Annotated in this window: 35 protein-coding genes (1 of these 35 running past the window's edge); 14 read left to right on the top strand and 21 right to left on the bottom strand. The window is 74.7% G+C overall.

Going from position 1 to position 45,430, the window contains the following annotated elements; genetic code table 11:
• Positions 1-467: 467 nt before the first annotated feature.
• Both ACZ7MX_RS11600 and ptsP read left to right on the top strand, forming a co-directional pair.
• Complete coding sequence (locus tag ACZ7MX_RS11600; RefSeq protein WP_310728930.1) at positions 468-917, top strand: PTS sugar transporter subunit IIA; 450 nt, start codon at positions 468-470, stop codon at positions 915-917.
• Between the two features lie 80 nt (positions 918-997).
• Positions 998-2,668 carry a phosphoenolpyruvate--protein phosphotransferase gene (gene ptsP, locus ACZ7MX_RS11595; protein WP_472131352.1) on the top strand — a complete coding sequence of 557 codons (1,671 nt, stop codon included), beginning with the start codon at positions 998-1,000 and terminating at the stop codon, positions 2,666-2,668.
• A gap of 93 nt (positions 2,669-2,761) precedes the next feature.
• Here ptsP and ACZ7MX_RS11590 read toward each other — a convergent pair whose 3' ends face one another.
• Entirely contained in the window at positions 2,762-3,712 is a 951-nt protein-coding gene (locus tag ACZ7MX_RS11590) for a hypothetical protein (RefSeq protein ID WP_472131351.1), read from the bottom strand.
• A 163-nt stretch (positions 3,713-3,875) separates the two neighbouring features.
• Positions 3,876-5,894, bottom strand: coding sequence for an acetoacetate--CoA ligase (locus tag ACZ7MX_RS11585; RefSeq protein WP_472131350.1), 2,019 nt, complete (start codon positions 5,892-5,894; stop codon positions 3,876-3,878).
• A 309-nt stretch (positions 5,895-6,203) separates the two neighbouring features.
• On the opposite strand from ACZ7MX_RS11585, the gene ACZ7MX_RS11580 reads away from it, so the two are divergent.
• Together ACZ7MX_RS11580 and ACZ7MX_RS11575 are read left to right on the top strand one after the other, a co-directional pair.
• Positions 6,204-8,627, top strand: a complete 2,424-nt coding sequence (locus ACZ7MX_RS11580; protein WP_472131349.1) for a glycoside hydrolase family 31 protein — start codon at positions 6,204-6,206, stop codon at positions 8,625-8,627.
• Between the two features lie 86 nt (positions 8,628-8,713).
• Positions 8,714-9,574 (top strand): M15 family metallopeptidase, encoded by an 861-nt coding sequence (locus ACZ7MX_RS11575; protein WP_472131348.1) that lies wholly within the window; start codon positions 8,714-8,716, stop codon positions 9,572-9,574.
• A gap of 44 nt (positions 9,575-9,618) precedes the next feature.
• Here the strand turns inward: ACZ7MX_RS11575 and ACZ7MX_RS11570 are convergent, their stop codons facing one another.
• Positions 9,619-10,620: an NUDIX hydrolase gene (locus tag ACZ7MX_RS11570; RefSeq protein WP_472131347.1), complete on the bottom strand. Its 1,002-nt coding sequence runs from the start codon at positions 10,618-10,620 to the stop codon at positions 9,619-9,621.
• A gap of 261 nt (positions 10,621-10,881) precedes the next feature.
• On the opposite strand from ACZ7MX_RS11570, the gene ACZ7MX_RS11565 reads away from it, so the two are divergent.
• The 3 genes from ACZ7MX_RS11565 to glpK all read left to right on the top strand — a co-directional run bounded on the left by ACZ7MX_RS11565 (position 10,882) and on the right by glpK (position 15,190).
• Complete coding sequence (locus ACZ7MX_RS11565) at positions 10,882-12,588, top strand: bifunctional diguanylate cyclase/phosphodiesterase (RefSeq protein ID WP_472131346.1); 1,707 nt, start codon at positions 10,882-10,884, stop codon at positions 12,586-12,588.
• Positions 12,589-12,816: 228 nt separating this feature from the next.
• Positions 12,817-13,584, top strand: coding sequence for an MIP/aquaporin family protein (locus tag ACZ7MX_RS11560; RefSeq protein ID WP_472131345.1), 768 nt, complete (start codon positions 12,817-12,819; stop codon positions 13,582-13,584).
• Positions 13,585-13,660: 76 nt separating this feature from the next.
• On the top strand, positions 13,661-15,190 hold the full coding sequence (gene glpK / locus ACZ7MX_RS11555; protein ID WP_472131344.1) for a glycerol kinase GlpK: 1,530 nt from the start codon (positions 13,661-13,663) through the stop codon (positions 15,188-15,190).
• A 72-nt stretch (positions 15,191-15,262) separates the two neighbouring features.
• Here the strand turns inward: glpK and ACZ7MX_RS11550 are convergent, their stop codons facing one another.
• The 3 genes from ACZ7MX_RS11550 to ACZ7MX_RS11540 form a co-directional block, all read right to left on the bottom strand.
• Positions 15,263-15,874: a GTP-binding protein gene (locus tag ACZ7MX_RS11550; RefSeq protein WP_472131343.1), complete on the bottom strand. Its 612-nt coding sequence runs from the start codon at positions 15,872-15,874 to the stop codon at positions 15,263-15,265.
• 162 nt (positions 15,875-16,036) lie between these two features.
• On the bottom strand, positions 16,037-16,648 hold the full coding sequence (locus ACZ7MX_RS11545; protein WP_472131342.1) for a TetR/AcrR family transcriptional regulator: 612 nt from the start codon (positions 16,646-16,648) through the stop codon (positions 16,037-16,039).
• A gap of 75 nt (positions 16,649-16,723) precedes the next feature.
• On the bottom strand, positions 16,724-17,599 hold the full coding sequence (locus ACZ7MX_RS11540) for an alpha/beta fold hydrolase (protein WP_472131341.1): 876 nt from the start codon (positions 17,597-17,599) through the stop codon (positions 16,724-16,726).
• Positions 17,600-17,784: 185 nt separating this feature from the next.
• On the opposite strand from ACZ7MX_RS11540, the gene ACZ7MX_RS11535 reads away from it, so the two are divergent.
• Positions 17,785-18,606, top strand: coding sequence for a PP2C family protein-serine/threonine phosphatase (locus tag ACZ7MX_RS11535; protein ID WP_472131340.1), 822 nt, complete (start codon positions 17,785-17,787; stop codon positions 18,604-18,606).
• Positions 18,607-18,659: 53 nt separating this feature from the next.
• Positions 18,660-19,658, top strand: a complete 999-nt coding sequence (locus ACZ7MX_RS11530; protein WP_472131383.1) for an MASE1 domain-containing protein — start codon at positions 18,660-18,662, stop codon at positions 19,656-19,658.
• 12 nt (positions 19,659-19,670) lie between these two features.
• On the opposite strand, the gene ACZ7MX_RS11525 is transcribed toward ACZ7MX_RS11530, so the two are convergent.
• The 3 genes from ACZ7MX_RS11525 to ACZ7MX_RS11515 are packed head-to-tail and all read right to left on the bottom strand — an operon-like array spanning position 19,671 to position 23,417.
• Entirely contained in the window at positions 19,671-20,084 is a 414-nt protein-coding gene (locus ACZ7MX_RS11525; protein WP_472131339.1) for a DUF742 domain-containing protein, read from the bottom strand.
• Positions 20,085-20,103: 19 nt separating this feature from the next.
• Positions 20,104-20,544 carry a roadblock/LC7 domain-containing protein gene (locus tag ACZ7MX_RS11520; RefSeq protein WP_472131338.1) on the bottom strand — a complete coding sequence of 147 codons (441 nt, stop codon included), beginning with the start codon at positions 20,542-20,544 and terminating at the stop codon, positions 20,104-20,106.
• Complete coding sequence (locus ACZ7MX_RS11515; RefSeq protein ID WP_472131337.1) at positions 20,541-23,417, bottom strand: sensor histidine kinase; 2,877 nt, start codon at positions 23,415-23,417, stop codon at positions 20,541-20,543. Before ACZ7MX_RS11515 ends, ACZ7MX_RS11520 begins: the two co-directional genes overlap by 4 nt.
• 372 nt (positions 23,418-23,789) lie before the next feature.
• Here ACZ7MX_RS11515 and ACZ7MX_RS11510 point away from each other — a divergent pair, with 372 nt between their 5' ends.
• Entirely contained in the window at positions 23,790-24,164 is a 375-nt protein-coding gene (locus ACZ7MX_RS11510; protein WP_472131336.1) for a hypothetical protein, read from the top strand.
• A gap of 45 nt (positions 24,165-24,209) precedes the next feature.
• Here ACZ7MX_RS11510 and ACZ7MX_RS11505 read toward each other — a convergent pair whose 3' ends face one another.
• On the bottom strand, positions 24,210-24,539 hold the full coding sequence (locus tag ACZ7MX_RS11505) for a bifunctional 3-phenylpropionate/cinnamic acid dioxygenase ferredoxin subunit (RefSeq protein ID WP_472131335.1): 330 nt from the start codon (positions 24,537-24,539) through the stop codon (positions 24,210-24,212).
• 159 nt (positions 24,540-24,698) lie between these two features.
• On the opposite strand from ACZ7MX_RS11505, the gene ACZ7MX_RS11500 reads away from it, so the two are divergent.
• Positions 24,699-25,505 (top strand): IclR family transcriptional regulator, encoded by an 807-nt coding sequence (locus ACZ7MX_RS11500; RefSeq protein WP_472131334.1) that lies wholly within the window; start codon positions 24,699-24,701, stop codon positions 25,503-25,505.
• A 615-nt stretch (positions 25,506-26,120) separates the two neighbouring features.
• Here ACZ7MX_RS11500 and ACZ7MX_RS11495 read toward each other — a convergent pair.
• The 8 genes from ACZ7MX_RS11495 to ACZ7MX_RS11460 form a co-directional block, all read right to left on the bottom strand.
• The gene (locus ACZ7MX_RS11495) at positions 26,121-30,800 is read right to left on the bottom strand and encodes a hypothetical protein (RefSeq protein WP_472131333.1); all 4,680 of its coding nucleotides are present in this window, start codon (positions 30,798-30,800) and stop codon (positions 26,121-26,123) included.
• A gap of 53 nt (positions 30,801-30,853) precedes the next feature.
• Complete coding sequence (locus ACZ7MX_RS11490) at positions 30,854-31,804, bottom strand: hypothetical protein (RefSeq protein WP_472131332.1); 951 nt, start codon at positions 31,802-31,804, stop codon at positions 30,854-30,856.
• A 58-nt stretch (positions 31,805-31,862) separates the two neighbouring features.
• Positions 31,863-33,401 carry a hypothetical protein gene (locus ACZ7MX_RS11485; RefSeq protein ID WP_472131331.1) on the bottom strand — a complete coding sequence of 513 codons (1,539 nt, stop codon included), beginning with the start codon at positions 33,399-33,401 and terminating at the stop codon, positions 31,863-31,865.
• A 216-nt stretch (positions 33,402-33,617) separates the two neighbouring features.
• Positions 33,618-34,676: a DUF2891 domain-containing protein gene (locus ACZ7MX_RS11480; protein ID WP_472131330.1), complete on the bottom strand. Its 1,059-nt coding sequence runs from the start codon at positions 34,674-34,676 to the stop codon at positions 33,618-33,620.
• Positions 34,673-35,317: a pyroglutamyl-peptidase I gene (gene pcp, locus ACZ7MX_RS11475; protein ID WP_472131329.1), complete on the bottom strand. Its 645-nt coding sequence runs from the start codon at positions 35,315-35,317 to the stop codon at positions 34,673-34,675. The genes ACZ7MX_RS11480 and pcp overlap by 4 nt, the downstream gene beginning before the upstream one ends.
• Positions 35,318-35,402: 85 nt before the next feature.
• A complete protein-coding gene (locus tag ACZ7MX_RS11470) occupies positions 35,403-36,371 on the bottom strand; it encodes a DUF979 domain-containing protein (RefSeq protein WP_472131328.1) in 969 nt (322 codons plus the stop codon).
• Complete coding sequence (locus ACZ7MX_RS11465; RefSeq protein WP_472131327.1) at positions 36,368-37,078, bottom strand: DUF969 domain-containing protein; 711 nt, start codon at positions 37,076-37,078, stop codon at positions 36,368-36,370. The genes ACZ7MX_RS11470 and ACZ7MX_RS11465 overlap by 4 nt, the downstream gene beginning before the upstream one ends.
• A 124-nt stretch (positions 37,079-37,202) precedes the next feature.
• Positions 37,203-37,946: a GntR family transcriptional regulator gene (locus ACZ7MX_RS11460; RefSeq protein WP_472131326.1), complete on the bottom strand. Its 744-nt coding sequence runs from the start codon at positions 37,944-37,946 to the stop codon at positions 37,203-37,205.
• A gap of 320 nt (positions 37,947-38,266) precedes the next feature.
• Between ACZ7MX_RS11460 and ACZ7MX_RS11455 the strand changes: the two genes are divergently transcribed.
• From ACZ7MX_RS11455 to ACZ7MX_RS11445, 3 genes are read left to right on the top strand one after another with little or no spacing between them, the layout of a single operon-like run.
• Positions 38,267-39,061 (top strand): LamB/YcsF family protein, encoded by a 795-nt coding sequence (locus tag ACZ7MX_RS11455; protein ID WP_472131325.1) that lies wholly within the window; start codon positions 38,267-38,269, stop codon positions 39,059-39,061.
• Positions 39,058-39,681: a 5-oxoprolinase subunit PxpB gene (pxpB, locus tag ACZ7MX_RS11450; protein WP_472131324.1), complete on the top strand. Its 624-nt coding sequence runs from the start codon at positions 39,058-39,060 to the stop codon at positions 39,679-39,681. The genes ACZ7MX_RS11455 and pxpB overlap by 4 nt, the downstream gene beginning before the upstream one ends.
• A complete protein-coding gene (locus tag ACZ7MX_RS11445) occupies positions 39,678-40,571 on the top strand; it encodes a 5-oxoprolinase subunit C family protein (RefSeq protein WP_472131323.1) in 894 nt (297 codons plus the stop codon). The genes pxpB and ACZ7MX_RS11445 overlap by 4 nt, the downstream gene beginning before the upstream one ends.
• An 86-nt stretch (positions 40,572-40,657) precedes the next feature.
• Here ACZ7MX_RS11445 and ACZ7MX_RS11440 read toward each other — a convergent pair whose 3' ends face one another.
• The 3 genes from ACZ7MX_RS11440 to ACZ7MX_RS11430 all read right to left on the bottom strand — a co-directional run.
• Positions 40,658-44,266, bottom strand: coding sequence for a hydantoinase B/oxoprolinase family protein (locus ACZ7MX_RS11440; protein ID WP_472131322.1), 3,609 nt, complete (start codon positions 44,264-44,266; stop codon positions 40,658-40,660).
• Positions 44,263-45,171 carry an SGNH/GDSL hydrolase family protein gene (locus tag ACZ7MX_RS11435; RefSeq protein ID WP_472131382.1) on the bottom strand — a complete coding sequence of 303 codons (909 nt, stop codon included), beginning with the start codon at positions 45,169-45,171 and terminating at the stop codon, positions 44,263-44,265. Before ACZ7MX_RS11435 ends, ACZ7MX_RS11440 begins: the two co-directional genes overlap by 4 nt.
• Positions 45,172-45,272: 101 nt before the next feature.
• Positions 45,273-45,430: the final stretch of a glycosyltransferase gene (locus ACZ7MX_RS11430; RefSeq protein WP_472131321.1), read on the bottom strand. Its footprint extends 1,066 nt past the window's final position; 158 of the gene's 1,224 nt are visible here — the last part of the coding sequence; its start codon lies beyond the right edge, outside the window; it ends in the stop codon at positions 45,273-45,275.

Raw genomic sequence — 45,430 nt, 5'->3', positions numbered from 1 at the left:
CACCAGACCATCCGGTCCGGTAGACGGGGTATCAACATATCTGGCGTTGACTTTTGGCACGCTGTTGAGTTCTCAAGGAACGGACGCTTCCTTTGGATTCCCTCTCGGGATTCCTCCGGGCGCTTCCCTTCGGTGTTTCACACTCTATCAGGCCTTTTCGGGCTTTCGAACCGCCGCTTTTCTGCAGGCATGCAGAAGCGCTCAATTCTTGAGTCGCGATCAAGACGCTGAGGAGTGCCGCCCACCTCAACCGGGCCGCAGTTGATTGCGGCTGGCTGTCCGGGGCAGGTCTCAGACAGTACAGCTCTGCTGTGGGCGAGGCAAATCGATTCAGCGGGACTCGCGGGGTGCAACCGGCCTCTGTCATGCGGAAGCGCCGATTCTTATGACTTACGCTCTGAACGGTGCGCCGTCCAGGACAGGTAGTGACGGCGGCCTGATGAATCTCCACCCCTGGGAGGCTTCCCATGACCACCGTGACGTCCCCGCTCGCAGGACGCGCCATCGGACTCGCGGCAGTGCCCGACCCGGTGTTCTCCGGAGCGATGGTGGGGCCCGGTACCGCCATCGACCCCGTTCGTGAGCCGTCCGCCGCCGTCTCCCCCGTGGACGGTGTCGTCGTGTCGCTGCACCCGCACGCCTTCGTCGTCGTGGACCCCGAGGGCCACGGCGTGCTCACGCACCTCGGTATCGACACCGTTCAGCTCAACGGCGAGGGCTTCGAGCTGCTCGTGAACAAGGGCGACAACGTGACCCGCGGTCAGGAGATCGTGCGCTGGGACCCCGCCGCGGTCGAGGAGGCCGGCAAGTCCCCGGTGTGCCCGGTCGTCGCGCTGGAGGCCACCGCCGACGCGCTCGGTGAGGTGCGCGAGGACGGCGATGTGAAGGCCGGCGACCAGCTCTTCTCCTGGCGGTAGGCCGGGCGCCGTCGCGGACGGCAGGTACGACATTCATCGCGACGGCCCGGGCCGTCGCATCACAACCGGAGACGGGTGCAATGGAGACAACGCTGCGGGGCGTCGGGGTGAGCCACGGTGTGGCCATAGGCGAGGTGCGGCACATGGGCACGGCGGTGTTGGAGCCGCCGGCCAAGCGGATCCCGGCGGAGGAGGCGGAGCGCGAACAGGGGCGCGCCCGCCAGGCCGTCGAGGCGGTGGCCGCCGACCTGATCGCGCGCGGGAACCTGGCCGGTGGTGAGGCGCAGGCCGTGCTGGAGGCCCAGGCGCTGATGGCGCAGGACCCGGAGCTGATGGCGGACGTCGAGCGGCGGGTCGCCGTGGGCAGCACCGCCGAGCGTGCGGTCTACGACGCGTTCGCGGCCTACCGGGCGCTGCTCGCCGGTGCCGGTGAGTACCTCGCGGGCCGGGTTGCGGACCTTGATGATGTGCGCAATCGGATCGTGGCGCGGCTGCTGGGCGTGCCGATGCCGGGTGTGCCGGACAGCGATGAGCCGTATGTGCTGATCGCGCGGGATCTGGCGCCGGCCGACACCGCTCTGCTCGACCCGTCGCTGGTGCTCGGTTTCGTGACCGAGGAGGGCGGGCCGACCAGTCACAGTGCGATTCTCGCGCGGGCGCTGGGGGTGCCGGCCGTGGTCGCGCTGCCGGGTGCGGGTGAGCTGGTCGAGGGTACGGTGATCGCCGTCGACGGCAGCACCGGGGAGATCTTCGTGGAGCCGAGCCCTGCGAGGCGGGCGGAGCTGGAGCGGGCCGCGGCGGAGCGGAAGGCGGCGCTGGCCGCGTCGTCCGGTCCGGGCGCCACCTCCGACGGGCACAAGGTGCCGCTGCTGGCGAACGTCGGTGGCCCGGGGGATGTGGATGCCGCGGTCGAGGCCGGTGCGGAGGGCGTCGGGCTCTTCCGTACGGAGTTCCTGTTCCTGGACGACAGCAAGCAGGCGCCGTCCGAGGAGAAGCAGGTCGAGGCGTACCGGAAGGTGCTGGAGGCCTTCCCGGAGGGGCGCGTGGTCGTGCGCGTGCTGGACGCCGGTGCGGACAAGCCGCTGGACTTCCTGACGCCGGCCGACGAGCCGAACCCGGCGCTGGGCGTGCGGGGTCTGCGCACCCTGCTCGACCACCCCGAGGTGCTGCGGACGCAGCTCTCCGCGCTGGCGAAGGCCGCCGAGGGGCTGCCGGTCTACCTTGAGGTCATGGCCCCGATGGTGGCGGACCGGACCGACGCCAGGGCGTTCGCGGATGCCTGCCGTGAGGCGGGGCTGCGGGCGAAGTTCGGGGCGATGGTGGAGATTCCGTCGGCGGCTCTGCGGGCGCGGTCGATCCTGCAGGAGGTGGAGTTCCTTTCGCTGGGGACCAATGACCTGGCGCAGTACACCTTCGCGGCGGACCGTCAGGTGGGCGCGGTGTCGCGGCTGCAGGATCCGTGGCAGCCGGCGCTGCTGGATCTGGTGGCGTTGTCGGCCGAGGCCGCGAAGGCCGAGGGCAAGAGCTGTGGTGTCTGTGGGGAGGCGGCCTCGGATCCGCTGCTGGCGTGTGTGCTGACGGGGCTCGGTGTCACCAGCCTTTCGATGGGTGCGGCGTCGCTTCCTTATGTGCGGGCGACGCTGGCCAAGCACACGCTGGCGCAGTGCGAGCGGGCGGCGGCCGCGGCGCGTGCGGCGGACACCGCCGAGGACGCGCGGGCGGCCGCGCAGGCGGTGCTCTCCGGGGAGTGAGGCCGTGCGGCGCACTGCGCCGCACGGGTCCGACGGCCGTCCCGCCCTTGTGGCGGGGCGGCCGTTCTTCGTCTTGCGGTGTCCGGTGGCCGGTCAGGGGTGGCAGGGGTGGTCGGGCGGGGGTGTCACGGGCAGGCCGGGGGCGTAGCTGACGCCTGGTTCGGGTGGGACGGGCTCGCCGCTGTCGGCGTCGGTGCAGTAGGCGGTGAAGACCTCACCGGCGCTGAGGGCGTGCGGCCAGGCGTCGCGCAGGGACCAGCCGCGGACGGTGTCGCGGGGTGTGCCAGGGACCGGGTGGGTGGCCGGGCCGCCGGTGGTGCCGTCGGCCGGGTCGGGGGTGCTGCGGGAGACGATGCCGCCGGGGGTGCGCAGGGCGAGGCCGGCGGCGAGGACCGTGCAGAAGATCAGGGCTTCGTGTTCGTCGAGCTGGGGGCGGCCGCCGGGGCGGCAGTCGGCGTGCAGCACGGCGAGCAGGGGTGGATCGCCGGCGGCCATGGAGCAGACGAGGTGGTGGCGGCCCTCGCCGAGGGCGTCGAGGAGGCCCTGGACGGCCTGGCCGGCGCGGGTGAAGGCGGCGTGGGCGAGGTCGGCGCCGCAGGTCTCGCAGCGGCCGGCGCGGGTGAGCAGGGCGGTGGCGTGGTCCCAGGTCGCCCGGCGGTCGGCCTCGGCGGCGAGTAACGGGAGCAGCTGGGTCAGCGGCTCGCCCTCGTAGGTGACGGTGGCGCCGGTGCGGGCCACTTCGGCGGTGTAGCGGCTGCGGCTGTCGGGCCGGTCGGGGTCCAGACAGCGGTCGGCGCAGTACCGCGCGTAGGCGGCCGGGTCGAAGAGGCCGACGGTGGTGAGGATGCCCTGGGCGGCGAGGGTGCGCAGCAGGGTCTCCATCTGGCGGAGGTAGCCGGCGTGGTCGTCGAACGGAAAGCTGGCGTACCGGCGCATGGTGGTGAAGTCGCGCTCGTCGGCGAGGACGGCGGCGGCGCTGGGGAGTTCGCGGCGCAGGCGGCGGCGGGCGGCGGCCGGGTCGGTGGGCCGGGATGTGGTGGTCATGGTTCCCCCTCGGTGGTGTCGGTTGCGGAGTGGTCGCCGGGCCGGGCGGGTGCGCGGCCCGGTGTCCACTCGTCACCGAGAGTAATCGGGGGGTCTGACAACGGCGTCGGCGCCGGGTCCGGGTCCGGGTCGGCGGTTCCGGATCCGGCGCCGGTCCGGGGTGCTACTGGGCGCGGTCGCGGGCCACCTGCTCGTAGAAGCGGAGGAGTTCGAGGTTGTCGACCGAGCCGGGGTTGACGGCCTTGTCGAGCGGGGTGCCCTGGAGGAGGCGTTTGACGGGGACCTCGATGCGCTTGCCGGTGAGGGTGTGCGGGACGCCGGGGGCCTCGATGATGTCGTCGGGGACGTGGCGCGGGGAGAGCTCTTCGCGGATGGTGCGCTTGATGCGGTCGCGGAGTGCGTCGTCGAGGGTGGTGCCCGGGGCGAGGTGGACGAAGAGCGGCATCCAGTAGCCGCCGTCGGGGAGTTCCAGGCCGATGACGAGGGATTCGCGGATCTCGGGGAGGCGTTCGACGGCTTCGTAGATGTCGGCGGAGCCCATCCGGACGCCCTGGCGGTTGAGGGTGGAGTCGGAGCGTCCGTGGATGATGACGCTGCCGCGGGAGGTGACGGTGATCCAGTCGCCGTGCCGCCAGACGCCGGGGTACATGTCGAAGTAGCTGTCGTGGTAGCGGATGCCGTCGGGGTCGTTCCAGAAGCGGGTGGGCATGGACGGCATGGGGTTGGTGACGACGAGTTCGCCGACCTCGTCGATGACGGGCTTGCCGTGCGGGTCCCAGGCCTGGAGGTCGGTGCCGAGGCAGGGGGCCTGGAGTTCGCCGATGTGGACCGGGAGGGTGGGGACGGCGCCGGCGAAGCAGCTGCAGACGTCGGTGCCGCCGCTGACGGAGGCGGTCCACAGGTCGGCGCCGCTCTCCGCGAAGGAGTCGTGCAGCCAGCGGAAGCCGTCCGGGGGGAGCGGGGAGCCGGTGGTGGCGACGCAGGTGACGGCGGAGAGGTCGAGGTCGCGGGCGGGGTGGATGCCGGCCTTGCGGCAGGCCATGACGTACGCGGCGGAGGTGCCGAAGACGGTGGCGCGGGTGGTCTCGGCGACCCGCCACTGGGCGGCGATGTCGGGGTGTCCGGGGCTGCCGTCGTAGAGGACGATCGTGGCGCCGACCAGGAGGCCGGCGACGAGGAAGTTCCACATCATCCAGCCGGTGGAGGTGTACCAGAAGAACCGGTCGTCGGGGCCGAGGTCGCAGTGCAGGCCGGTCTGCTTGAGGTGTTCGAGGAGGATGCCGCCCTGGGACTGGACGAGGGCCTTGGGCAGGCCGGTGGTGCCGGAGGAGTACAGCACCCAGAGGGGGTGGTCGAAGGGGAGCTGTTCGAAGACCGGCTCGGTGTCGTTTCCGGTCAGGTCCGACCAGTTGAGGGCGCCCTCGGGGGCGGGGGTGCCGAGCAGGGGGATGTGGACGACGGCGCGCAGGGTGGGGAGTTCGGCGCGGAGTTCGGTGACGGTGTCGCGGCGGTCGTGTTCCTTGCCGCCGTAGCGGTAGCCGTCGACGGTGAACAGGACGACCGGTTCGATCTGCTGGAAGCGGTCCAGGACGCTGCGGGCGCCGAAGTCGGGGGCGCAGGAGGTCCAGACGCCGCCGACCGCCGCGGTGGCGAGCAGGGCGACGACGGCCTGCGGGACGTTGGGGAGGTAGCCGCTGACGCGGTCGCCGGGGCGGACGCCGAGGCGGCGGAGTTCGGCGGCCAGCGAGCCGACCTGGGCGCGCAGCTGCCGCCAGGTGACCGGGGTCGGTTCGTGGGTCTCGTCGACGTGGAGCAGCGCGGGGTCGTCGGCGCGGGCCGGGTCCTCGCCGGCCCGCAGCGCGTGCTCGGCGTAGTTGAGGGTGGCGCCGGGGAACCAGCGGGCGCCAGGCATCGCGCGGTCGGCGAGCACGGTCTCGTACGGGGTGGCGAAGCGGACGTCGAACCAGGCGGCGACGGCGCGCCAGAAGGCGGGGAGGTCGTCGACGGACCAGCGGTGCAGGTCGGCGTAGCTCGTGGCGGGGTCGCCCGGGGTGGGGGCGGGGGCGCCGTGGTGGGCGGCGGCCCAGGTGTGGAAGCGGGTGACCTGTGCGCCGGCGATCCGGTCCGGGCCGGGCTGCCAGAGGGGTTCCGGCCGGTGGGCGGAGTGCGGTGCGGTGGTCATGAGGCGGCTCCCGGGTGGTACGCGGCGTATGCGCCGGGCGCGCACCATGGTGGGGGTCTCCCGGCCTGACGTGTGCGCGTGACACGGCTTGTCTGGACGATGCCATGTGATCGTCTTGTGCACCAGGGCCGACCGCCCATATTCGGGGGGTGGGGGATGGGGTGTGCAGACGTGGCGGGGCGGCGCGGGCGGATTCCGGCCACGGGCCGCCTCACGCCGGGCCTCGGCGTGGCCGAGCGTGACCCTGTGCAGGTGAACGGCAGTTGAACGATGCCCGCCCGCCCGGGCGTCAATGGCAGGCTGACCGGCATGGACGGGCGTGATCTGGTGCGATCGGTACGGGTGGTCAGGGCGGTCGGGCCGGCGCAGGGGCTCCGCTCCGTGCGCGCGGCGTGGCGGGCGCGGCGGGCGGATGCGGTGGCGTTGACGGCGCGTGCGCCGGAGCGGGCGCGGGTGCCGGGGGCGGCCACGGGGGCGGAGCCGCAGCCGGGCGGCGGGGTGATCCATTTCGCGCGGTCGTCCCTGCGGGTGCGGGTGGCGACCGGTGGTGCGGTGTTCTGCGGCTGGGGCGGTGCCGGGCCGGAGCCGTCGTACGCGCTGGCCGGGGCGTGTCCCGAGGTGGACGCGCGGGCAGTGCTGGAGCCCGATACGGAGGGCGGCTGGCGGGTGGTGTCCGAGCGGGTGCTGGTGGCGGTGTCCCGGCACGGTGCGGTGGAGGTGCGCACACCGGGCGGGGCGGTGCTGCGGCGGGAGCTGCCGCCGCGCTGGTGGGACCGTACGGCGGGGCCGGACGGGGCGGGTGAGCGGGGCGGGGGGCCGGAGGGCGGCGACGGGTCGCGGTGGGTGCAGCGGTCCGAGGTGGCGGCCGATGCGCGGTTCTTCGGGCTGGGCGGCCGGGCGCACGGGCCGCGGCTGCGGGACGGCGCCTACCGGTTGTGGAACACCGATCCGGGCGGCGCGTTCGTGCCGGGTGACGATCCGCTGTCGCTGACCATGCCGGTGCAGTTGGTGGTGGCGGATGCCGGAACACATCTGGTTTTTCACGACAATTCATGGGACGGCCGGGTGCTGCTGCGCGAGGGGGCGGAGGGTGCCGGTTCCGGGCACGACCGGCCGGGCACGTGTGAGCTGCGGATGGACGGCGGGCCGCTGCGCTACTGGGTGCTGGCCGGGACGCCGGCCCGGGTGCTGCAGATGTGGACGGCGCTGACGGGGGCGCCCGCGCTGCCGCCCCGGTGGGCGCTGGGGTACCAGCACGCCCGGTGGGGGTTCGGCGGCCAGGACGAGGTGCGCCGGATCGTGGCCGGCTACAAGGAGCGGGAGCTTCCGCTCTCGGCCGTCCATCTGGACATCGACCACTTCGACCGGCACCGGGTCTTCACCGTGGACCGTGCGCGCTATCCCGATCTGCCGGGCCTGGCACGGGAGTTGCGGGCCGAAGGGGTGCGGCTGGTGTCGATCGTGGACCCGGCGGTGAAGGCGGAGCCGGGGGACGCGGTCTACGAGGGCGGGGCGGCGGCCGATGCCTTCGTACGGGACGCGCGGGGGCGGGAGGTGCGCGGGGTGGTGTGGCCGGGTGAGTCGGTGTACCCGGATTTCACCGATGCGCGGGTGCGCAAGTGGTGGGGTGCGCTGTACGCGGAGCGGCTGGCGCAGGGGTTCTCGGGGTTCTGGCACGACAGGAACGAGCCGGTGTCGTTCGCTCCGTTCGGGGCGCAGACGCTGCCGCGTTCGGCCCGGCACGCGTTGGAGGGCCGGGGCGGGGACCACCGGGAGGCCCACAACGTCTACGGGCTGGCGATGGCCCGGGCGGGGTTCGACGGCCTGTGTGAACTGCGGCCGGACGAGCGGCCGTTCCTGTGCTCGCGGGCCGGCTGGGCGGGGCTCCAGAGGTACGGGGGCACCTGGTCGGGGGATGTCGCGACGGGGTGGGAGGGACTGCGGGCCTCGCTGTCGCTCGTCCTGGGGCTGGGGCTGTGCGGGGTGCCGTACAGCGGTCCGGACGTCGGCGGGTTCTCCGGGGTGCCGTCGCCGGAGCTGTATGTGCGCTGGTTCCAACTGGGCTCCTTTCTCCCGCTGTTCCGGACGCATTCGGCGGGGTGGGCGGGCCGCCGGGAGCCGTGGGAGTTCGGCATAGCCGCGCTGGGGCACGCCCGGGCGGCGCTGCGGGAGCGGCAGCGGTTGCTGCCGTACTTCGTGACGCTGGGCCAGTTGGCGCGGCTGGCCGGGGCACCGTATGTGCGCCCGGTGTGGTGGGGTTCGCCGCGGGACCGGGCGCTGCGGGACTGCGGGGACGCGTTCCTGCTGGGGGACGCATTGCTGGTGGCGCCGGTGCTGGAGGCGGGGGTGACCCGGCGGGCGGTGCGGCTGCCGCGCGGGCGGTGGTACGACACCGCGACCGGGCGGGCGTACGAGGGTCCCGGGCAGGTGTGGGTGGACGCGCCGCTGTCGCGGATCCCGGTGCTGGCGCGGGCGGGGGCGGTGCTTCCGGTGGCGGACGGGGACGGGGGGACGGAGCTGGAGGTGTGGGCCCCGGTGGCCGGCCGGGAGGGCGGAGGGCTGGTGGTTCCGGACGCCGGGGACGGCTGGCAACGGCCCACGGTGGAGCGCTTCGTGACGCGGCGGGAGGCGGACGGCCGGGTGGTCGTGGAGCGGCGGGACGGGGGCGCGGTGGGCTACCGCGTACGGGTGCGGGGGTCCGCGGAGGAGGTGCCGGCGGGGGCGGACGGGTGAGTCGGGAGGACGAGCCGTGCCCCGGGCCCGGCGGGCCGGTGATCGGGGTCTTCCGCACGGGCCGCCGCGCCTGATAGACGGGGGCCATGCCGAGACCGATACTCGCTGCCGCGCTGCGCGGCGCCGCCACCGTCGCCGCTGCCGCCCTGCTGGCCGTCACCGCGCTCTCCCCCGCCGCGGCGGCACCGACCGCCCGGCCCGCCCCGCCGTCGGCGCCGGCCCACGACCCCAAGGCGCCGGGGGAGTTCGTCGCCCTGCGGGACGTCGATCCCACCATCCTCCAGGAGATGCGCTACTTCACCCCGCACAACTTCATGGGCGTCCCGGTGACCGGCTACCGGGCGCCGATCTGCCTGCTGACCAGGGACGCGGCGCGGGCGCTGCACCGGGCGCAGCGCTCGTTCCTGCGCCGCGGCTACTCCCTCAAGGTGTACGACTGCTACCGGCCGCAGCGCGCCGTGAACCACTTCGTGGCGTGGGCGGAGGACCTCGGCGACCAGCGGATGAAGGGCGAGTTCTATCCGCGGGTCGACAAGTCGACGCTGTTCCGGGACGGCTACATCGCCGAGAAGTCCGGGCACAGCCGGGGCAGTACCGTCGATCTGACGCTGGTGCGGCTGCCCGCCCTGCCGACCCGGCCGTATGTGCCGGGTGAGGCGCTGACGCCCTGTTACGGGCCGCGGGCGGCCCGCTTCCCGGACAACTCGCTGGACATGGGGACCGGGTTCGACTGCTTCGACACCCTGGCGCACACCCTCGACCCGCGGGTCACGGGCGTGCAGCGGGCGAACCGGCTGCTGCTCAAGGACGGTCTGGAGCGGGCCGGGTTCGTCAACTATGCGGCGGAGTGGTGGCATTACACCTTCACCCCGGAGACGTTCCCGGACACCTACTTCGACTTCCCGGTGTCCCGCCGGTCGCTGACCGGGCACCGGCCGCGCGGCTGACCTGGCGGGACGTGGCCGGACGGGACGTGCCCGGGGCGGGGGGTTCAGGAACCGTCCCGGTCCGGGCGCAGCAGGGCCGGGTGCAGCAGGGCGGCGTCGCCCGCCCGGTAGAGGCGGGCGCGCGGGCCGCCACGGGCTCCCCCGCGGGACGCGGTGGCGCCGGTGGGCTCGACGAAGCCGGGGACGGAGAGCACCTTGCGGTGGAAGTTGCCGGCGTGCAGCGGGCTGCCCCAGACCGACTCGTAGACGCCGCGGAGTTCGGCGATGGTGAATTCCTCGCCGAGGAAGGCGGTGGCCAGCGGGGTGTACTCGATCTTGGCGCGGGCGCGGTCCAGGCCGTCGGCGACGATCCGGGCGTGGTCGAAGGCGAGCGGCAGCGGGGCGGGTGCGTCCGGGCCCGGCGGGGTGCCGTCCGGGGTCCGGGGCACGGAATCACCCCCGTCGATCCCGTGCCCCGGACCCTGCTCTGAGGGACGCGGGTGGGCCGCGTCCGGTTCGCCGGAGGTCCCTGCCGTACGGTCCCGGTCCCCGGCCGCGCTCCCCCGGGCCGGCGTCCGGTCCGTACCGCCGTCCTGGCGCGCGCCGAGGGCGAGCCGGGAGACCGGGATCCAGACCGCGGCGGTCGCGTCGCCACCGCCCCGGGCCTCGGGGAGGTCGGGGGCGAAGGCGAGGTAGGCGACGGTGACGACCGGCATCCGCGGGTCGCGGGCCGGCTCGCCGTACGAGCCGAGCTGTTCGAGGTGGACGCGTTCCAGGTGGGCGGCGTCCAGGCCGGTCTCCTCGGCGAGTTCGCGGGCCGCGGCCCCGTCGAGGGACTCCTGGCCGGCGCGGACGAAGCCGCCGGGCAGCGCCCAGGCGCCGCGGAAGGGGCGGCCGCCGCGTTCGACGAGCAGGACGTGCAGCGCGCCGCCGCGCAGGGTGAGGGCGACGATGTCGACGGTCACCGCGATCGCGGGGAAGTCCCGGGGGTCGTAGGCGGCGAGGAAGGCACTGTCGTCGCCGGCACCGGCGCCAACTCCCTTGGCGCGCGGGTCCTTTCCGGTCACGTCCGTCACCTCCCCGGCAGTTGTTCTCACCCTGAGTCTTTCTCGGGGCGAGAACAACATAGCAATCGGGGCGTGGCACGGTCCAGTCCGTTCTCCTCGTCCGGACGGGCCGGGTCCGCCGGGGCGGTCGGCCGGCGTAGCGCGCCCGGTCGAACGCGGTGTGTGCGTCGCGGGGGCGACCGCCCGTACGCTCCGGAAGGATGCGTGAACAGTGCGTTAATCACACATCGCGATGGGTCGTGGAGGGGAATGCTGCTGCCCGTGCCTGCGTGGACGGACCAGCTTCGCTTCGCCTTCCAGCCCGTGGTGAACCTCTCGACCGGTTCGGTCGCGGCGATGGAGATACTCGCCCGCCCCGAGCCGGGTGCGGCCGACGTCCTGACGTCCGCGCGGCGCTGTCCGGACCTGGACGCCGAACTGGCCGCGCTCGCGGTCCGGGCGGCGTCGCACCAGGAGACCCTGCTGCCGCTGCACGTCAACGTCTTCGCCGGCACGGTCGCCGAGCTGCCCCGGCTGACGTCGCTGACCAAGGCCGTGCACGAGGTGGGCCGGCGCCCGTGGGAGATCACCCTGGACATCGGCGGGCCGTTCCTCCACGTCCCGGGCGCGGCGCTGCTGGAGTCGGTGGCGGGCCTGCGGGACGAGGGCTTCCGGATCTGTGCGGACGGGGTCGGCGACGGCGATCTGCCGCTGCGGCTGCTCGGCGCGCTCGCACCGGACCTGGTCAAGCTCGATGCGTCGCTGTGCGCGGGGCTCGACGCCGACCGGGGCCGGCAGGCGGTGGTGGCCGCGATGCGGGAGCTGTGCGAGCGGATCGGCGGACTGCTGGCCATCGAGGGGGTGGAGACCGAGCGGCAGTACGCGGCGGTCCGGGACGCCGGGGTGCAGCTGGCGCAGGGGCATCTGTTCGCCCCGCCGGCGCGACGGCCGGCCACCGACGTGTACCTGCCGCCGCCGGTGTCCCCGGTGGTGAGCGGGCCGGCCGCGGCGACGTACCGTCCGCCGTCCGGGCCGCCGGTGGCGCAGTTCCTGCAGCCGGCCGCGCTGCTGCCGATGACGGCGTCGGCGGGCGCGGTGCGCAGCCATCTCACCGGTTTTCCCGAGGTGTCGGGGGTGCTGCTGGTGGACACCGACGGGGTGCCGGTCCGGGCGATCGACCGGGACCGGTTCCTGCTGTCGCTGTCCGGGCGGTACGGGCATGCGCTGTACGCGGACCGGCCGGCGCTGCGGCTGGCGGACCGGCCGCGGACGGTCGGTGCGGACGCCACCGCCTGGCAGGTGCTCGACGTGATCGCGGAGGGCGACCGGGCGCGCACCGGGGACGACGTGGCGGTGGTGGACGAGCGGGGGCGGTGCATGGGCGTGGTGCATCTCGCCGACATCCTGCGGGCGTTGGCGGAGAGCCGGGTGGAGGAGGCGGCCCGGCTCAATCCGCTGACCCGGCTGCCCGGTTCGGACGAGGTCAACGCGGAGGTGGACCGGCGGATCGCCGAAGGGCGGGCGTTCGCGCTGAGCTGGCTGGACGTGGACGGATTCAAGCAGGTCAACGACGGTGCGGGGTTCGCGGCGGGCGATGAGCTGATCCGCTCGGTGGGGCGGACGCTGGCCGGGGTCGCGGCGGACGAGCCGTCCTGCCGGGTGGGTCACATCGGCGGTGACGACTTCCTGGTGCTGACCGAGCCGGACGGGCTGGGGCCGTTCGCGGCCGCGCTGCTGGACGTGGCCTGGGAGGCGGGCGGGCGGCCGGTGACGCTGTCGCTGGCGACGGTGGTGTGCCCGCCCGGCAGCGTCGGCGGGCACCACGAGGCCGCGGCGGCGCTCGCCCCGCTGAAGAAGGAGGCCAAGGCGCTGCCGGGGGCGAGCTGGGTGGTGGGCCGGCCGGGTTCGGCGGGCAGGGAGGTGCGCCGGGGGGCGGTGGCCCGGGTGCCGGGTCCGGCCGGGCCGGAGGGGCTGCGGACGCGGGGCTGACGCGGCGGGCGGGTGGCACGGCGAAGACCGCCATGGGTGGTCAACGACCGCTGCTGCGGGCGACCTTGACGCCCTCTCAGGCCGGGTGAACACTTCCCCGTGCCAAGTCGGCAGCGCCGCACTCCGGCGCCCCGGCCGGGTGGCATCGGCTGCCCGCTGCCCGCCGGCGGCACGCACCCGACCGCGGAGGACCGGGGGACGCCCCCGGGCCAGGGACAAGGAGCCGCCATGTATACCAATGGGGACATCGTCGTCGGTGAAGTGATCGGTACCGCGATCCTGATTCTCTTCGGCGCGGGGGTGTGCGCCGCGGTCACCCTGCACCACTCCAAGGCGCGGGCCGCCGGCTGGGTCGTGATCGCCTTCGGCTGGGGCCTGGGCGTGCTGGCCGGGGCGTACACCGCGGCGCCGCTGTCCGGCGGGCACCTCAATCCGGCGGTGACGGTCGGCTCGGCGGTCGCGGGCGGCACGCCGTGGTCGAAGGTGCCGGTGTACGTGCTGGCGCAGATGGTGGGCGCGGCGATCGGGGCGGTCCTGGCGTGGGCGCTGTACTACGCCCAGTTCGCCGCGAACGCCGAGGAGGACAAGGCGCAGCCGACGCTGGGGGTGTTCTCCACCGCCCCGGAGATCCGCAAGCCGGTGGCCAACCTCGTCACCGAGGTCATCGCCACCGTCGGGCTGGTCCTGCCGCTGCTGTTCTTCGGCCAGAACAAGGGCATCGGGATCGGCCAGGTGCCCGGCGAGCGGGCCGGGGTCTACGGCTCGGGCATCAACGTGCTGCTGGTCGCGCTGCTGGTGGTCGGGATCGGGCTGTCGCTGGGCGGGCCGACCGGTTACGCGATCAATCCGGCCCGGGACCTCGCCCCCCGGGTGGTGCACGCCCTGCTGCCGATCCCCAACAAGGGGTCGTCGGACTGGGGTTACGCCTGGATACCGGTGGCCGGGCCGCTGATCGGCGCGGTGCTCTCCGGACTGGTCTACCAGGCGGCATTCTGACCGGTGCGGCCGCACGAAGGCGGGCGCACCACGGGTGCGACCCGGGTACCCACTCGGAGCCAGGAGGCCTGACGGCATGAACCAGCACACCGAGAAGTACGTCGCCGCGATCGATCAGGGCACCACGTCGAGCCGCTGCATCATCTTCGACCACGACGGGTCGATCGTCGCCGTGGACCAGCGCGAGCACCGGCAGATCTTCCCGCGGCCCGGCTGGGTGGAGCACGACGCGACGGAGATCTGGACGAAGGTGCAGGCCGTGGTGGCGGGTGCGCTCACCAAGGCGGGGCTGCGCGCCGACCAGCTCAGCGCGCTGGGCATCACCAACCAGCGGGAGACCACCGTGCTGTGGGACCGGGCCACCGGCCGGCCGGTGCACCACGCCATCGTCTGGCAGGACACCCGGACGTCGCAGCTGTGCGCGGAACTGGGCGGCGCGGACGGCCAGGACCGGTTCCGCGAGGCCACCGGTCTGCCGCTGGCGAGTTACTTCTCCGGGCCGAAGGCGGCCTGGCTGCTGGACGAGGTGCCGGGCCTGCGGGCGCGTGCCGAGCGCGGCGAGATCGCGTTCGGCACCATCGACTCCTGGCTGATCTGGAACCTGACCGGCGGCGTCGACGGCGGGGTGCACGTCACGGACGTGACCAACGCGGGCCGCACGATGCTGATGAACCTCGCGACCCTCCAGTGGGATCCGGCGATCCTCTCGGCGATGAACGTGCCCGCCGCGATGCTGCCGGAGATCCGCTCGTCGGCGGAGGTGTACGGCTCCGCGGTGGGCCAGCTGCAGGGGGTGCCGGTGGCGTCCGCGCTGGGCGACCAGCAGGCGGCGGTCTTCGGGCAGACCTGTTACGGCGTCGGCGAGGCCAAGAACACCTACGGCACCGGTTCGTTCCTGCTGCTGAACACCGGCAACCGCCCGGTGGCGTCGAAGAGCGGGCTGCTGACGACCATGGGCTACCAGCTGGGCGGTGAGGACCCGGTCTACTGCCTGGAGGGCTCCATCGCCATCACGGGAGCGCTGGTGCAGTGGTTCCGCGACCAGCTCGGCATCATCTCCTCGGCCGAGGAGATCGAGCAGCTGGCGGCGAGCGTCCCGGACAACGGCGGGGCGTACATCGTGCCGGCGTTCTCCGGTCTCTTCGCACCGTACTGGCGCTCCGACGCCCGCGGGGTGATCACGGGTCTGACCGGTTACGTCACCAAGGCGCATCTGGCCCGCGCCGTTCTGGAGGCGACCAGCTGGCAGACCCGGGAGGTGGTGGACGCGATGTTCCAGGACTCCGGGGTGCGGATCACCCAGCTGAAGGTGGACGGCGGGATGACCGCCAACAAGCTGCTGATGCGGCATCAGGCGGACGTGCTGGGCGTCCCGGTGATCCGGCCGGTGATCTCGGAGACCACCTGCCTGGGCGCGGCCTACGCGGCGGGGCTCGCCACCGGTGTCTGGCAGGACCTGGACGAGCTGCGGAGCCACTGGAAGCGCGACACCGAGTGGGTGCCGCGGATGGACGGTGCGGTCCGGGACCGCGAGTACGCCAACTGGCGGCGGGCGGTGGAGCGGAGCTTCGGCTGGCTGACCGAGGACGGCTCGGCCGTCTCGTAGCGGCGGGCTGCGGACGTACGGCCCGGGCCCCGGACGGCGGGGTGCGGGCCGTACCCGTGCGGGGCTCCCCGGTCAGGGCAGTGCGGGCTCCCGGCGCCGGCCGCCGGTGTGCATCGCGTGCTCGACGACGGCGATCAGCACGTCCCTGGCCGAGTCCCGCTGCCGGGCGTCGCAGAGCATCACCGGCACGTCGGGGTCGAGGTCCAGGGCGTCGCGGACCGCCTCGGGCGGGTAGCGGTCGGCGCCGTCGAAGCAGTTCACGGCCACCGTGAAGGGCAGTCCGCGGCGCTCGAAGTAGTCGATCGCGGCGAAGCTGTCGGCGAGCCGGCGGGTGTCGGCGAGGACCACCGCGCCCAGCGCGCCGCGGGCGAGTTCGTCCCAGAGGAACCAGAAGCGGTCCTGTCCGGGGGTGCCGAAGAGGTAGAGGACCAGTTGGTCGTTGACGGTGATCCGCCCGAAGTCCATGGCGACGGTGGTGGTGCTCTTGGCCTCCACCCCCTGGAGGTCGTCGACCGGGCGGCCCGCCTCGGTCAGCCGCTCCTCGGTGCGCAGCGGTCTGATCTCGCTGACGGCGCCGACCAGTGTGGTCTTGCCGACCCCGAAGCCGCCGGCCACCAGGATCTTGAGCGTCACCGGGTCGGCGGCGGCGGTCTGCTGACGACGGTCGGAACGCCCGAAGACCATGGGTACCTTCTCCTGTATTTCCGGGTGTGCGGGCGGTGCTCACGTCTGTGCCCCCGGGCGTGTGGGGAGCGGGCAGCAGGCGCACAGGCACCGTACAACGTGCTCGGCGCGCCGCCCACTTGAGATCCGTCACGCTTGGGACACGGCCGCGGGGGCGGCCGTTCAGCGCGGGGCGAGCCTCTGGGGCCGGTCGAGGAGGCCCAGCAGGCTCACATGGCCGGCCTCGATGAAGGCGCAGAGCTCCTCCTCGGTGCCGTGCTCCGCCATCTGCCAGGTGATGGCGGCCTCTTCGGCGAAGGCCATCCAGGCGCGGGTGGCGACCTCCAGCCGCGGGGCCGGGGGCAGGCCGAGCCGCCGCTGCCCGTCGCGGACCCGGCGGGCGACCGTGGCGCGGGTTTCGTCGACGAGGTCGGCGACCGCGGGATGGCTGCCCGCCGCGCCGCGTACCAGGGCGAGGTACACCTGGCGGTGTTCCAGGACGTAGGCCACGAAACCGGCGATGAAGGCGCGCATCCAGGCGACCGGTTCCAGGCCGGCGTCCGGTTCGGTCGCGGCGGTGAAGCGGTCGCAGGCGGCGCGGACCACGGCGCGGTAGAAGTCGCGCTTGGAGTCGAAGTAGTGGAAGAGCAGCCCGCGGGAGATGCCGGCGCGCCGGGCGACCTCGTCGGTGGAGAGTTCGTCCAGGGCCCGGTCGGCGAGCATCTCCAGCCCGATGCCGACCAGTTGCTCCCGGCGCTGGTCGGGGGTGAGTCGGGTGCCTCGCTTGCCGGACATGCCCGCAGTGTACGGCGGTGCCGGGCCGGGTCCGGCGGCCGTGGCGGCCCGGCCGGGCGTCAGGCGTGCCGGGCGTCAGGCGTGCCGGGCGAGGTGGTCGAGGATCGGGGGCGTGACGAGCCCGGGGACCTCTTCGGGGAGCCAGTGGCTGGCGCCCTCCAGGACCTCGAAGCGGTACGGGCCGTCCACCCACTCCCCCGTCGATTCGGCCGCGCCCCGGCCCAGGGCGACGTCCTCGCTGCCCCACAGGAAGAGGGTGGGCACGGCGATCCGGCCGGCCGGCACCGAGATGACGGACTCGGGGGCGCGGTACCAGTTGAGGGTGGCGGTGAGCGCGCCCGGTGCCGAGAGCCGGCGGAGGTTGCCGTCGACCAGCGCGTCGGGGACCTTGCCGCCGTAGACGGCGCGCAGCCGGGCCGCGTCGTCGGCGAGCAGGGCCGCCTCGGCGGCGCCGTCGTCACGGCGGAAGAAGCGGACGTAGTCGAGGCGGTGATGCTGCGTGGGGTCCTCGGCGGCGGCCCGGTTGAGGGCCTCCGGGTGCGGGGTGGCCAGCACGCTCAGGGACTTGAGCCGCTCGGGGTGGGCGCCGGCCAGCGCCCAGGCGACCATGCCGCCCCAGTCGTGGGAGACCAGGTGGAAGCGGCCGGCGCCCTGGGCGTCGGCGAAGGCGAGGGCGTCGGCGACGAGTTCCGGGACGGCGTAGTCCGCGATCCGGGGCGGGCGGGCGCCGGGGGCGTAGCCGCGCTGGTCGACGGCGACGGCCCGGTAGCCGGCCGCGCCGAGGGCGGGCAGCACCTCGCTCCAGGAGTCGGCGAACTCCGGCCAGCCGTGCAGCAGCAGGACCAGGTCCCCGTCGGCGGGCCCGCAGGCCAGGGCGTCATGGGTGTGCGGCCCGACCTGGATCTCCAGGTGCTCGAAGGGGGCCGGGTCGGGGGTGGCGTCGGTGGGCATGGTGGTGCCTCTCGTCCGGTGGCGGCCGGCCGCGGTGACGGCGGAGCGCGGCCGCGGTGACAACGGAACAGCTGATCACCGAGCCTAGCCCGCTGTTGACCATTGCTCAACAAAGCCCGGCGGCGTCCGCGGGCCGGGCGTAGGGTGAGAGGCGGACGCGAGCCGCATCCGGAGCGGAGTGCGCGATGAACCGACGCCGCGGCACCGGACCGTCGCCCGAGGAACTGCTGGGGATCCTCGGCCGGCTCACCGGCCAGGTCATGGAACGCATCAAGCTGCAGCAGGCACGGGTGGCACTGGCCGAGGAACTGCAGCGGCACATGCTCCCGCCGGAGCTCCCGGGCCTTCCCGGGCTGACCACCGCGGCCCGCTACGTCCCGGCGCAGACCGGGCTGGACATCGGCGGGGACTGGTACGACGCCTTCGCCCTGCCGGACGGCTCGCTCGGCTTCGTCATCGGCGACGTCCAGGGCCACGACGTGGAGGCCGCCGCCTTCATGGGCCAGGTCCGCACCGGCCTGCGCGCCGTCGCGGGCGCCACCACCGACCCCGGCGACGTCCTGGAACGGGCCAACAACCTGCTGCTGTCGATGAGCTCCGACCTCCTCGCGACCTGCAGCTTCCTGCGGTTCGAGCCGACGTGCGGCGAGCTCGCCGGCGCCCGGGCCGGGCATCTGCCGGCGGTCTGGGGCACCGCCGCCGGTGCGGAGGTGCTCACCGACCCGGGCGGGCTGCCGCTGGGGATCTTCCCCGACCAGCGCTACCCCGTCACCCGCCGCCGGCTGGACCGGGCCGGGGCGTTCGTCCTGCTCACCGACGGGGTGGTGGAAGGGCCGAGCTTCCCGATCGAGCAGGGGCTGGCCCGGGTGACCGGCATCGTCGGGGCGGCGTACGAGGCCGCGGCCGACGACCTCGCCGCCCAGGTGGTCGCGGTCGCCGATCTGACCGGCCACACCGACGACGCCGCCGTCCTGGTGCTGCGTCACGACGGCGGCCCCTACGGGTAGGCGGGCCGGTGGACGGGCGGACGCCGAACGGACCCGGCAGCGTGGCCGGGCGGATGCTCGCGGCCACGGCGGGGCACCGGGCGCTCGCCGTGCAGATCCTCGCCACCGCCGGTGTCTACTACGGCAGTGCCCGGCTCGGACTGCTGCAGGAACTGGTCCGCGGGCAGGTCACCCCGCTGTGGCCGCCCACCGGGATCGCCCTGACCGCGCTGCTGCTGTTCGGGGCGCGGGTGTGGCCGGGCATCGCCCTGGGCGCGTTCCTGGTCAATGTGTCGCTGGGGCCGTCGTTCCTCGTCGTGTGCGCCATCGTGGCGGGCAACACCCTCGGCCCGCTGCTCTCCCACCGGCTGCTGCGCGGGGTGGGCTTCCACACCCGGATGGACCGGCTGCGCGACGCGGTGGCGCTGGTGGGCCTCGGCGCCCTGACCGGGATGCTGGTGAGCGCCACCGTCGGCAGCGGGGTCCTGGTCCTCTCCGGGGCGCTGACCGGCGCCGGGTTCTGGCCCACCTGGGCGGTGTGGTGGACCGGTGACGCGATGGGTGTGCTGGTGGTCACGCCGGTGCTGCTGCTGTTGAGCACCGTCCGGTGGCCGCCCCGGGGGCGCTTCCGCCCCTACCGGTGGGGGGAAGGGGTGCTGCTCGGGGCCTGCACGTTCGCCGTCACCGAACTCGCCGTGAGCAGCTCGATGAACCTGCTCTTCCTCGTCTCGCCGTGCCTGATCTGGGCCGCGTTCCGCTTCGAGCGGGCCGGCGCGGCGCCGTGCGCGCTGCTGGTCTCGACGGTGGCGATCGTCGCCGCCGCCCAGCGCTCGGGACCGTTCGCGCACCACGACCTGTTCACGAACATGGTCACCCTGCAGGCGTTCAACGGGATCACCGCGCTGACCGCGCTGCTGCTCGCCGCGGTCGTCACCGAGCGGCGCACCACCCACCGGCAGATCCAGCAGGTGGTCGCCCAGCTGACCGAGGCGCTCGACCGGCTGGAGCCGGGCCGGGCCGGTGAGCAGTGGCCGCCGCCGCGCCGCACGGACCAGGGCGACGGCGGCGGCTGACGTCCCGGCCGGTCACAGCGCCCGCAGACCGTCGATCACCTCGCGCAGCACCTGCTCGTCCGGCAGTTCGGCCGGCGGCACCGGCCGGCTGACCCGGACCAGGCCGGCGTCGAGCAGATCACCGATCAGCACCCGGACGACACCGACCGGCAGGTCGAGCTCGGCCGCGAGTTCGGCGACCGACAGCGGCGCGTCCCGGCACCGCTCGACGATCTCCACGTGCTCCGGGGACAGCGTCTGGTCCTCGGCCGTCTGCGCCGCCCGGCTCTCGGCGATCACCTGCGCGATCAGGTCGAGGCGCCCCTCCGCGGCGGTCCGGGTGCGCCCGCGGGTCATGGCGTACGGCCGGACGACGGGACCCGCTTCGTCGTCGAACCAGCGGGCCGCCGCCCGGTCGCGCGCCGCCCGGCCGCCCTGATCGCTCATGGTGTCACCGTCGTCTGGCTCAGCTGGCCGGACCGGACCGGGGCGCGGTGCCCAGGTGCGTACCCACGCGCTTGACCAGCAGGGTCATCTCGTAGGCGATCAGCCCGACGTCGGAGTCCGCGTCGGCCAGCACGGCCAGACAGCTGCCGTCGCCGGCCGCGCTGACGAACAGGAACGCCTCGTCCAGTTCGACCATGGTCTGCCGGACCCCTCCGGCACCGAAGTGCCGGCCGACGCCCTTGGCCAGGCTGTGGAAGCCGGAGGCGACCGCGGCCAGGTGCTCGCCGTCCTCCCGCGTGAGGCCCTTCGAGGCGCCGGTGGCGAGCCCGTCGCTGGAGAGGACGAGTGCCTTGCGGATCGCGCCGACCCGCTCGACCAGGTCGTCCAGGAGCCAGTTCAGCTCGCCGGATCCCTTCGCCGAGCCCGGTGTGGTGAACGCTGCTGCCTGCGGTTCGGTCATGGACCGTCCCCTCCCGATGTGGTTCCTGGTGGTGCTGTGGTGCCCGGGCCGGTGCCGTCCTGCGGGGCGCCGTCCGGGGCATCCGGATCTGTGGTGTCCGCGGCGGCCGGTGCACCGCCGGGGTCGTGCGCGGCCGGGGGTGGGCCGTCCGCGCGGGTCTCGTCCTCCTCACCGTTGTGGCGGCGGCCGCGCTGCCAGCCGCGCTGGAGCGAGGCCATCCGGGCGCGCACCGCCTCGGCGTCGCGGTCGTCGTCCGCGGCCGGCGTGGCCGGCGTGGCCGGCGTGGCCGGCCGCTCCGGTCCGGGCCGGCCGCCCCCGTCGGCCTTGAGCTGCGGGGCGAGGCTGGCCTGCCGCACCCGGCGGGGCAGCCCGGTGGACGTGGTGGCACTGCCGGCCGGGGGGTCCTCGCGGGGCGGGGCGGCGTCGTCGGGGCGGTCCGCGGGGACGTCCGCCGGGCCCTCGGCGGAGCCCCGGGCGGTGGGCCGCTCGTCCCGGTCGCGGCCCCGCTCGCGGTGCCGGTCCCGGTCCTCGTCCGTGTGCCCCTCGCGCTCCCGGTCACGGTCCCGGTCATCGACCGTTCGGCCGTGGTCGGAGACCAGCACCGGCGGGCGGGGGCGGCGCGGCAGCGGGGCGAGCCCGCCGCCGGGCGCCTGGTCGCGGGTCTGCTGGTGCTGCTCGCCGTCGGGGACCGGCGGTACGGGGGCGATGCCGGCGCGCGGTGCGCGGGCCCTGCCCCGGCGCGGGCCGCCGAACAGGGCGTCCTCGTCGTCGAGCGGGCCGAGCTCGTCCGGTCGCAGCGGCGGTTCCAGTTCGACCGGTCCGTCGACGACGCCCCGCCCCTCCCTCGGGGGGAGCGGCACCGGCACCTGCGAGAGCGCGGCCAACTTCCCTGCCGCGTGGTCGAGTTCGTCGTCCATCGGGACGCCGGCCGGCGGTCCGGCGGCCGGCCCGCCGCCCTCCCGGCCGGCGCCCGCGTCCCCGGTCTCCGTGAGGATCGCGCCGGGGAGGAAGACCACGGCCGTGGTGCCGCCGTACGGCGAGGGCTGCAGGGTGACCCGTACGTCCTGGCGCTGGGCGAGCCGGCTGACCACGAACAGGCCGAGCCGGTCGGTGTCGGACAGCTCGAACTCGGGGGTCTCGGCGAGCCGGAGGTTGGCCTCCAGCAGCTGGTCGGGGGGCATGCCCAGACCGCGGTCGTGGATCTCCAGGGTGTAGCCGTTGGCGACCCGCTCGCCGAGCACCTGGACGGCGGTGTGCGGCGGCGAGAAGACGGTGGCGTTCTCCAGGAGTTCGGCTATCAGGTGGGTGAGGTCGGAGACGGCCGGGCCGTCCACCGCGAGCCGGGGCAGCCGGCGCACCTCGATGCGCTCGTAGTCCTCCACCTCGGCGACCGCCGCGCGCACCACGTCCATCAGCTGGATCGGTTTGCGCCACTGCCGGGAGGGCGCCGCGCCGGAGAGGATGACCAGGCCCTCGGCGTGCCGCCGCATACGGGTGGTGAGGTGGTCGAGCCGGAAGAGGTCGGCGAGCTCGTCGGTGTCCTCGGTGCGCCGCTCCATGGCGTCCAGCAGCGTCAGCTGGCGGTGCAGCAGCACCTGGCTGCGGCGGGCGAGGTTGACGAACACCTCGGAGACCCCGCGGCGCATCTCGGCCTGTTTGACGGCGGCCTCGATGGCGGCCCGCTGGAGGGTGTGGAGCGCCTGCCCGACCTGACCGGTTTCGTCCGGGCCGAATTCGAGCCGGGGCGCCTCGGTCTCCACGTCGACCTGTTCCCCGGCGGCCAGCCGGCGCATCACGCTCGGCAGCCGTACGCCGGACACCTCGTGGGCGGTCTTGCGCAGCCGGGTCAGGTCCCTCACGTGCCGGCGGCCGATGCGGAAGGAGACGATGACCGAGACCAGCAGGGCGACGAAGCCGAGGACGCCGGCGGCGACGGCCTTGAGCACGATGCTGGTGGCGGCCGGCGCGACCCGCTCCTGGTAGCGGTCGCCGGCCTCCTTGCCCATCCTGGCGAGGTCGCCGAGCACCTTCTCGGCGGTGGTGTTCCAGCGTTCGGCGTTGACCGCGTCCGGCCCGCCCCGGTCGCCGGCGGCGATCACCCGGTCCTCGTAGGAGGTGAGTTCCCGGGCGGCGGCGGAGCGCCAGTAGTCCTCGTAGAGGCCGCGGTCCCGGGCGGGCAGCAGGGGCAGGTTGGTGCCGTAGAGGACCCGGCGCTCGGCGACCCGGTCGGACAGCTCGCGCACATCGCGCCGGCTCATGCTGCCGGAGGCCAGCACCGCGGACATCAGGGCGTCCTCGCGGGCCAGGGCCTCGCGGGCGCGGGTGACGTTGACCAGGGCGCGGCCCTGCTTGTCCATCTCGACGTTGTCCAGGGCGTGGACCGCGGCGAGGAAGTCGTAGCCGGGGTCGACCACGGCGTCGTAGGACTCCATCGCCTCGTCGCGGGTGACGGTGTTGTGCTCGATCTGGGTGCGCAGCGAGCGGAGTGAGGACAGGCCCTTGAGGAGGGTGTTCATCCGGTCGCCGACGCCGGCGTCGAGGTCCTCGCGGACGTCCCGGCCGGCGGCGTCGGCGCGCAGCCGGGAGACCAGGTCGTCGGTGACCCGGGTCCGGGCGTGCAGTTCGCTCAGGGCGGTGGCGCCGCGGCGGTCGGCGAGGTAGAGCAGGCTCTGGCGGCGCTCGTGCTGCAGGGCCTGGATGACGTCCTCGACGGGGTAGCCCAGGTTCTTGACGACATTGCCGACGTCCAGCAGCTGGTTGGCCGAGCGGCCGGTGACATAGGTGGTGACCGCCCACATCGTCGTCAGGGACACCAGCGGTACGAGCAGCAACGCCACGATCTTCCGGCGGACCGACTTCCCGCGAAAGCGCATGGCCTCCCCAACGTCAACCCCGGCGCACGGGGGTGGTGTTCCGTCAACAAACGGCGCGAGCCTACTACTGTCGGGGGACCAACCCGAAGGGCTCTCCGGGCCCCGGTGCCGCGGCCAGCGGGAGGGTCGTCCTGAGTTGTCCGCCGATTCCCGGACAACCCGCCCGTATTTGTGCGCCGCGAGTGCACAGCGGCATCGACGGGCGCGGCGGGACGGTTGGCCGGTTTCGCTCTACCCCGGGGAACCCCGCGGTGCTTCCGTGCGTGCACCATGAGGGGTGGACGGGTCCGGCGGCGGGGAATCTTCCGGTGGAACCCGGGCACTCGGCAAGGAGCGGACGCGTGGGGTGGATGCGGGGAGTGTGACGCGGTCATGGACACCGGCAGGGAGCCGTTGTGGCAGGAGGAGCCGGCGGTCCGGCCCCGGATGGCGGACCCGGTGCGGACCGCCGCGGTACGCGCCGTGATCATCGTGGCGATCACCCTGATCGGCGCCATGGTGGCGTTCCTGTGCACGCTGGCGGGGTCCTGGCTGGCGTTCCCGGCGGTGCTCGGCACGGTCGCCGGCACGGTGGTCGCCACCTGGGCGGTGCTGGACGTGTGGGTGACCCGGCAGGTCTGGGTGCAGCGGCACGGGGTGCAGTCGCAGCCGAGCAGTACGGCCCGGGAGCTGCGGCGCGAGCGGCGGCGGGCGCGCCGCCGGCAGCGGCGGGAGCGGCCGGCGCCGGCGGACCGCGCAGCCGCCTGAGCGGCCGCTGCGGCCCGGTCGGCACGCGGGGCCGTCACACCACCGTCATGCCACCGCCTCTTCCCTGACCGCGGGCCGGACGTGGACCGTCCCGTCGATGACGCCGACCTCGTGGGTGCGTACCGGGCGGCGGGCCGGCAGGCAGGTCGGGGCGCCGGTGCGCAGGTCGAACAGCGCGGCGTGCAGCGGGCATTCGACGAAGCAGCCCTCGGCCCAGCCCTCGGAGAGCGAGGCGTCCTGGTGGCTGCAGGTGTCGTCGACGGCGTAGAGGCCGTCCTCGGTGTGGAAGACCGCGATGGCCGGGGTGGTCCCGTCGATCTCGATCCGTACGGACTCGCCCACGGGCAGGTCCTCGATGCGGCAGACGGGAATCATCTGGCCCCCCTCGCGCTGATCGGTATCATGTGTTCTGAATAACGCATCGCAGAGCGCGATGCGCAACAGAATCCAAGGCGTGGAGCGGGCCGTCAAGGGCTTCTCGGAAGATGCCCTCGCACGACCCCTCGGGGGCCACCGGGTGGTGAACGAAGACCCATGTCGAATACGAGCGGGACCTCGGACGACCGGTCCGAGGAGCGGCGCGGCGGGGCGGGTTCCGTCCAGTCCGTGGACCGTGCGGTGAGCGTGCTGGAGATCCTCGCCAGGCTCGGCGAGGCCGGGGTGACCGAGATCTCCGCGGAGCTGGGCGTCCACAAGTCGACCGCCTTCCGGATCCTCGGGGTGCTGGAGGGCCGCGGACTGGTGGAGCAGGAGAAGGAACGCGGCAAGTACTACCTCGGGTCCGGCGTGCTGCGGCTGGCCGGCGCCGCGGCGATCCGGCTGGACATCTCCCAGGAGGGCCAGCCGGTGTGCCGGGCACTGGCCGACGACACCGGGGAGACCGCCAACATCGCGGTCCTCGACGGCGATGCCGCGGTCAACATCATGCAGGCCAGGGGCGCGGCCGCGGTCACCGCGTACAACTGGCTGGGCCGGCGCACCCCGTTGCACGCCACCGCGAGCGGCAAGGTACTGCTGGCGCATCTGCCGCGGGAGCGCCGGGAGAGCCTGGTGACCCGCAAGCTGCCGCGCTTCACCGCGCACACGCTCACCACCGCGGCCGCCCTGCGCGCGCAGCTGGCCGCCGTGCTGGAGGACGGATTCGCCTGCACCGGCGAGGAGTTGGAGATCGGCCTGAACGCGGTCGCGGCGCCGGTACGGGCCCACGACGGCGCGGTGATCGGCGCGATCGGCGTCTCCGGCCCGGCGTACCGGATGGAACACCGACTCCTGCCGGAACTGGCCGAACGCTCCGTGAAGGCAGCCGTCGAACTCTCCCGCCGCATGGGCTACACGGGGTGAGTGGGGCTTCCCACGTTTTCGGCTGCGGCGCCGTGCTGGTTGCTCGCCGTTGCGCTTTGCGGCGCCCCGCACGTACCCGTCTTTCCCGCCGCGGGGCGTCTCGCCGTTGCGCCTGCGGCGGGCTGGGTGGGTGTCGGGTGCGGTGACGGACCTCCGGGGCCGGTTGTGTGGACTGCTGACGCTTTACGTCCACACAACCGGCCCCTCCGGCCCGTCCCCTCCCGTTGGGGGAAGGGAATACGGTGCGTGGGGGCGGGCGTTGGGGCATGCAAGGGGGCCTGGGTACCCGTAGGGGATGCTCGAACAGAACCCGTAAGGGTTGCGAGCGCCCCTTGCAGGGCCTCAACGCAACGGTCTGGGGCGGTATTCCGGCGACACACCACACGAGGTGCGGGCTCGACGACGCGCGCCCCCACGCACCCGCACACTCCCCCAACGGGAGGGGACGGGCCGGAGGGGCCTTGTTCGTGGACGTAAAGCGCCAGCAGTCCACGAACAAGGCCCCGGAGGCCCGTCACCGCACCCAACAACAACCCAGCCCGCCGCAGGCGCAACGGAGAACGAGCCCCGCGGCGCCGCAGACAGCTACGTACGGGGGCGCCGCAAAGCGCAACCTCAGCTCGCGGTCGCGTCCTCCCCGGTTGCCGGTTCCTCCGGGCGGCGGTACATCCGGGTTGCCGTGATCTGGCCGTGGACCGCCTCGCCGGACGGGTCGGGCTGGGGCAGGCCCGGTCGCAGATGTTCCTCGACGCTGATGTACTTCAGTCCTGCCCGCAGGTCCGCGTCGTTGCGCAACCGGATGACCAGGGGGAACTCGGCGAGCGCGGTGGTGTCGAACAGGCCGGTGGTGTAGAGGAGCTGGACGCCCAGGGCATCGGCGACCGCCCGCTGGAGCTCCAGCAGGTAGGTGGCGTTGGCGCGGCCGATGGGGTTGTCCAGGAACAGCGTGCCGGCGTGGCGCTGCTTGTCGCGGCCCCGGTCGTTGCTGCGCAGCGCCGCCATCGTGCAGTACAGGGCGATGGCGGCGGTCAGCAGCTGACCGCCGGAGAAGACGTCGCCCATCTGGCCGACCGGCACCCGCTCGGCGCGCAGCACCGCGTCCGGCTTGAGGATCTCCACCGCGACCCCGCGCGGCAGCAGCGCGGCGTGCACCCCGCGCAGCAGCAGGGACATCCCGTCCCGGCGCAGATCGCTGTTCTTCTTCACGGCCGCGCGGGTCGCCTCGTCGATGACCTCGCCCAGCCGCTCGGTGAGGGTGGCCTGGTCGGGGTCCTCGAAGCGGATCCGCAGGAACTCCTGGCCGGACCACTCCCCCAGCCCCTCCGGGAGCCGGGAGAGCCGCTGGGCCGAACGGAGCGTGGTGAGCGAGGACTCGACCAGCCCGCGCAGCCGGTCGACGATGGAGTCGCGGTTGCGCTCCAGCTGCGCCAGCTCGTCGGTGAGCACCCGCAGGCGGGGCGCGAACGCCTCGGCCCACTTGGCGGCGTGGTCCGGCAGGGCCGCGGCGGGAAGTTCGCGGATCTGCTGCCGGGCCGGGGTCCGGACCTGTTCGTAGCGGGTGGAGTTGGCGTGCCGGACGAGGATGTCGGAGGCCTCGCGGACCGCGGATTCCGCGGCGGACAGATCGGCGGCGCAGCCGCGCAGCGAGCGGCGGGACTCGGCGGCGGCCTGCCGGGCGGCGTCGAGGGAACCGGCGTACGGCTCGATCGGCGCCGGTGCCCCCTCCTCGGGGTCGTGGTGGTCCCGCAGCAGATCGCGCAGCAGGGCGGCGGTCTCGTCGAAGCCGCCGGCCGCGTCCTCGGCCGCGCGGTGGGCCCGCAGCAGCTCCTCGTGCCCGGTGCGGGCGGCGGCCAGCGCCTCGGTGGCGGTGGCAAGTTCGCCGGACGCGGTGCGCAGCAGCTCCTTGGCGCGGTCGGCGTCGGCGGGCACCAGCTCGTCGGGGAGTTCGGTGTGCGCCTCGCCGTCCGCCGGTGCGAGCCGCTCGGCCTCGCCGCGGAGCCGGCCGAGCTGCTCGCTGGCGGCCGAGGCGCGGCTCTCCAGCATCTGCACCAGCGATTCGGCGCGGGCCGCGGCGGCCTGCCGGGACGGGCCGTCGGCGGCGTCCGGGCTCTCCAGGAGCGCCTCGGCGCGGGTACGTACCTTGTTGGTGAGGCGGTTCAGCTCGGCCAGCGCGGCGGATTCCTCGCCCTCGGCGCGGGCCTGCTCGGCGCGCAGGTCCGCGCCGACACCGACCTTCTCGTAGAGCTGGGAGGCGGCGCGGTAGGCCTCGCGCAGTGCGGGCAGCGAGGCGCTCGGGGCGTCGGGCGCCTCGCCCAGGTCGTCCGGTACGCCGGCGATCTCGGCGCGCTCGGCGCGCAGCGCACGGGCCGTACGGCGGGCGTCGTCGGCGGCCCGCTGGGCGGCCCGGCGGTCCTCGTCGGCGGCCCGGGCGCGGTCCACGCATTCCTCGGCGCGGGCCTCGAACTCGGCGGCCTCGTCGGCGAGTTCGCGCAGCCGGGACTGCCAGGAGGCGCGCTCGCGCAGCCGGTGGGCGAGCCCGGCCAGCAGATCGGCGGCGCGGCGGGCGCGCTGAGCGGCCTCCTGCCGCTCGTCGCGCACCCGGGTGGCCTCGGCGGACGCCTCGTCGGCCTCGGCCCGGGCGGTACGGGCCTCGGCCAGCTCGGCGGCGGCCTCCGCGGCGGCCGTACGGGTCTCTTCCACGGCGGCGGCGAGCTCGGCGAGCCGGCCGGCCGGGCAGCCGGTGCGCCAGGAGCCGAGCCGGGCGGCCAGCGCGCGGTCGCCGGCGAGCCGGGCGGCCAGCGCCCGGATCTCCTCGTCGCGCTCTATGGCACGGGCCCGCAGCGCCTGGCGCTCCTCGTCGGCGGCGGATTCGTCGTGCATCGCCGGGTTCGGCGGGACGAGGAAGACGGCCGGGTCCCGCTCGTCGTCGGCGGGGGTGGGGGCGAGCAGCGCGGCGGCGGTGCCGACCGCGACGGCGGAGCGGGGCAGCAGCGCGGCCTGGCCGAGCACCTCACGGGCCCGGGCGTGCGAGTCCGGGTCCGTGATGATCACGCCGTCGACGAGCTCGGGGCGGGCGGCCAGCACCCGGGCGTGGTCGGCCGGGTCGACGGCCTGGGCGAGGTAGCGCCAGCCGGGCAGCGCGGGCACGCCGTGTTCGCCGAGGTACTCGACGGTGGTCAGCACGTCCGGCCCGGGTGGCAGCAGGCCGCCGTCGCCGAGGGCGCCGAGGATCCGGGAGTCGTCGGCGGCGGCGGTGCGCAGCTCGAACAGCTGCCGCTCGGCGGCGGCGACGCCGTCCTCCAGCAGTTCCTGGAGCGCGTCGGCGTTGCGGTCCAGTTCCTCGGCGGTCAGCGGGCCGGCACCGGCCGGGCGGCGCGGGGTGTCCGGCTCGGCGCCGCCGGCCGTACGCGGCCCGGGCACGCCGACGGTGCGGCCGTCGGCCGGCGGGAGGCCGAGGAGGTCGGCCAGCCGCGGCTCGGCGCCGATCGACTCGGCGGCCCGGCGCTCGGCGTCGTAGGCGCGCCCGGCGGCCTCGGCGGCGTCCTCGGCGCGGGCCGCGGCGAGTTCGGCGGCGGAGTGCCGGGCGGCCGCCTCGCGGGCCCGGTCGGTGGCCCGGCCCGCCGCCTCCCGGGCCACGTCCCAGGACTCGACGGCGGCCTTCTCGGCGTCCGAGGCGGCGAGCGCGGCGCGGGCCGGGTCGGCGTCCGGGGCCGTGTCGTCCAGCCAGCCGGCCCGGACGGCCTCCTCGGTCTCCTGGGCGACCTCGGCGAGCCGCTGCCGGAGGTGGTCGGCCTCGCTGCGGGCGCGCTGGGCGTGGGTGGCGGCGGTGGTCGCGTCGCGGTGCGCGGACTCGCCGGTCTCCTGGAGGGCGGCGGAGCGCTCCTCCTCCTCGTTGGCGATCCGCTCCCCGGCCTCGGCCGCCGCGTGCAGGGCGCGGACGAGGTCGGTGGCGGCGGTGGCGCGGGCGGCGAGCGCGGGTGCGGCGTCCCGCTCGGCCTCGCGGATGGCGGCGGCGACCCGGGCGGAGCGGTCGGCGGCGGCGCGGTGCCGCAGGGCGATCTCGGCGGCCTGCCAGGCGCTGTGCAGGGTGCGGGCGTCGTTGAGTTCGCGGCGCTGGGCGGCGGCGCCCTTCTCGGCGGCGGCCAGTGCCAGGGAGGCGTGCCGGTAGGCGAGTTCGGCGGAGACCAGGGCGCGGCGCTCGCGGACCCGCTCGGCGTCGGTGACGCGGTGGGCCGCGGTGGCGACCTGTTCGGCCAGTTCGGCGGCGCGGCCGCGCTCCTCGGTACCGCGGGCGTGCAGCCGCTGGGCCAGGGCGCGGGTGCGGCGCTCGGCGCCGGCGTGCACCTCGCGGGCGCGTTCGCGCTGTTCGGCGGCGCCGGCGATGCGGGAGAGGAGGTCGAGGGAGCCGGCGGTGAAGTCGCGTTCGGCGGTGAGCTCGGCGCGCCGGCCGAGTTTGTGGGCGAAGCCGTGGACGAGGTCGGCGAGGCCGTCGGTGTCCCGGGTGTCGGTGACGGCGCGCAGCAGCAGGTCGGTGAAGTCGGAGTCGTTCTTCACCGCGAAGAGACCGGCCGCCTCGCCCTCGTCGGCGTTCATCTCGCGCTGGTAGCGGAAGAGTTCCGGGTCCAGGCCCAGCTCGCCGAGGTGTTCGTTCCAGCGTTCGTGGACCTCCTCCCAGATCACGTCCAGATTGGGGTAGTTCTTCCCGGCCTCGGTGAGGACGTCGCGGAAGCCCTTCATCGTGCGGCGGCGGCCCTGGGCGCCGGAGGAGCCCTCGGCGCCCTCCTGGCGGGGCCGGACGACGGTGGCCTCGGCGACCGGCAGCGAGTCCAGGCTCATGCCGGGGCCGGGCCGGAAGCTGTACCAGGCTTCGGCGAACTTGCGGGGGTCGTTGGAGACCTGCCGGCCGCGCCATTCGCTGACCTTGCCGACGACGACGGACTCGCCGGTGAGGACGTGCTGCCACTCCAGGGCGACGTGGCCGCAGTCGTCGGCGAGCAGGAACTTGCGCAGCACGCCGGAGCTGGCGCCGCCGAGGGTGTTGCGGTGGCCGGGCAGCATCACCGAGAAGATCAGCTTGAGCAGGACGGACTTGCCGCCGCCGTTCTCCAGGAAGAGCACGCCCGCGGGGGCCGGCCGGCGCGGCGGGCCGACCGGCTCGTCCTCGAAGAAGTCCGCCTGGGCCGGGGCCGGTCGGGGTACGGGCGCGCCGACTCCGCGCAGGTCCAGCACGGTGTCGGCGTAGCGCGCACCGGCGGGCCCGATGGAGTAGAGACGGACCCGGGACAGCTCGTACATGGCGGACTTTCGTTGTCGTGGCGGGAGGCGGCGGGGGCGGGTGGGGTGCTCGGTCAGCCGGAGTGGAAGGGCAGTCCGGCGTCCGCGACCAGGTCGAGGGCGTCGGTGTCCTCGCCGGGCAGCAGCGAGGCGCTGCCGTCGGCGACCGGGACGATGCCCAGGTCGAGGAGCTCGGCCATGGCGGCGCTGCCGGCCATGTCGCGGACCTGGAGCTGGTAGCGGGCGGTGGTGCGGTAGGCGCCGCCGGCGTCGTCGCCGGTGCGCTGCAGGAAGCCGGAGTCGACGAGGAAGGTGACGGCCTTGGCGATGATGCCGGTGGTCGAACCGGCCAGCCGCCGGGCGTCCTTGGTGGCGCCGGTGGCGCTGCGCCGCGCGTAGATCCGCCAGGCGGATTCCAGGCCGGGGGCGTCGGTGACCGGGTCGGTGTTCTCGCCCTGCTGCTCGGCGCGCTCCTCCAGGCGGCGGCAGGCCTGCCGGACGAAGGCGTCGACGCCGTTGACGGTGATCCGGCCGATGTAGCCGTCGTCGGCGAGGTCCTCGGGCCGCGGGAAGGCGAGCGCGGCGACCGCGAGGTGGGCCAGGCCGTGCAGGAAGCGGTCGGCGGAGTCGGCGGAGGCCCGGCGGGCGTAGTCGCCCATGCGGACCGCGAAGACGGAGTCCTCGGCGGCGGTGACGGCCATGCCGGCGCGGGTGGAGACCTCCAGGACGACCAGGCCGAGGCCGGTGGCGACGGCGTCGGCGAGCCGGGCGAAGGCGGGGTCGTCGCGGTAGCGGCGCAGGAGTTCGCCGTAGTCGGCATCGCGGGCCGGCAGCAGCTTGGGCTGAAGTCCGAAGGAGACCAGCCGGGCGGCGTCCGCGGCGTCGGCCGGGGTGACGGGGGCCGGGCCGGAGGTCTGCCCGGCCGCGGCCGGTGTGCCGTCGGCGGCGGAAACGCCCCGGTCCGGTTCGCCGGGCGGGGACGCCGGGTCCGGCTGCGGCGTCTCGTCGGCGTCGTACGGGGTCACGGAACAAGCTCCTTGCGGGGGACGGTCGGGGGCGTTGCGGGCGGGGGCGCGGGCGTCATCAGGCGGCCTCCGAGCGGTCGGCGGCCATGCCCGCGGCGTCCAGCAGGGCGGTGCCGACGATGAGGTCGGCGCCGCCGAACTCGGGGTCGGCCAGCTCGGTGCCGTCGTCGACGGCGAACAGCAGCTGCTGTTCGCCCTGGCGGTAGGCGGTGCCGACCGGGGGGCTGGCGGCGTGCACGGCCAGCAGGGCGACGAGGTAGGGGAGTTCGGGGTCGCTGCGGCGGGCCTCGGCGAGCAGGCCGGAGAGCCGGCGGGGGGCGTCCGGCGGGAGGTCGAGCAGGGCCATCGCGGCGTCGAGCTGGGCCTCGCTGAAGCGGCTGTCGTCGGGGGTGGCCACCAGGTCGGGCTCGGGCATCTCGGCGCCGAGGTGCTCGCGCTCGACGGGCGGGGTGAGCAGCACCTCGACGAGGTCGCCGACGCGGACGGCCGCGGGGGTGCGCAGGCCGGTGCCGTGTGCGAAGAAGGCGTCGGTGACGCGGGTGGCCTGCTCGACGGGGAGCGGCAGGACGGGGGCGACGAGCTGGCCGTACAGGTCGAGGCCGGCCCGGGCGACGGGGGTGGCGAACGCCTGCCGGTCCTGTTCGGCGCGGAAGAGCGGGCCGGCCTCCAGCAGCCGGGACTGGAGCTGGGTGTGGCGGCGGATGCAGTCCTTGACGATGTCGACGAGCTCGGCGGCGCGCCGTTTGTGCTCGCCCGTCCTCGGATCGTCGGCCTCGGCCTCGTCGCGGACCTTGCGGATGTTGGTGAGGATGGCGTTCTCGTGGCGGTAGCGGTCCGCGACGTGGTCGAGCGCCTCGTTGATCATGTCGGGGACGGTTTCCAGCCAGTCGACCGCGCGGACGTTGCGCCGGGTGGCGTCCAGGGTGCGGCGGAGCGTCTCGGCGTACTGGACGGTGCGGTAGCGGGCCTGCTCGGCGGCGAGCTGGGCGTCGGCGAGCCGGCCGCGGCTGATCAGCACCTCCAGCTTGACCTCGGCGGCGATCTGGGCGCTGGTGACATCGGTGTCGAGCGCGCCGACCAGGACGTTGACCGCTTCGTCGGTGGCGCGGAGGTAGACGCTGCCGCCGGCGCCGGGGACCTCTTCGATGAGCTTGAAGTCGTAGTCCCGGCGGACGTACGCGCCGTCGGTGGTGAAGGTGCCGTAGACGGCGCGGAAGCCGCGGTCGACGCTGCCGACGTTGATGAGGTTCTCCAGCACCCAGCGGGCCACCCGCTCGTGTTCGGCGGTGGGGCGGCCGGGGGTCTGGGCGGCGACCCGGGGGAGCACCTTGGCCACTATTTCCTCGTGGTCGGCACCGGTGTCGAAGTCCATGTTGAGGGTGACCAGGTCGATGACGGCGAGCGCCACCTCCGCCATGGCGTAGACGCCGTATTCGCCCGCGAGGTTGGCCTTGCGCGCGTCGAGGTCGTGCAGCGGCGCGGTGCAGGCCAGGGCACGCAGCCGGCGGGCCAGGCCTTCGTCGGCGGCCGGGCCCGGCGCGGGGCGGTTGACCCCGTTGAGCTGGGGCGCAGCGGGCCCCTGGGCGGGAAAAGTCACGTCGCACAGAGTAGGCGCTCGCACTGACAACGGACGAAACGGCGCGGATCCGCTCACGGGTGGAACGGCCGCCGGATCCCTTGACGGACCGCGGGCGGGCGGCGCTTCGGCCGGTCGGCCAGTTTACGGCGTGGGCGGCCGCGGCCGGTAGGCAGGTCCCTTTGCCGGTCGGGTCCCTTTGCGGTCAGGTTCCGTTGCGGTCAGGTTCCGTGGCGGTCACGCCCCGGAGGGTCCGTCGCCGGCCGGCGGTCCGTCCAGGGCGAGCACGGCGAAGGTGGCGAGCCAGTGGTCGGCGGTGAAGTCCCCGGTGACGGTGTGCGGGAGGCCGGCGACCAGGTGGTCGCGGGCCGCGGCGGCGAGAACCGGGCGGCGCGCGTCTCCGCCGGGCAGCGCGGCGGCGATCCGGCGCAGTGCGGCCGCCCGGCTCAGCGAGAGGCCGACGAGGTGGCCGATCTGGGGGTCGGCGGGGTCGGAGACGGTGGGCGGGCCGAGCAGGGCGGCCGGGGCGCGCCGGTCGAGGCCGGGCAGGAAGCGGCCCAGCCAGGCGGCGAATTCCGGGCCCGGCAGGACCCGTGCCATCGCCTCGGCCTCGCTCAGCGCCGGGGAGAGGAAGTCCTGCCCGGAGGGTTCCCAGTGGGCGGGCGCGGTGTGGTCGTCGGTGAACCAGCGGCGCAGGGTACGGGCGACCGGCCCGGCCAGTTGGGGGCGGCCGGCCGCGGCGGCGCTGTCCAGGACCAGGCCGAGGGCGAAGGCGCTGTTGGCGTGGGTGCCGTGGCGGACGGGGTAGGTGGCGCGCGGCAGCCAGGCGCGCAGCAGGTCGTCGACGGTTTCGGCCGCGGTCGCCAGCGCGGCGGCCCAGCGTTCCCCCTCGGTGCCGCCGAGCGCCCGGCATTCGGCGGTGAGCGCCAGCAGCCAGGCCCAGCCGTAGGGCCGCTCGAAGGACGGGTGGGCGCGCAGGTAGGCGGCTTCCCCGGCGAGGTGGGCGGGGGTGAGGTGGGCGTCGAGGACGTCGGTCACCGCCTCGCGGGGGATGCGCTCAGGGCAGCGGCGCAGCAGCCGGACCAGCAGCCAGTGCATGTGGACCGCGGAGTGCCAGTCGTACGAGCCGTGGAAGGCCGGGTGGTGGGTGCGGGGCGGCACCAGGTCCTCGGGCCCGGCGAGCAGGTGCATCGGGGCGTACGGGTAGGCGCGGGTCACGTTGGCGCGGGCCAGGGCGGCGAACCGCTCGGCGTGGGCGGCGAGTTCGGTGGCGTGGGCGCCGGTGGCGGTGCTCAATGGGTGGCTCCGCCGGCGATGCGGAGGTCGGTGCGGGTGCGGGCCGTGGTGGCGGCGATCTCCCGCAGCGCCCGGGCGACCGCGTCGACCGGGAGGGAGGGCTGGGCGCGGTCGGTGACCTGCTCGGGGGCGTAGGGGACGTGCACGAATCCGCCGCGCACGCCGGTGAGTTCGGTGGCGATGAGGTGGGCGAGGCCGTAGAAGACGTGGTTGCAGACGAAGGTGCCGGCCGTGTTGGAGACCGAGGCGGGCAGGCCGGCGGCGTGTAGGGCGGCCACGCAGGCCTTGATGGGGAGGGTGGAGAAGTAGGCGGCGGGGCCGCCGGGCACGACCGGTTCGTCGACGGGTTCGGCGCCCGTGGCGTCGGGGATGCGGGCGTCGTCGACGTTGAGGGCGACGCGTTCGACGGTGATGTCGGGGCGGCCGCCGGCCTGGCCGACGCAGATGACGATCTCGGGGCGGGCCTCGTCGATCGCGGCGCGCAGCACGGCCACCGACGCCCCGTAGACGCAGGGCAGTTCGACGGCGGAGGCCTCGATGCCGGGCGGCGGTTCGGCCGCGGCGGCGCGTACCGCCTGCCAGGAGGGGTTGACGGCTTCTCCGTCGAAGGGGGCGAATCCGGTCAGCAGTACCCGGGTCATACGGTCGTCCTCGGTGCGGGTGGTCGGAGGGGGAGGGCGCGGGCACGGCGGTGGGGGCGCCGTGCCGCGGTGGGGGCCGGCCGGTTCAGAAGGCGAACAGGGCCATGATCACGATGTTGCAGCCGAGCAGGACGCCGGCGGTGGGCAGTTGGGCCTTGATGGGCCCGTACTGGTCCTTCAGTTCCAGCAGGGCCGCCGGGACGATGTTGAAGTTGGCGGCCATGGGCGTCACGAGGGTGCCGCAGAATCCGGCGAGCATGCCGATGGCCAGGACGGCGGCGGGGTTGCCGTGGAAGTGCCCGATGAGGACGGGCCAGCCGACGGCCGCGGTCATCACGGGGAAGGCGGCGAAGGCGTTGCCCATGATGATGGTGAAGGCGAACATGCCCACGCAGTAGAGGGCGATGGCGAGGTACAGGGAGTCCTTGGGCAGGACGGAGGTGGTGAGTTTGCCGACCTGGTCGCCGACGCCGGAGACCTGGAAGATGGCGCCCAGTGTGGCCAGCATCTGCGGCAGCAGCATCGCCCAGCCCATCGCCTCCAGCATGGAGCGGCCGGCCTGGACGGGCACCGCGATCCGCTTCTCGCGGAGCATGACCATGCCGACGACGAGGGCGGCGACGGCGCCGATGCCCAGGCCCAGGATGGTTTCGCTGCCCTCCTGGAGGACCGGTTCCCCGCCGATGGTCAGTTGCTTGACGCCGATGGCGCAGGCCATGGCGACGGCCGGGATGGTGAGCGCGGGGACGAACAGCTTGTTGCCGAGCCGGGCCGCGCTCGCCGTGCGCTCCTCGGGGGTGGTGGTGCGCGGGGTGCCGCGGCCGGTGAAGCCGAAGCCGGCCAGGCAGGCCATGACGAGGACGGCGACGCCGAGCGGCTCGGCGGGTGCCTGCTTGGTGACGACCCAGCTGCTGTAGACGAAGCCGGCGCCGATCAGGCCCCAGAAGGCGCCGGTGCCGTACCGCTTGGGGTTGCTGCGGTCGGTGAGCATCTGGGCGGCCATCACCAGGAAGCTGAGGCCGACCAGCCAGTAGAACCACTCCGCCTTGATCACTGGACTGCCTCCACTGCGGGGCCGGACGGGACGGGGGCGGTGCGGAGTTCGCGCTCCAGTTGGCGGTCCAGGCGCAGCAGTCGCCAGCCGTGGACCAGGAAGGCGCACACGGCGGTGGGGATGGCCCACAGTGCGAGGTGCAGCGGTTCGAGGTGGGTGCCGTAGGTGGTGTTGACGAATCCGGTGATCAGCAGGATCGAGCCGACGGCGAGGAAGACGTCCTCGCCGAAGAAGAGGCCGACGTTGTCCGCGCTGGCGGCGAACGCCCGGACCTTCTCCCGGGTCCGTTCGGGCAGCCCGCCGTACTTGCGCTCGGCGGCGCCCTCGGCCATCGGGACGGCGAGCGGGCGGACGGTCTGGGCGTGCCCGAAGACGTTGGTCAGTCCGACGGCGGCGCCGATCTGGCGCAGGCCCAGGTAGAGGGCGAGGAACCGGCCGGTGGTGAGCTTGCCGAAGCGGGCGATGAGGGTGCGGGCGCGTTCCTGGAGGCCGTAGCGCTCCAGGAGGCCGATGACCGGGAGGGTGATGGCGAAGATGGTCACCGCCCGGCTGCCGGCGAAGCCCTCGCCGAAGGCGGTGAGGACCTTGTCGGGGGACAGTCCGCCCAGGAGGCCGGTGGCGATGCCGGCCACCGCGACGACCAGGAGCGGATTGCGTTTCGTGGCGAAGCCGATCACGACCACGAGCACGCCGAGGAGCACGATCATGGATCCGCCTTCCGCGTACGGGACCGCAGGGGTCCGGGAGAGGGGTGAAGAGATTGCAGCGGAGGCTAGGCGATTGTTCAACGATCCGACAAGGGGTCTGCGCGGGTGAACCTCGGACCGTGTGTCAGTCCCGGGCGATGTGCCGGGCGTACGCGCCCGACAACTGGCTGCGCGAGTCCTCCAGGTAGGACAGCAGCAGCCGTTCGGCCTCGGCCGCGTCGCCGGCCTGCAGGGCTTCCACGATCTGCCGGTTGCGGGTCAGATAGGGCGCGTGGAACCGCCGGGGATCGGCCATGACGTGGAAGACCAGCCGCAGTTCGGCCAGTACGCCGCGCATCAGCTCGTCGGTGCGCGGGCTGCCGGCCAGCGCCACGATGCCCTGGTGGAAGCGGATGTTGGCGGTCGACAGGTCCTGCCACTCCCGGTCGCGGGAGGCCGCCTCACCGGCCTGCACGGCCGCCTCGACGGTGGCGATGGCCGCGGTCGTCCGGTCGTCGTAGGGCCCGTCCCCCAGGCTGCGGACCGCCGCGCACTCGACGAGCGTGCGCACCCGGTAGATGTCGTCCAGGTCCTCGACCGTCACCACCCGCACGAACACCCCGCGGTTGAGCTCATGCACCAGCAGCCGCTCGTGCGTCAGCAGCCGGAAGGCCTCGCGCAGGGTGTTGCGGGAGACGCCCAGCGCGCCGCCGATGCTCTCCTCCGACAGCCGGGCGCCGGGCGGGAAGTAGCCCTCGGTGATCCGGTCGCGCAGGATGTCGGCGACCCGCTCCGCCGTACTGGCGCGGCCCAGCAGGGCCCGGTCCCGCTCCAGTCCCGCGACCTCGGCGAGCCGCCGCTGATCGTTCTTCGCCACTTGGCCGGCCATCTGGCTCCCCGCTCTCGTGCCGTGCCCGGTGGCCGTCCGGCCGTCCGGGTGTGAGGTGGACGGAAGTCAATCCCAGATCCGGGGACAGGACAACGGAACCTCGTCCGGAGCCCGCACACCCCTTGTCGGATCGTTCAACAATCCTCTACGTTGTCCCCCAACGCCGGTCGGCTCGGGTGCCCTCGGGGGAGAGTCACTACGGATACGGGCCGGCCGGTTCGCCCTGCCGCCCCTCCCCCGCCCGCAACCGGGCCGCCACGCCCTGCCCCGGCCCGCCCCGGCCCACCCGGCCGGCACCGAGCACCCTGGAACGGAGCGACATGACCGACGCGGTGGACTCCCCGGACGGTGCGAATGCTCCCGTCATCGACCTCAACGCCGACCTCGGCGAGGGTTTCGGCCGCTGGCAGCTCACCGACGACGAGGCCCTGCTGTCCGTGGTGACCAGCGCCAACGTCGCCTGCGGCTTCCACGCCGGCGACCCGGCCACGATGCGCCGGGTCTGCGCGCTGGCCGCCGAGCGCGGGGTGGTCATCGGCGCCCAGGTCTCCTACCGCGACCTGGCCGGCTTCGGCCGCCGCGCGATGGACGTCCCGCCCGACGAGCTCGCCGACGAGATCACCTACCAGATCGGCGCCCTGGAAGTCTTCGCCCGGGCCGCCGGCGCCCGGGTCGGCTACGTCAAGCCGCACGGGGCGCTCTACAACCGTTGTGTGCACGACGCGGAGCAGGCCGGCGCGGTGATCGCCGGCATCCGCACCGCGGGCGGCGGGCTGCCGGTCCTCGGACTGCCCGGCTCCCGGCTGCACGAGGCCGCCCGGGAGGCCGGACTGCCGGTGGTCGGCGAGGCGTTCGCCGACCGCGCCTACACCGCAGCGGGCACCCTCGTCCCGCGCCGCGAGCCCGGCGCGGTCGTCCACGACCCCGGCGAGGTCGTCAAGCGCGCCCTGGGCATGGCCCGGGACCACGCGGTCACCGCGGTCGACGGCCGCCGGGTGGAGATCACCGCCCGCTCGCTGTGCCTGCACGGCGACACCCCGGGAGCCGCCGACCTGGCCCGGCGCGTCCGGTCCGAGCTGGCCGCCGCCGGGGTACGCATCCGGAGCTTCGTATGAGGCCGCTGCCGGTCGGCGAACACGGGCTGCTGATCGAGCTGGCCGGCGCCGAGGAGGTCGGCGCGCTCCACGCCGAGCTGCTGCGCCGGGCCGCCGACGGCACCCTGCCACCGGTCGGAGAGATCGTGCCGGCCGCCCGCACGATCTTCCTCGACGGCCTGGCCGACCCCCGCGGGCTGATCGCCGAACTCGCCACCTGGGACGTCCCGCCGCGCCCCGCCGACGACCGGCCGGCCGTCGAGATCCCGGTCCGCTACGACGGCCCCGACCTCGCCGACGTCGCCGCCCTGTGGGACACCACCCCCGAGGAAGTCGTCCGCCGGCACTCCGGCACCACCTTCCACGTCGCCTTCTGCGGCTTCGCGCCCGGCTTCGGCTATCTGACCGGGCTGCCCGAGCCGCTGCACGTGCCGCGCCGGGACACCCCCCGGACCAAGGTCCCGGTCGGCTCGGTCGCGCTGGCCGGCCCGTACACCGGGGTCTATCCGCGGTCCTCCCCCGGCGGCTGGCAGCTCATCGGCACCACCGACGCCGTGCTGTGGGACCCGCGCCGGGACCCGGCCGCGCTGCTCACCCCCGGCACCCGCGTCCGCTTCGTCCCGCTGGAGCCCGCCCGATGACCGACCGCGCCCTGGCGGTGGTACGGGCCGGTGCGCTCACCACCGTGCAGGACCTCGGCCGTCCCGGCCACGCCCATCTCGGGGTGCCCCGGGCCGGCGCCCTGGACGGACCCGCGCACCGCCTAGCCAACCGCCTGGTCGGCAACCCCGAAACGGCCGCCACCCTGGAGACGACGCTGACCGGCTGCGCCGTGCGGGTGCGGACGGCCACCACGGTCGCGGTCACCGGCGCGCCCTGCCCGGTGACCGTCGACGGCCGCCCCGCCCCCTGGGGCGCCCCGGTGCGCGTCCCGGCGGGCGCCGTCCTGGACGCCGGGACGCCGGTCCACGGGCTGCGCTCCTACCTCGCCTTCGCGGGCGGCATCGACACCGAGCAGGTGCTCGGCAGCCGCGCCGCCGACCTGCTCTCCGGCCTCGGCCCCGATCCGCTCACCGACGGCACGGTGCTCCCGCTGGGCGACCCGTACGGCCCGCCCGCCACCGCGGACGCCGTCCCGCACCCGGGCCCGGTGACCGAACTGTGCCTGCCGTTCCTGCCCGGCCCGCGCGACGCCTGGTTCACCGAGGCCGGGCTGCGCACCCTGACCACCGGCCGCTTCCGGGTCTCGGCGGCCGGCAACCGCATCGGGCTGCGCACCGAGGGCCCGCCGCTGGAACGCGCCCGCACCGGCGAACTCCCCAGCGAGGGCATGCCGTTGGGTGCCCTGCAGGTCCCGCCGAACGGCCTGCCGGTGCTCTTCCTGCACGACCACCCCACGACCGGCGGCTACCCGGTCGTCGGCGTGGTGCCCGAGCGTTTCCTGGCGCCCGCGGCACAGGCGGTGCCAGGCACCCCCGTCCGGTTCGTGCGCCTCGGCCGACGGCCGGACCGGGCGGCGCACTCCCACTGACGCCGGCGCACACCGCCGCCCGAAAGGTGGTCGCCTTCGAGGCGTGCCGCCGCGCGGGGCAGGAGCAGCAGCCGGCCGGCCGCGCATCACGGCTCGCCGTAGCCCCCGCCCCCGGGCGTCCGCAGCACCAGTACGTCGTCCACCCCGGCCTCCGCCGCGTCGCAGCCCCGGAGCTCCTCGCGGGTGCCGTCGGCGCGTTCGATGAGATTGGCGCCCAGCGCGCCCGGGGCGCCGCCCGCCATGCCGTACGGCGGGACGCGGCGGTGGTGGGTGAGCAGGGCGAGGGTGACCGGCTCCAGGAAGCGCAGCCGGCGCTCGACGCCGCAGCCGCCGTGCCAGCGTCCGCGGCCGCCGCTGCCGGCCCGGATCGCGAAGGCGTCGACGCGGACCGGGTAGCGCCACTCCAGGACCTCGGGGTCGGTCAGCCGGGAGTTGGTCATGTGGGTCTGCACGGCGTCCGCGCCGTGGAAGCCGTCGCCGGCGCCCGAACCGCTGGCCACGGTCTCGTAGTACTGCACCCGGTCGTTGCCGAAGGTGAGGTTGTTCATCGTGCCGGAGCCCTCGGCCTGGATGCCCAGTGCGGCGTAGAGCGCGCCGGTGACCGCCTGGGAGGTCTCCACGTTGCCCGCGACGGTGGCCGCCGGGAAGACGGGCGCCAGCATCGAGCCCTCGGGGATGCGCACCTCGACGGGCTTGAGGCAGCCGCTGTTGAGCGGGATGTCCTCGGCGACCAGGGTGCGGAAGACGTACAGCACCGCGGCCATCACCACCGAGGTGGGCGCGTTGGTGTTGCCGGGCTGCTGGGGCGAGGTGCCGGCGAAGTCCAGGACGGCGCCGCGGGCCTCCCGGTCGACGGTCAGCGCGACCCGGATCTCCGCGCCGCTGTCCGTCTCGTAGCGGTAGCTGCCGTCCGACAGCCCGGCGATGATCCGGCGGACCGATTCCTCGGCGTTGTCCTGGACGTGGCCCATGTAGGCCCGTACGACGTCCAGCCCGAACTGGTCGGTCATCCTGCGGAGTTCCTGGATGCCCTTCTCGTTCGCGGCGATCTGGGCGCGCAGGTCGGCGAGGTTGGCGTCCGGTGAACGGGACGGGTACGGGCCTGAGGTGAGCAGCTCACGGGTCTCGCGCTCACGCAGCGTCCCGTCCCGGACCAGCAGCCAGTTGTCGAAGAGGATGCCCTCCTCCTCGATGGTGGTGCTGAACGCGGGCATCGAGCCGGGGGTGATGCCGCCGATCTCGGCGTGGTGGCCGCGGGACGCCACCAGGAACAGCAGTTCGTCGCCGTCGGCGTCGAACACGGGCGTGACGACCGTGACGTCCGGGAGGTGGGTACCGCCGTGGTACGGGTCGTTGATCGCGTAGACGTCGCCGGGCCGCAGATCGCCCCGGCGCCGGCGGAGCACCTCCTTGATGGACTCCCCCATCGACCCCAGGTGCACGGGGATGTGCGGGGCGTTGGCGATCAGATTGCCCTCGGCGTCGAACAGCGCACAGGAGAAGTCCAGCCGCTCCTTGATGTTGACGGAGTGCGCGGTGTTCTCCAGCCGGACGCCCATCTGCTCGGCGATGGCCATGAAGAGGCTGTTGAAGACCTCCAGCATCACCGGGTCTGCCTCGGTGCCGACCGCGACCCGCTCGCCGCGCGGGCGGGTGCGGGTCAGCACCAGGTGCCCGCGGTCGCCCCTCTCCGCCTGCCAGTCGGGGTCGACGACGGTGGTGGCGTCGGCCTCGGCGACGATCGCCGGGCCGGTGAGGACGTCACCGGGCCGCAGCCCGGCCCGCCGGTACAGGCCGGTGTCCCGCCAGCGTCCGCCCGCGTACATCCGCACCGTCGCGGCGGGCGCCAACTCACCGTCCCTGCCGCCGGTTTGGGCCTCGTAGCCGCGGGCGCCGCCGGACTCCCCGCGGGCCTCGACCGACACCGCCTCGGCGACCAGCGGTTTGTCCATGGTGAAGGCGTACCGCTCGCGGTGCGCCCGGACGAACTCCTCCGCCATCGCCGCGGCGTCGCCGAGCGGGACGCCGAGGGGGGAGTCGGTCCCGGCGTAGCGGACCAGCACCCGGGCGCGGGTGGTGATCGACGCGTCCGGCACGCCGTCGTCGAGGAGTTCGCGGCGGGTCTGGTCGGCGAGCGCGGCGCACACCTCGTGGACGTGGTCGAGCGCCGCGGGGTCGGCGAACTCCGCCTCGACGGCCTGTTCGCGCATCGCGGTGGCGTCCGCGACGCCGATGCCGTACGCCGAGAGCACCCCGGCCAGCGGCGGGACGAGGACCGTGTCGACGCCCAGGGCGTCGGCGACCGCGCAGGCGTGCTGGCCGCCGGCGCCGCCGAAGCTGATGAGGGCGTAGCGGGTGATGTCGTGGCCGCGCTGGACGGAGATCTTCTTGACCGCGTTGGCCATGTTGAGCACGGCGATGTCCAGGAACCCGGCGGCGACCTCCTCGGGACCGCGGTCGTCCCCGGTCTCGGCGGCGGCCCGGGCGGCCAGCTCCGCGAAGCGCTCCCGTACCGCCTTGTCGTCCAGCGGCTGGTCGCCTCCGGGGCCGAACACCGCCGGGAAGTGGGCCGGCTGGATGCGGCCGAGCATCACGTTGGCGTCGGTGACGGTCAGCGGGCCGCCGCGGCGGTAGCAGGCCGGTCCCGGGTCGGCGCCGGCGGAGTCGGGGCCGACCCGGTAGCGGCGCCCGTCGAAGTGCAGGACGGAGCCGCCGCCGGCCGCGACGGTGTGGATGTTCATCATCGGGGCGCGCATCCGGACGCCGGCGACCTCGTTGCCGAAGACCCGCTCGAACTCACCGGCGTAGTGCGACACGTCGGTGGAGGTGCCGCCCATGTCGAAGCCGATCACCCGGTCGTGGCCGTCACCGGCCTCGGCGGCCGTACGCACCATGCCGACCACGCCGCCCGCGGGGCCGGAGAGCACCGCGTCCTTCCCGCGGAAGTGCGCGGCCTGCCGCAGCCCGCCGTTGGACTGCATGAACATCAGCCGGATGCCCGGGAGCTGGGCGGCGATCTCGTCGACGTAGCGGGCCAGGATCGGCGAGAGGTAGGCGTCGACGACGGTGGTGTCGCCGCGCGGCACCAGCTTCATCAGCGGGCTGACCTCGTGCGAGCAGCTGACCTGGGGGAAGCCGGCCGCACGGGCCAGCTCGGCGACGGCCTGCTCGTGCGCGGAGTGGCGGTAGCCGTGCAGCAGGACGACGGCGGCGCTGCGCAGCCCGTCGGCGCGGGCCCGGCCGAGCGCCTCGCGGACCCGGTCGGCGTCCAGCGGCCGGACCACGTCGCCGTGCGCCCCGATCCGCTCCGGCACCTCGATCACCCGGTCGTAGAGCGCCTCGGGCAGCACGATCCGGCGGTCGAAGATCCGCGGGCGGTTCTGGTAGGCGATCCGCAGCGCGTCGCGGAAGCCCTCGGTGATGAGCAGCACGGTCGGTTCGCCCTTGCGCTCCAGGAGGGCGTTGGTGGCGACCGTGGTGCCCATCTTGACGACGGAGACCCGCTCGGCGGGCACCGGTTCGTCCGGGCCCAGGCCGAGCATCATCCGGATGCCGGCCACCGCGGCGTCCCGGTAGCGCTCGGGGTGGTGCGAGAGCAGTTTGCCGGTGACCAGCCGCCCGTCCGGGCGTCTGCCGACGACGTCCGTGAACGTGCCACCGCGGTCGATCCAGAACTCCCAGCGTCCGGTCGTCATCCCGTCATTGTCGCAGTGCCCTGCGCGCACGCCGCGGCTTTCGGCCCGGGGAGGGCGGCGAGCGCGGCCCGCGTGGTCCGGTCGGCCGCGGCGTCCAGCAGGCGCCCGGTGCCCGCGAGCGAGTGCCGGTACTCCCGGGCGGCGAGGGCGAGCAGACCGGGCAGCAGGTCCGTGCAGCGGTCGACGACCCAGCGGGTGCCCTTGGTGGCCATCCACAGGGCGGAGCCGGTACGGGTCGGTGGCCGGCCGTCGAGGGTGAGCGCGGGCGGCGGGCCCACGGCCAGGCCGGCGGCGGTGAGCTGCGCGTGGAAGCCGCGGGCCAGCAGCCGGTGCCCGCGTTCGCTGGGGTGCAGCCGGTCCACGCTCCAGCAGGCGCGTTCGGTGACCCAGGGGTACTCGGCCAGATGCAGGTGCACGCCCCCGTGGCGGGCGGCGAGCGCGTGGACGACGGTGTTGACCGCCCGCATCCGGCGCCCCAGCGGCCGGGCCAGCGGCGCGGGCAGCCCCAGCATCCGCCCCGGATCGGGCAGACAGGCCGTCAGGACCACGGCCCCGTCGCCGCTCAGCGCGCCGTACGCCCGGTCCAGTGCGACCGCGACCCGCTCGATGGCGAAGGCGGCGCGCAGGGTGTCGTTCGCGCCGACGACCAGCGACGCGAACCGCGGCCGGTGCGCCCGCGCGGCGGGCAGCTGCCGCTCGGCCACGTCCGCCGCCAGTGCCCCGCTGACCGCCAGGTTCACCAGGTGCACGCTCTCCGGCCGCTCCCCCAGCGCCGCCGCGAGCAGCACCGCCCAGCCGCGCCGGCCCCCGCCCGGCAGGGGGTCGCCCAGCCCCTCGGTCAGCGAGTCCCCGAGCGCGACGAAGCGGACCGGGTCCCCGCCCGGGGCCGCTCCCGGCTGCGCCACCGACGGCCGTCCGGTCGGCGGCTGCTCCGGTACCGGCCGGTCCGCTGCCACCGCTCCCGTAGGCGGCTGCTCCGGGACCGCCCCCTTGGTGGACCGCACCGTCACCACCCGCCCCGGGGGCCCGCCGGATGCGGCGCGGCCGGTACGGCGGTGGCGGGCCGGACCAGCGGCACGGCGGCGTCGTGCGCCGCCAGGAAGGCGTCCACGGCCGGCTGCCAGCCGTAGCCCTCGGCCTGCCGGCGGGCCGCGGCGCGCCGGG

The sequence above is a fragment of the Streptomyces sp. NPDC107765 genome, from assembly GCF_055657085.1.
The sequence above is the reverse complement of the archived record's forward strand: the minus strand, read 5'-3'. Positions and strand labels throughout refer to the sequence as shown.

Excerpts from the sequence above, each read along its gene's own strand:
- ACZ7MX_RS11600 (WP_310728930.1), top strand. The coding sequence starts at position 468 with ATGACCACCGTGACGTCCCCGCTCGCAGGACGCGCCATCGGACTCGCG.
- ptsP (WP_472131352.1), top strand. The coding sequence starts at position 998 with ATGGAGACAACGCTGCGGGGCGTCGGGGTGAGCCACGGTGTGGCCATA.
- ACZ7MX_RS11590 (WP_472131351.1), bottom strand. The coding sequence starts at position 3,712 with ATGACCACCACATCCCGGCCCACCGACCCGGCCGCCGCCCGCCGCCGC.
- ACZ7MX_RS11585 (WP_472131350.1), bottom strand. The coding sequence starts at position 5,894 with ATGACCACCGCACCGCACTCCGCCCACCGGCCGGAACCCCTCTGGCAG.
- ACZ7MX_RS11580 (WP_472131349.1), top strand. The coding sequence starts at position 6,204 with ATGGACGGGCGTGATCTGGTGCGATCGGTACGGGTGGTCAGGGCGGTC.
- ACZ7MX_RS11575 (WP_472131348.1), top strand. The coding sequence starts at position 8,714 with ATGCCGAGACCGATACTCGCTGCCGCGCTGCGCGGCGCCGCCACCGTC.
- ACZ7MX_RS11560 (WP_472131345.1), top strand. The coding sequence starts at position 12,817 with ATGTATACCAATGGGGACATCGTCGTCGGTGAAGTGATCGGTACCGCG.
- glpK (WP_472131344.1), top strand. The coding sequence starts at position 13,661 with ATGAACCAGCACACCGAGAAGTACGTCGCCGCGATCGATCAGGGCACC.
- ACZ7MX_RS11550 (WP_472131343.1), bottom strand. The coding sequence starts at position 15,874 with ATGGTCTTCGGGCGTTCCGACCGTCGTCAGCAGACCGCCGCCGCCGAC.
- ACZ7MX_RS11545 (WP_472131342.1), bottom strand. The coding sequence starts at position 16,648 with ATGTCCGGCAAGCGAGGCACCCGACTCACCCCCGACCAGCGCCGGGAG.
- ACZ7MX_RS11540 (WP_472131341.1), bottom strand. The coding sequence starts at position 17,599 with ATGCCCACCGACGCCACCCCCGACCCGGCCCCCTTCGAGCACCTGGAG.
- ACZ7MX_RS11535 (WP_472131340.1), top strand. The coding sequence starts at position 17,785 with ATGAACCGACGCCGCGGCACCGGACCGTCGCCCGAGGAACTGCTGGGG.
- ACZ7MX_RS11530 (WP_472131383.1), top strand. The coding sequence starts at position 18,660 with ATGCTCGCGGCCACGGCGGGGCACCGGGCGCTCGCCGTGCAGATCCTC.
- ACZ7MX_RS11525 (WP_472131339.1), bottom strand. The coding sequence starts at position 20,084 with ATGAGCGATCAGGGCGGCCGGGCGGCGCGCGACCGGGCGGCGGCCCGC.
- ACZ7MX_RS11520 (WP_472131338.1), bottom strand. The coding sequence starts at position 20,544 with ATGACCGAACCGCAGGCAGCAGCGTTCACCACACCGGGCTCGGCGAAG.
- ACZ7MX_RS11515 (WP_472131337.1), bottom strand. The coding sequence starts at position 23,417 with ATGCGCTTTCGCGGGAAGTCGGTCCGCCGGAAGATCGTGGCGTTGCTG.
- ACZ7MX_RS11510 (WP_472131336.1), top strand. The coding sequence starts at position 23,790 with ATGGACACCGGCAGGGAGCCGTTGTGGCAGGAGGAGCCGGCGGTCCGG.
- ACZ7MX_RS11505 (WP_472131335.1), bottom strand. The coding sequence starts at position 24,539 with ATGATTCCCGTCTGCCGCATCGAGGACCTGCCCGTGGGCGAGTCCGTA.
- ACZ7MX_RS11500 (WP_472131334.1), top strand. The coding sequence starts at position 24,699 with ATGTCGAATACGAGCGGGACCTCGGACGACCGGTCCGAGGAGCGGCGC.
- ACZ7MX_RS11495 (WP_472131333.1), bottom strand. The coding sequence starts at position 30,800 with ATGTACGAGCTGTCCCGGGTCCGTCTCTACTCCATCGGGCCCGCCGGT.
- pcp (WP_472131329.1), bottom strand. The coding sequence starts at position 35,317 with ATGACCCGGGTACTGCTGACCGGATTCGCCCCCTTCGACGGAGAAGCC.
- ACZ7MX_RS11465 (WP_472131327.1), bottom strand. The coding sequence starts at position 37,078 with ATGATCGTGCTCCTCGGCGTGCTCGTGGTCGTGATCGGCTTCGCCACG.
- ACZ7MX_RS11460 (WP_472131326.1), bottom strand. The coding sequence starts at position 37,946 with ATGGCCGGCCAAGTGGCGAAGAACGATCAGCGGCGGCTCGCCGAGGTC.
- ACZ7MX_RS11455 (WP_472131325.1), top strand. The coding sequence starts at position 38,267 with ATGACCGACGCGGTGGACTCCCCGGACGGTGCGAATGCTCCCGTCATC.
- pxpB (WP_472131324.1), top strand. The coding sequence starts at position 39,058 with ATGAGGCCGCTGCCGGTCGGCGAACACGGGCTGCTGATCGAGCTGGCC.
- ACZ7MX_RS11445 (WP_472131323.1), top strand. The coding sequence starts at position 39,678 with ATGACCGACCGCGCCCTGGCGGTGGTACGGGCCGGTGCGCTCACCACC.
- ACZ7MX_RS11440 (WP_472131322.1), bottom strand. The coding sequence starts at position 44,266 with ATGACGACCGGACGCTGGGAGTTCTGGATCGACCGCGGTGGCACGTTC.